Consider the following 47,448-nt stretch of genomic DNA (forward strand, 5'->3'; position numbering starts at 1 on the left):
CCCCCCGCCCCGGAGGTGCGGGGCTCCGTCGGCAAGTGCCGGGCGGGGGTCAGGACTTGGCGGGGGCGCCGAAGGCCGGGACGATCGAGCCCTGGTAGGTGTCCTCGATGAACTTCTTGACCTCGTCGGAGTTGAGGAGCTTGGCGAGCTTCTCGACGCGCGGGTCCTTCTCGTTGCCCTCCTTGACGGCCAGGAAGTTGGCGTACGGGTTGCCCTCGGCCTTCTCCAGGGCGATGGAGTCCTTGCCGGGCTCGAGCTTGGCCTCGATGGCGTAGTTGCCGTTGATGACGGCGGCGTCCACGTCGTTCAGGGCGCGGGGCACGGTGGCGGCCTCCAACTCCTTGAACTCCAGGCCCTTCTTGTCGGTGATGTCGCTCAGCTTGGCGCTGGTGCCGACGCCGTCCTTGAGGGTGATGAGGCCGTTCTCGGCGAGCAGCTGGAGGGCGCGGCCGCCGTTGGTGGTGTCATTGGGGACGGCTATGGTCTGCCCGGCCTTGATGTCCTTGAGGTCCTTGACCTTGTTGGAGTAGAGGCCGAGCGGCTCCAGGTGGACATTGACCACCGGCACGATGGTGGTCTTCTGCTTGGCGTTGAAGTCGTCCAGGTAGGGCTTGTGCTGGAAGAAGTTGGCGTCGACCTGGCCGTTCTGGGTGGCGGTGTTCGGCAGGACGTAGTCCGTGAACTCCTTGACCTCCAGCTTGAGGCCCTCCTTGTCCGCCAGGTTCTTCTCGACGAAGTTCAGGATGTCGGCGTGCGGCGTCGGGGACGCGGCGACGACGAGGGCCTTGGAGGTGTCGGCGTTCGCGCCGGTCTCGCTCTTGGACGCCGGGTCGGAGGACGTACCGCAGGCGCTGAGGCCGAAGGCGAGGGCGGCGGTGGCGGCGGCAGCCGCGGTGATCTTGATGTTCTTGCGCACGAAAAGTGCCTCTTTCTTGTGGTGGTGCGCCCGGACAAGGAGTTCGGGCTCGGTGGGGACGGAAAGTTCTGGGGTGCCTCAGGAAGCGGTGCGGCCGCGGCGGGCCAGCAGCCGGACGGTGAGGTCGCCGATCAGCTGGATCACGGTGACGATGACGATCAGCAGCGCGACGGTGATCAGCATGAACTGGTTGTCGAAGCGCTGGAATCCGTAGGTGACGGCCTTGGAGCCGAGCCCTTCGCCGCCGACCGCGCCGGCCATCGCGGAGTAGCCGATGAGCACGATGAGGGTGGTGGTGACGCCCGAGACGAGCGAGGGCAGGGCCTGCGGGAGGAGCACCTTGCGGACGATCGTGGGGATGGAGCCGCCCATCGACTGGACCGCTTCGACGAGCCCGTGGTCGACCTCCCGGATCGCCGTCTCGACGAGCCGGGCGAAGAACGGGATGGCGCCGACGGCGAGCGGCACGATCATCGCGGTGGGGCCGATGAAGGTGCCGACGACCCAGGTGGTGAAGGGGATCAGGGCGATCAGCAGGATGATGAACGGCAGCGAGCGGCCGATGTTCACGATCACGCCGATGACCTTGTTCACCACGGTGTTCTGGAGCAGTCCGCCCTTGTCGGTGAGGACCAGCAGAACACCGAGCGGCAGTCCGCCGACAACGGTGACCAGGGCGGACCACAGCACCATGTAGAGGGTGTCGTAGGTGCCCTGGGTCAGCAGGGGCTGCATTTCGGACCAGGTCACTTGACGACCTCCTTGGTGATCGCGGCGGGCGTCTGCTCCGGTACGAGGGGGGTCGCGGCGGTCGCGGCGCTCTCGCCGTCGACGACCTCGGCCTGGAGGCCCTGTTCGCGCAGGAAGCCGATGGGGACGACGTTCTCCTCGAACCGGCCGGGCAGTTCGATGCGCATCCGGCCGATCTGCTTGCCGCCGACGGTGTCCATCGCGGCGCCGAGGATCGAGATGTCGATGTTGTACGTCCGCGAGAGCTGGGAGATGACCGGCTGGGAGGCCGACTCCCCCTGGAAGGTGACGTCGACGACCGTGCGGTCCGGGCCGGATGCGGTGCCGCCGACCGGGAACAGCTCCTGGGCCAGTTCGGAGCCGGGGGTGGCGAGGAGTTCGCCGACGGTCCCGGACTCGACGATCCTGCCGCGCTGCATGAGCGCCGCGGAGTCGCAGATGGTCTTGACGACGTCCATCTCGTGGGTGATGAGCAGGACGGTGAGGCCGAGCTGCTGGTTGAGGTCGCGCAGCAGCTGGAGGATGGAGCGGGTGGTCTCGGGGTCGAGCGCGGAGGTCGCCTCGTCGGAGAGCAGCACCTGGGGGTCGCCCGCGAGGGCGCGGGCTATGCCCACGCGCTGCTTCTGGCCGCCGGAGAGCTGTCCGGGGTAGGACTTCGCCTTGTCGGCGAGGCCGACCAGGTCGAGCAGCTCCTTGGCCTTGCGGGTGCGCGCCTGGCCGGAGACGCCGAGGATTTCCAGCGGGAGTTCGATGTTGTCCAGGACGGTGCGGGAGTCCAGCAGATTGAAGTGCTGGAAGACCATGCCGATGCGGGTGCGCGCCCGGCGCAGCTCGGCGCTCGCCCGCCGACCGCGGCCGGCGAGGGCGGTGAGATCCTGGCCGGCCACCGTCACGGTGCCGGAGGTGGGGCGTTCCAGGAGGTTGACGCAGCGGATGAGGGAGGACTTGCCGGCGCCGCTCTGTCCGATGACGCCGTACACCTCGCCTTCGCGGACGTGCAGGTCGACGCCGTCGAGTGCGGTGACCTCACGGTCGCGCGACTGGTAGACCTTCGTGAGGCCCGTCGTGGTGATCACAGGGGGTTTCCGTCACTGTCGAGTGCGCGGCGCGGTGTCCGCCGGGCACGGGGCATTCGTCGAGGAGACTGTTTCGGGCTGTGGGCCGGGGTACGTCTCGGCACGGCTTCGGGCGGCGATCGGCCGGGGGTCAGCGCATGCGTGGGCAGGCTCGTTCCGTGGACTGCGAACGGCACAGGCTCGGTCTCGCTTCGGGGCGCGAGGCTCAGGCGGGGGCCCTCAGAAGGCGCGCATTCGACACATACAACGAGCACCGGGCGTGCTGATCGCCTCGGTCGCAAGGGTGCGGCTGCTCGTCGTGGTCATGGGCCCCAGTAAAACAGACGTGAGGTCGCCGTGATCCCGGTTGTCCGCATAGCGGACAGTCCTGGATGGCCGGAAGCTCACCTTCCGATTCGACCGCCCGGCTCTGCACATAAGCCCTGTGACCTGCGATGACGGGCATGATTCGGGGGTGTATCCGGTGGCACCCACCCCCTCGGGGAGCGGAACCTCGACCGCCGGTTGTGTTCAAGGCCACCCTCGCGCCGCCGGGGCGGCAGCCGCCCGCGCGGTGGCCGGGGCCGCACGCGGGCGGGCGTTCCGTCCGTAATACCCTCGACTCATGCTTGACGCCCTGACGGTCGCGGTCGCCGTGACCGCGCTCGCCCTCGCCGCCTGGTGCGGACACGCCGCCTACCGGGACCAGCCGACGAAGGACTGGCATTTCATCGGGATGGCGGTCGTCTCCGTGCTGGCGCTGGCCCAGTTGGTGGTGGGCGTCGTACAGCTGGCGCGCGGGGAGCGGCCGGAGCAGGGCATGGCGGTGTTCATCGCCTATCTGATCGGCTCGTTCGCGGCGGTGCCCGCGGCCGGATTCCTGTCGTTGACCGAGCGGACCCGCTGGGGCTCGGTCACGGTGGCGGCGGGCGCGGTCGTGCTGGCGGTTCTGGAAGTCCGGCTCTATGACATCTGGGGAAACTGACGTGAGCGACGCCGACCGCCCCGAGGTGGCCACGGCCCCGAAGCCGGCCTTCGAGCTGGGCACCGGACCGGGCAGGGTTCTGGTCTGGTTCTACGGGGTGTTCACGGTCGCGGCGGCCTCGCGCTCGATCGTTCAGATGATCATGGACTTCGACCGGGCGCCGCTGGCGTACGTGCTCTCGGCCGTCGCGGCCGTTGTGTACGGCTTCATCACGTACTCGCTGGTGCGTGGCGGGGAGAAGGCCCGGAGGGCGGCGCTGGTGTGCTGCGCGGCGGAGCTGCTGGGCGTGCTGGTCGTCGGCGCGTGGACGCTGGCCGAGCCTGCCGCGTTCCCGGACGCGACGGTGTGGTCGGACTTCGGGATGGGCTACCTCTTCATCCCGGTGATCCTGCCGGTCACCGGGATGATCTGGCTGCGCCGCGCGAAGACGGTGGCGGTCCGAGGCCTGCCGCTGTAACCGGCCCCGTTCCGCCCGACCTCGCGCGGCGTTCCGGTCAGGCGCTGGCCACGAAGTCCCGGTCGGCGGCGTCCTTCTCCAGCAGGACCATCTGTACGCCGTCGGCTCCGGTGACGGCCCCCACCTGGGCGTATCCGGCCTTCCGGTAGAGCCGCAGATTGCTCTCGCTGCGGTGGCCGCTGTGCAGCCGGAAGCGGGTCGCCGCCCGCTCGGCGGTCAGGGCGGACTCGGCGGCCAGCAGCAGCCGGGCGCCGAGGCCGTGGCCCTGTAGCCGGGGGTGGACGCAGAGCTTGCCGATCAGGCCCGTGCCGTCGGGGTCGGTGAATCCTCGGACCGCGCCGACGACTTCGTCCCCGAGCCGGGCCACGAACACCAGGTCGTCGGCGACTTCGGCGCGCAGTGAGTCAAGGGTCTGGACGAGCGGGTCGATCCGGTAGTTGTCGTACAGCTCGGCCTCGCGCTGGAAGCAGAGGTACTGAAGTCTGAAGATCTGCTCGACGTCCTGTGCCGTCGCCGCCGAGATGGTCACGCTCATGCCCATGTGTGCACGCCTCCCGCTCACCTGTCCGCCGGTTGCCTACCGCTCCCTATCCCCGCACGGATGGGGCGACAACCTCCGCAGCCAGCATTCTGCGCAGACATCCAAGGCAACGGGAACGGATCGGACCCAAACTCCCCTGTGACATACCCAACTCCCCTGCGATTTCCCGGTAGGTCGGGTCGCCGGGGTCGAGTAACGCCTCCAGCAGCCTGGGGCAGCGTCCGGGCAGCCGGGCCATCGCGGAGCGCAACGCCCGGCGTTCGGCGGCCCCGAGCGCGGCGCGTTCCGGGCAGTCGGCCGGCCCGGCGACGGGTTCCGTTCCGGCGTACGGGCGTTCGCGCCGGACCGTGCGGCGGCCCCGGCGGGCCTCGGCCCGTACGGTGTCGCGGACCCAGCGGGCGGCGTCGGCGGGCGGTCCGGCGGCGGCCGGGCGCTCCAGCAGCCGCACCCAGACGCTCTGTTCGAGGTCGGCGGGGTCGACCCCGGCGGCCGGGGCCTCGGCCCTCGCCTCCGCGCGCACCAGGGGTTGCAGGGCGCGGACGACGAGGGCGGTGGCGGGGCCGGGGTCGAGGTCATGATCGAGAAGCGTCATGCCCCGGCGGACGTGCCGGTGGGGGCGGCCGGTTGCTCCGGCCGCTCCGCACCACCCGACCGGGGCATGCGGGGGCGTACGGCTGACGGCGCGCCTCGCGTACGAGCCCCCGGGCGAAGCAGCCCGTAAGGGAGGCGCGCCGCCGCGTCAGCGTCCCGCGTGGTCCGCCGCGGCGAGCAGCGCCGTGTCCGGGTGGTCGGCGAAGATGCCGTCGATGCCGGTGGCGAAGTAGGCCGCGCAGGCGCCGAACACGTCCCCGTAGGCGTTGGGGTCGGTGCCGCGCCGGAAGTCGGCGGGCAGGAAGCTGTTCTCGTTGCGCAGCGTGTACGGGTGGAGCAGCAGGCCCTTGGCGTGCGCGTCCCGCACCAGGGTGGTCGGGGTGGTCAGTCGCCCCGAGGCATCCTTGGGGATGACCAGGTCGAGGGTGGGGCCGATGCCCTGGGCGAAGGAGGCCATCCACTTCAGCCCGGCGGGCTTCACCAGATCGGCGACCGTGCGCGGGTCCCCCGACTCGACGAAGTCCCAGGGGCGCTCCTTGGGGCCGGACAGCAGGACGATGCGCGGGGTGTCGACAAGCCGTGCGAGGCGCTGGACCGAGCCGGGCTCGAAGGACTGGAGGATGAGCGGGGAGTTCCTGCGGTCCCGGCCGTACCGGCGCAGCAGCCGGGCGAGGGGCTCCTCCAGGCCGAGGCCGAGCTTCCGGAAGTAGGTGGGGTGCTTGGTCTCGACGTACAGCCAGACGGGCGCACCGCGCTTGCGGCCCTCCTTCTCGGCCCAGCGCAGGACCTCCTCGAAGGTGGGGACCGTCCACCGGCCGTTGTAGAGGGTGTTGTCCGGACGGTTGCCCGGGATGCGCTCCTTGGCCCGCAGGGTCTTGAGCTCGGCGAGGGTGAAGTCCTCGGTGAACCAGCCGGTGTAGGAGACGCCGTCGATGCTCTTGGTCGTCCTGCGGCCCGCGAACTCGGGATGGTCGGCGACGTCGGTGGTGCCGGTGATGTCGTTCTCGTGACGGCAGACGAGATGGCCGTCCTTGGTCGGCACGAGGTCCTGCTCGACGATGTGCGCGCCCATGTCGAGGGCCAGCTGGTAGGAGCCGAGGGTGTGCTCGGGGCGGTAGCCACTGGCCCCGCGGTGGCCGATCACCGTGGGTACGGGCAGATCGCGCAGCGACCCGTGGCCGCCTGTGCCGTGGCCACGGCCCCGCTCGGCGGCCTGGGCGGCGGCGGGCAGGCCGAGGGCCGCGGTGCCGAGGACCGCGGCGCCCAGAAGGGTCCGCCGGCCGGGGGTCTTCCGCGCACGCTCCGTCATGAATGCTCCTCGCTTGGTGATGTCCGGGACCGGTCGAGCGAGGCCCGATCGTAGGCTGGGAGACGTAACCGAGGACGGACCTTCGGCCAACGTGGCGGAAACACATGTCAACACCGCGTATCCGCTCCGTGAACCCGATGTGCGATCAGCGCATACCCGCGAGTATCGTCCTCACCTGCACCGACCATCATCCGTCGGCACCGGCCACCGCCCGTGGGACCCGCTCCCTCGCGGCCGGCCCGGCCACGACACCGGAGGAACCGTTGTCCCGTCTCACGGTCATCAAGGCAGTGCTCGGACCGATTCTGCGCCTGATGTTCCGCCCCCAGGTGGAGGGCGCCGAGAACATTCCCGGGACCGGGCCGGTGATCCTCGCGGGCAACCACCTGACGTTCATCGACTCGATGGTCATGCCGATCTGCGTCGACCGGCCGGTGTTCTACATCGGCAAGGACGAGTACGTCACGGGCAAGGGGCTCAAGGGCCGGCTGATGGCCTGGTTCTTCACCGGCTGCGGCATGATCCCGGTGGACCGGGACGGTGGCCGGGGCGGCGTCGCGGCGCTGATGACGGGCCGCCGGGTGCTGGAGGAGGGGCAGGCCTTCGCGATCTACCCCGAGGGCACCCGCTCCCCCGACGGCCGGCTCTACCGGGGCCGTACGGGCATCGCGCGGCTGACGCTGATGACGGGCGCGCCGGTGATCCCGTTCGCGATGATCGGGACGGACAAGCTGCAGCCGGGCGGCGCGGGTCTCCCCCGGCCGGGCAAGGTCACGGTGCGCTTCGGCGAGCCGATGGAGTTCTCCCGGTACGAGGGCATGGACCGCGACCGCTATGTGCTGCGGGCGGTGACGGACTCGGTGATGGCCGAGGTGATGCGGCTGTCCGGCCAGGAGTACGTGGACATGTACGCGACGAAGGCGAAGGCGGCCTGATCCGGTAGGCCGCGTGGACGACGAAGGGCCCGCACCCCACTCCGGGGTGCGGGCCCTTCGTCATGCGCCCTACGGGTGCTCGATGCCGTCCTCCAGCTTCTGGCCCCGCAGCAGGAACCAGGCGGCGACGGCGGCCGCCAGCAGGACCGCCGCGCCGACGCCCGCGGCCGACCGGAGTCCGTCGACGAACGCCTCCTGGGCCGCCGAGACCAGCGGCCCCGCCTGGGCGGCGGGCAGCGCCGCGGCCGATTCGACCGCCCCGCCCAGCGACTCGTGGGCGGCCGCCTCGACGTCGGCGGGGACGCCGGCCGGGGTCGGAAAGCCCCGGTAGACACCGGTGACGATGGAGCCGAGCAGGGCGATCCCGAGGGCGGCCCCGAGCTCGTACGCGGTCTCGGAGACGGCGGACGCGGAGCCCGCCTGCTCCGTCGGGACACTGGAGAGGATCACGTCGGCGGTGACGGTGAAGGAGAAGCCCGCGCCGACGCCGACGACCAGCAGCATGGCGCCGAGCAGCGGATAGTCGGTGTGCTGGTCGAGCAGGGTCACACTGCCCAGGGCGAGACCGACCGCGGCCAGGCCGCCCGAGACGACGGAGCGGACCGAGAAGCGGCGGGCGGCGAATCCGGCCAGCAGACCGGCGGTCACCGCGCCGATCGCGGCGGGCAGTTCGGCGAGCCCGGCCTCCAGCGGTCCGCGGCCCTGCACCAGTTGCAGGAACTGGGAGAGGAAGAAGACCAGGCCCGACAGGCCGAGGATGGTCAGCAGGTCGGCGAGGACCGCGCCGGAGAAGCCCCGGTGGTGGAAGAGACGCATGTCCAGCAGGGGTGCGGGCAGCCGCAGTTGCCTGCGGACGAACCAGATCAGCGCGGCGACGCCGACGACGGCGGCCACCGCCGAGTCCCAGCCCACTCCGTGCGAGGCCGTCTCCTTGATGGCGTACACGACACCGATCATGCCGACCAGGGAGAGCCCGACGCTGAGCATGTCCCACGGGCCGGGGGCCGGGTTCTTGGACTCGGGGATCAGCTTGATGCCGACGACCACGAGGACGGCCATCACGGGCAGGTTGATGAGGAAGACCGAGCCCCACCAGAAGTGCTCCAGCAGGAATCCGCCGACGACCGGGCCGACCGCCGCGCCCGCCGAGGCCATGGCGCCCCAGATCCCGATGGCGAGGCTGCGCTCACGCGGGTCGTGGAAGAGGTTGCGGATCAGGGCGAGCGTGGACGGCATCAGAGTGGCGCCCGCGACACCGAGGAGCGCCCGGGCCACGATCATCATCTCGGGCGTGGTCGCGTACGCGTTGAGCACGGAGACCGCGCCGAACGCCACGGCGCCGATCAGCAGCAGCTTCTTGCGGCCGATGCGGTCGCCGAGGCTGCCCATCGAGACGAGCAGGCCGGCGATGACGAAGGAGTAGACGTCACCGATCCAGAGCAGCTGGGTCCCGGTGGGCTCCAGGTCCTCGCTGAGGAACGGGGTGGCGAGACCGAGGACGGTGGCGTCCACGGCCACCAGCAGCACGGCGAGGACGAGGACGGCGAGCGCGATCCACCGCCCAGGACGGCGTACCGCGTCCGTGGTGTCCGGGTTCTTCTCGGTGCTGATCATTGCTCCACGCTCCGGCGTGCTCCGCCGAGCAGCAGCTCGACGATCATGTACTGGAAATCCTGTGCGGCGACCCGGCCCGCCTGGATGGACCAGGCTCCGGTGCCGACGAGGCCGTAGAGGGCCTCGGTCAGCCAGGCGGGGGTGAGGTCGATACGGAGCTCGCCGCGTTCCTGGCCGCGGCGGAAGTAGGCGGAGACCCGGGCGTCGGCCCGGCTCCAGCCCTCGTTGACCTCGTCACCCTCGAAGAGCTGGTTCTCGTTGACGAGGAAGGACATCAGCCCGGCGCTGGGCTCGACGGCCGCGATGAGACGGCGCAGCCCCTCCTCCGAGGTGCCCTCGTCGAGCCGGGCGGCGTCCAGGGCCGCCTCGAACTCCTGGAGGCCGAGGTTCTCCAGCGCCTTCACCAGGGCGTCGCGCCCGGCGAAGTGGCGGTGGAGGGTGGCCCGGCCGATACCCGCCGCCTTGGCGACCTCGTCCATGGTGGCGGTCGATTTACGGGTCAGCAGGGCGGCGGCGCTGCGCAGCACCTGCTCACGGTCGAATGTCATGAGACGACCATAACCCATGTGAGACAATTTCGTCTCACCGAAGAGTGTGCGGACTCACAGCGGGGCAGCGGGGCAGCGAGGGGCCGGGGAACGGACCCGGCAGGCGGAAACAAAAAAGCGGCCGGAGGAAGAACCTCTCCTGGCCACTCTCAACTTATAGCGCATGGGGGGTCTTGCCGCAAGGCCCCCCGAATGCCGCAGAATCGTCCGCCGTAGCCGGGACGGGGGCGCCGCCCCCGTAAGCACCGCAGATCGGAACTGACGACGTGACACCTCTGACCACCAGCGCGTTCGACCTCCCCGACCGGCTCTCCCCCAAGGCCGACCCGGCGTTGATCGCCGACGACGAACAGCACTTCGCGGCCATCGCCCGCTGCCTGGAGCAGTCGATCGCCGAGCTGACCGACCGGCTCGCGGCCGAGCGCCGGGCGCCCGGCGGGGCGAGCCGGGCCGCGATGGACCGGGACGTGGAGATCCACCGGCTGACCGCCCGGCTGCGCACCCTGCGCCGGTTCGGGCTCGACCTGTGCCTCGGGCGCATGGTCCCCGCGGACGGCTCCGGGCCGCTGTACGTGGGGCGGCTCGGCCTGACCGACAGCACGGGCCGCCGGCTGCTGGTCGACTGGCGCTCCCCCGCCGCCGAGCCGTTCTTCGGGGCCACTCACGGCGACCCGATGGGCCTGGTGAGCCGCCGCCGCTACCGGTGGACCGGCGGCCGGGTCGGCGACTACTGGGACGAGGTGTTCGCCCCGGAGGGACTGGCCGGGCATGCCGCGCTGGACGACCGGTCCGCGTTCATCGCCAGTCTGGGCTCCACCCGGTCATCCCGGATGCGCGATGTGCTGGGCACCATCCAGGCCGACCAGGACGCCGTCATCCGGGCGGGTTCCCGGGGCGCGCTCGTCGTCGACGGCGGGCCCGGCACGGGGAAGACCGTCGTCGCGCTGCACCGGTCCGCGTATCTGCTGTACGCCGATCCGCGCCTGGGCCACCGTCGCGGGGGCGTGCTGTTCGTCGGGCCCAACGAGCCCTATCTCGGGTACGTCGCCGATGTCCTGCCGAGCCTCGGGGAGGAGGGGGTGCAGACGTGCACCCTGCGGGACCTGGTCGCCGAGGGTGCGGCGGCGGGGCCCGAGAGCGATCCGGAGGTGGCCCGGCTGAAGGCGTCGGCGGAGCTGGTGCAGGCGGTCGAGCCGGCCGTCCGGTTCTACGAGGAGCCGCCCTCCGAGGGCGTACGGGTGGAGACGCACTGGTCGGACATCTGGCTGAGCGCCGCCGACTGGGCCTCGGCGTTCGGGGCGCCGGATCCGGGCACGCCGCACAACGAGGCGCGCGACCAGGTCTGGGAGGAGCTGCTCACGATCCTGGTGGACAAGCACGACGGCGACGCCCCGGCGGAGCAACTGCGCGCCTCGCTGCGGCAGAACCGGGAGCTCTTCGCCCTCTTCGACCGCGCCTGGCCGCTGATCGAGCCGGCCGACCTGGTCGCCGACCTCTGGTCCGTACCCGCCTATCTGCGCAAGTGCGCCCCCTGGCTGACCGCCGAGGAGGTCCGGCGGCTGCGGCGGTCAAACGCGCAGGCCTGGACGGAGTCCGACCTGCCGATCCTGGACGCGGCACGGCTGCGGCTCGGCGATCCGGAGGCGTCCCGGCGCCGGCGCCGCCACGAGGCGGCGGCCGCCGCCGAGCGGGAGCAGATGGACCGGGTCGTCGAGAGCCTGCTCGCCGACGAGACGCTGGCCGACGCGGACACGGACGGCGAGGGGGCGCTCGTGATGCTGCGCGGGGAGGACCTGCGGGAGTCCCTGGCCACCGCCGACCGGCCGAGCGGGGTGGAACCGGACCTGCTGGCCGGGCCGTTCGCGCACATCGTCGTGGACGAGGCCCAGGAACTGACCGACGCCCAGTGGCAGATGCTGATCCGGCGCTGCCCGTCCCGGAGCTTCACGGTCGTCGGGGACCGGGCGCAGGCCCGGAACGGGTTCCCCGAGACGTGGCGGGAGCGTCTTGAGCGGGTCGGTCTCGACCGGATCACCCTGGCCTCGCTGACCGTCAACTACCGCACGCCGGAGGAGATCATGGCGGAGGCGGCACCGGTGGTCCGGGACGCGCTCCCGGACGCCAATGTGCCGGTCTCCGTTCGCAGCAGCGGCATCCCGGTCGCCCACGGCTGCGTCGACGACCTGGACACCGTCGTCGCCGACTGGCTCGCCGCGCACGAGGACGGGACCGCCTGTGTCATCGGCGCCCCGGACTTCCGGGCGACGGCCCGGGTGCGGTCGCTGACCCCGGAGCTGTCGAAGGGCCTGGAGTTCGACCTGGTCGTGCTCGTCGACCCGGAAACGTTCGGCGCCGGCGTCCGGGGGGCGGTGGACCGCTATGTGGCGATGACCCGGGCGACCCGGGAACTCGTGATCCTCACGAGTCCCTGAGGCCGTCCGGGCGGGCGCTGCGGGCAGGCTTCAGTGCCAGGGCAGCCCGGCCCGGTGCCGCCAGTACGCCTCCGGCTCCTCGACCAGGGCGTCGAGGCTCGCCCGCTGCTCGTCGTCCAGATCGACGACGGCGGCGTGCAGATTGCCGGAGAGCTGGGCAGCCGTGGCGGCGCCGGAGAGCACGACGCCCGCCCAGGGCTGGTGCAGGACGAGCGCCAGGGCCACCGCGTCGCCGCCCACCCCCGCGTCGGCGGCGATCTCCTGGAACACGGCGGGGGCCTCGTCCCCGGCGAGCCGCCCGTTGGCCATGCCCTCCTTGACGATCACGGTGAGCCCGGCGTCATGGGCCTCGGCGAGCGCGGGCGCGGCCGAGGTCTCCAGGGCGTTGTAGGTGGCCTGGACCGTACGGAAGAGGGGTTCGCCGTCGACCGTGACGGCGAGGGCGGCCCGGATCGCGTCGGCCTGGGCCGGCCCGCTGGTGGAAAGGCCGACGGTGACGCCGTCGGCGGCCAGGGCGGCGAGCCGGTCGAGCAGTTCCTTGTCGGTGAGCGCCGGGCTGTCCGGGGTGACGGAGTGGACCTGGTAGAGGCTGAGCCGGCCACCGAGGAGTTCGCGGGTCTCGGCGTACTGGCGCTCGAAGGTGGCGAGGCTGTGGTCCTTGACCTCGTGGTCCTCGGCCTCGACGCTCCAGTCGGCGGTGTAGGTGTAGCCCCACTTGCTGCCGACGACCAGGTCGGTGAACGAGGGCCGGGCGTCCAGCCACTCGGCGAGGAACTCCTCGGCGCGGCCGTAGGAGCGGGCGGTGTCGACGTACCGGACGCCCTGCGCGTAAGCCGCGTCCAGGAGTTCATGGGTGCGGGCGCGCAGGGCGTCGGGGTCGCGGTCGGCGGGCAGGTCGCGGTCCCGGTGGAGGTTGATGTAGCCGGGCCTCCCCACGGCGGCCAGGCCGAGTCCGATGTGGGCGGTCGGGGTCGTCGCGGCGGCCAGGGCGGCGAAGGGCATCGCGGGCTCCTCGGGGTCGGTTTCGGTTACTCCTACCCCGGTGAACGTAGCTCGCGACACCCTCCGTGGACCTCTCACGACACCGCCACCACCTGCTGCCCTTACTGGCGGGCGGTCGCCCAGGCGTGCTGGGCGGCCAGGTCTTCCTTCACCTCGGCGAGCTGTACGGCGACGGCGGAGGGGGCCGTTCCGCCCCGGCCGTCGCGGGAGGCGAGGGCGCCCCGCACGTTGAGGACCGTGCGGACCTCGGGGGTGAGGTGCTCGGAGATCTTCGCGAATTGCTCGTCGGTGAGCTGGTCCAGCTCGATGCCGTGCTGCTCGCACTCCTTGACGCAGGCGCCGGCCACCTCGTGCGCCACCCGGAACGGGACGCCCTGCTTGACCAGCCACTCCGCGATGTCGGTCGCGAGGGAGAAGCCGGCCGGGGCCAGCTCCTCCATGCGCTCGCGGTTGACGGTGAGGGTGGCCATCATGCCGGTGAACGCGGGCAGCAGGACTTCCAGCTGGTCGCAGGAGTCGAAGACGGGCTCCTTGTCCTCCTGGAGGTCCCGGTTGTACGCGAGCGGGAGCGCCTTGAGCGTGGCGAGGAGACCGGTCAGATTGCCGATGAGGCGGCCGGACTTGCCCCGGGCCAGCTCCGCGATGTCCGGGTTCTTCTTCTGCGGCATGATCGAGGAGCCGGTGGAGAAGGCGTCGTGGAGGGTGACGAAGGAGAACTCCTTCGTGTTCCAGATGATGACCTCCTCCGCGATCCGGGAGAGGTTGACGCCGATCATCGCGGTGATGAAGGCGAACTCCGCGACGAAGTCCCGCGAGGCGGTGCCGTCGATGGAGTTGGCGACCGAACCGTGCTCGAAGCCCAGGTCGGCGGCGACCGCCTGCGGGTCGAGCCCGAGCGAGGATCCGGCGAGCGCCCCGGAGCCGTACGGGGAGACGGCGGTGCGCTCGTCCCACTGGCGCAGCCGCTCGGCGTCCCGGGACAAGGACTGCACATGGGCGAGCACATGGTGGGCGAAGAGGACGGGCTGGGCGTGCTGGAGGTGGGTCCGGCCCGGCATCGCGACGTCCGCGTTGGCCTCGGCGAGGCCGACCAGCGCGCTCTGGAGATCGGCGATCAGGCCGCCGATGGTCCGGGCGTGGTCGCGCAGGTACATCCGGAAGAGCGTGGCGATCTGGTCGTTCCGGGACCGCCCGGCCCGCAGCTTGCCGCCGAGATCGGGGCCGAGGCGCTCCAGCAGTCCGCGCTCCAGGGCGGTGTGGACGTCCTCGTCGGCGATGGTGCCGGTGAAGGAGCCGTCGGCGACGTCGGCTTCGAGCTGGTCGAGCCCGGCGAGCATCCGGGTCAGCTCGTCCTCGGTGAGCAGGCCCGCCTTGTTCAGGACACGGGCGTGGGCGCGGGAGCCGGCGATGTCGTACGGGGCGAGCCGCCAGTCGAAGTGGACGGAGGCGGACAGCTTGGCCAGCGCCTCGGCCGGTCCGTCGGCGAACCGCGCGCCCCAGAGCCGGACGTCACCGTTGTTGCTGCTCACTGCGTGCTCCTCAAGAACGAAGGCCCAGGCAAAGACATAAGCGAAGGCAGGGTGCGGATATGCGGCCGCCTCCCCGCCGCGTGACGACGGGGAGGCGGCTGTACAACGAGAAGGGGTCAGGCGAGGTCGCGCTTCGCGGCGATCTTCGAGGAGAGGCCGAAGATCTCGATGAAGCCCTGCGCCTTGGACTGGTCGAAGGTGTCGCCCGAGTCGTAGGTGGCGAGGTTGAAGTCGTACAGCGACTCCTCGGACTTCCGGCCGGTGACGACGGCGCGGCCGCCGTGGAGGGTCATCCGGATGTCGCCGGTGACGTGCTGGTTGGCCTCGTTGATGAAGCCGTCGAGGGCCCGCTTCAGCGGGGAGAACCACAGGCCGTCGTAGACCATCTCGCCCCACCGCTGCTCGACCTGCCGCTTGTAGCGGGCCAGCTCGCGCTCGACGGTGACGTTCTCCAGCTCCTGGTGGGCGGTGATCAGCGCGATCGCGCCGGGCGCCTCGTACACCTCACGGGACTTGATGCCCACGAGCCGGTCCTCGACCATGTCGATCCGGCCGATGCCCTGGGCGCCGGCCCGCTCGTTGAGCTGCTGGATCGCCTGGAGGACGGTGACGGGCCGGCCGTCGATGGCGACGGGCACACCCTCCTTGAAGGAGATGACGACCTCGTCGGCCTCGCGCTGGAGGGCCGGGTTCTCGGTGTACTCGTAGATGTCCTCGATCGGCGCGTTCCAGATGTCCTCCAGGAAGCCCGTCTCGACGGCCCGTCCGAAGACGTTCTGGTCGATGGAGTACGGCGACTTCTTGGTGGTCGCGATCGGGAGGTTCTTCTCCTCGCAGAAGGCGATCGCCTTGTCCCGGGTCATCGCGTAGTCCCGGACCGGGGCGATGCACTTCAGGTCGGGACCGAGCGCGGAGATGCCGGCCTCGAACCGGACCTGGTCGTTGCCCTTGCCGGTGCAGCCGTGGGCGACGATCCCGGCGTTGTGCTTGTGGGCGGCGGCGACGAGGTGCTTGACGATGGTCGGCCGGGAGAGGGCCGAGACCAGCGGGTAGCGGTCCATGTAGAGGGCGTTGGCCTTGATCGCCGGGAGGCAGTACTCCTCGGCGAACTCGTCCTTGGCGTCCGCGACCTCGGCTTCGACGGCACCGCAGGCGAGCGCGCGCTTGCGGATGACGTCCAGGTCCTCGCCGCCCTGGCCGACGTCCACGGCAACGGCGATGACCTCGGCGCCCGTCTCCTCGGCGATCCAGCCGATGGCGACGGAGGTGTCCAGGCCGCCCGAGTAGGCGAGTACGACGCGCTCGGTCACGGGTTTCTCCTTACGGTGCAATCACTGATGGGTATAACTATGCGGCCCTCCGTATTGTTTGTCAAAGCGGCAGGTCAGAGGGGTGCCGTTGGCCGTATGGCGGGGAAATACCGGCGCTTCCGGTCCGGAATGCCTCTAGCATCGAGGGCCGGCACGGGATTCGGGGAGGGCCGCGGTGGACGGCAGGGGCGGGGAGACCACGCGAGCCGTGGTGCGGGTGTGGGAGGGTGCCGCACCGGCCGAGGTGTTCGACGTCGTGCCGGCCGAGGACTGGCTGGCGTTCGACGCCGACGTACGGGAGCTCCACGATCGCCCGTGGCTGCGGTCCCGACCTGCCGAGGAGCCGGAACGGCCGGTCCCGACGCTGCTGGACCGGTTGCGTGGACGTACGGGTTCGAGGGCCGCTCCCCCGGCCTCGCCGCCGCCACCGCCGCCCGCCATCGCGCTGTGCCACCCGGACGGGCGGGTCCGGGAGGCGGCCCTGGAAGCGGTTCGCACCGCCCCCGAGCTGCGGCCGCTTCTGGTGGTGCGGTGCGCGGACTGGGTCTCTCCGGTACGCGAACGGGCCCGGGCGCTGCTCGCCGAACTGCCCGGCGACGCGCTGTTCCCGCTGGCCGAGCTGATCCTGCGGCTGTCGCGACGGGAGCGGGGCGACGTCGCCCGCGCTCTGCTGGAGGACGCGCTGCGCGAGGCACCGGCGGCCGAGGTGCTGGCTTTGACCGGCCACCCGGACCGGGCGACGTACAGACTCGCGTACCGGATCGCGGTGGAGCGCGGGCTGCTGACCCCGATGGAGCTGGCCGCCACGGCGGCGACCTGCGGTGACGTCACGCTCCAGGACCTCTGCGCGGAGGCCGCCGTGAAGCCGGGCGCGGCTCCGGGGCCGGACGCCGCCGCCGTACTGGACCGGCTGCTGACGGCCCGCGCTCCCCGGGTGCGGGCGGCCGGGGTGACAGCCTTGCGGCGGGCCGGGCGGCACGGTGACGCGGAGCCGTTCCTCGTCGACCGCTCGGGCGTCGTACGGGCCTGCGCGCGCTATGTGCTGCGGCAGGGCGGCGTCGACCCGCTCCCCGTCTACCGGGCTCTGTGCGCGGATCCGGTCGCGCACCCGGCCGCCGCCGCCGGGCTCGGCGAGTGCGGCGACCGCGCGACGGACGCGGGGACGCTGTGGGCCCTCCTCGGACACCCGCGGCCCTCGGTGCGGGTGCACACGATCAGCGGGCTGCGCGCGCTGGACGTGGTGGAACGCGAGCGGCTGACGCCGTTGCTGGACGACCCGAGCCCGGCCGTGGTGCGGGCGGCGACCCGGGCCCTGCTGCCGGACGCCGCCGGGATTCCGGAGCACCTGCTGCGCGAGCGGAGTACGCCGGAGAGGCCGCGCGCGGTACGGGTGGCGGTGGACCGGCTGCTGCGCGCGGCGGGGCTCCAGAGACGCCCGGCCCCCAGGTACCGGTGACGCCCCGCCCGGGGCGCGCCGCCGGGGACGTACGTCGGCGGCGGTCCGCTGGGCCGTACGGAGCAGGTCCGGTGGGGCGCCGTCCGCGGCCGCCGTACGTTCCGGAGCATGCGCAGATCACTGGTGACCGCCGCCGTTCTCCTCGCCCTGGCCGGCTCCCTCGGGGCCGCCCCCGCCTCCGACGTACCGCCCCTGCCGGGCCGGCTGGCGGACACCGGGGGTGGTACGCAGCTGATCACGGCCGAGGCCCCCGACACCGGCTCGACCACCGGCACGGTGACCTGGTGGGAGCGGCGCGGGGGCCGGTGGGCGGAGGCGGGGTCCGCGCCCGCGCGGTTCGGGGCGAACGGGCTGGCCGAGGGGACGACCCGGGAGCAGGGCACCAGCACCACGCCGACGGGACTGTACGACCTGCCGTACGCCTTCGGCATCGAGGACGCCCCGGCGGGGACGACGTATCCGTACCGGAAGGTGAACGACGACTCCTGGTGGTGCCAGGACAACGGCTCGGTCGCGTACAACCGCTGGGTGGAACCGCGGCCCTCCCACTGCCGGGCGGCGGAGGCCGAGCACCTCATCTCCTACGGCACGCAGTACGCGCGGGCGCTGGTGATCGGCTTCAACTACGAGCAGCCGGTCCGCAACCGGGGCGCGGGGATCTTCCTGCATGTGAACGGGCGCGGGGCGACGGCGGGTTGTGTGTCCGTACCCGCCGACGCCATGGCCAAGATCCTGGCCTGGGCGAAGCCGGAGCGGCGGCCGCACATCGCGGTCGGGACCTCGTCGGGCCCGACCGCGATCACGCGCTACTGAACGGGGCGGCTCAGCGGTCGTTCTGAGCGAGCCTCAGCAGATGGTCGGCGAGCGCCTGACCGCCGTTCGCGTCGCGGCTGATGAGCATCAGCGTGTCGTCACCCGCGATGGTGCCGAGGATGTCGTGCAGTTCGGCCTGGTCGATGGCCGAGGCGAGGAACTGGGCGGCGCCCGGCGGCGTACGGAGCACCACCAGGTTGGCCGATGCCTCGGCCGAGATGAGCAGTTCGGCCGAGAGCCGGCGCATCCGCTCCTCCTTGGCCGAGCCGCCCAGCGGGGCCTGCGGGGTGCGGAATCCGCCCTCGCTCGGCACCGCGTAGATCAGCTCGCCGCCGGTGTTGCGGATCTTCACCGCGCCCAGCTCGTCGAGGTCGCGGGAGAGCGTCGCCTGGGTGACGCTCAGCCCGTCGTCGGCGAGGAGCTTGGCCAGCTGGCTCTGCGAGCGGACCGGCTGCCGGTTCAGGATGTCCACGATCCGGCGGTGGCGGGCGGTGCGGGTCTGCGGCACGGACGGCCCGCCGTGCTCGGATTCCTGCGCCTCGGTCATCGTCGTCGCCTCATTCTCCGGAGGGTCATGCTCCGGATCGTCCGTCCCCGTGTGCCGCGTCGAGAGCGCCCGGCAGGATCTCCAGGAACGCGTCCACCTCCGCGTCACCGATGATCAGCGGCGGCATGAGCCGTACGACATCGGGGGCGGGCGCGTTCACCAGGAGGCCGGCTCCCTGGGCCGCCTGCTGCACCTGCGGTGCGAGGGGTCCGGTGAGCACGATACCCAGCAGCAGGCCACTGCCGCGGACATGGGATACCAGCGGGTGTCCCAGCGCCTCCACACCGTCGCGGATCTTCTCGCCGAGCCGCTTGACCTCGTCGAGCGTGCCGTCGGCCGCGAGGGTGTCGATGACGGCGAGTCCGGCGGCGCAGGCGACCGGGTTGCCGCCGAACGTCGTGCCGTGGTGCCCCGGCTTCAGCAGGTCGGCGGCCGGGCCGAAGGCGACCGTCGCGCCGATCGGCAGACCGCCGCCGAGCGCCTTCGCGAGCGTGACGATGTCCGGCTCGACGCTCTGGTGCGCCTGGTGCTCGAACCACTGGCCACAGCGCCCGATGCCGGTCTGCACCTCGTCGAGGACGAGCAGCGTCCCGGTCGCCCGGGTGATCTCCCGGGCGGCCTCCAGGTAGCCCTTGGGCGGGACGACGACGCCGTTCTCGCCCTGGATGGGTTCGATGACGACCAGCGCGGTGTCGGTGGTGACGGCTGCGCGCAGCGCGTCCACGTCCCCGTACGGGACATGGGTGACATCACCGGGGAGCGGGCGGAACGGCTCCTGCTTCGCCGGCTGGCCGGTCAGCGCGAGCGCGCCCATCGTCCGGCCGTGGAAGCCGCCGTCGGTCGCGACCATGTGGCCGCGCCCGGTGAGCCGACCCATCTTGAAGGCGGCCTCGTTGGCCTCCGCGCCCGAGTTGGAGAAGAAGACCCGTCCCTGGCGGCCGAAGAGCTGGAGCAGCCGCTCCGCGAGGGCGACCGGCGGCTCGGAGATGAAGAGGTTCGACACGTGGCCGAGGGAGGCGATCTGGGTGGAGACGGCCTCGACGACGGCAGGATGGGCGTGGCCGAGGTCGTTGACGGCGATGCCGCCGACGAAGTCGAGGTAGCGGGTGCCGTTCTCGTCCCAGACGTGGGCCCCCTCGCCGCGGACGAGCGGCAGGCGGGGAGTGCCGTAGTTGTCCATCAGCGCGCCCCGCCACCGCGCGGTGAGTCCTGCGGTCTCGGTCATGATTCCCCCTGTTGAGGCCCTGTGTGTACGTCGAGGGGGGCGTCCGGCACGACCATCGTGCCGATGCCCTCGTCGGTGAAGATCTCCAGCAGGATCGAGTGCTGGACGCGCCCGTCGATGACGCGGGCGGTCTCGACGCCGTTGCGCACGGCGTGCAGGCAGCCCTGCATCTTGGGGACCATGCCGCTGGACAGCTCGGGCAGCAGCTTCTCCAGCTCGCTCGCGGTGAGCCGGCTGATGACGTCGTCGCTGTGGGGCCAGTCCTCGTACAGCCCCTCGACGTCGGTGAGGACCATCAGCGTCTCGGCGTTCAGCGCGGCGGCGAGCGCGGCGGCCGCGGTGTCGGCGTTGACGTTGTAGACGTGGTGGTCGTCGGCGGAGCGGGCGATGGAGGAGATGACCGGGATACGGCCGTCGTCCAGGAGCGCCTGGATGGCCCCGGTGTCGATGGCGGTGATCTCGCCGACCCGGCCGATGTCGACGGATTCGCCGTCGATGGTGGGCCGGTGCTGGGTGGCGGTGATGGTGTGGGCGTCCTCGCCGGTCATGCCGACGGCGAGCGGGCCGTGCTGGTTGAGGAGGCCGACCAGTTCGCGCTGGACCTGTCCGGCGAGCACCATCCGGACGACGTCCATCGCCTCGGGGGTGGTGACGCGCAGCCCGGCCTTGAACTCGCTGACCAGGCCCTGCTTGTCGAGCTGGGCGCTGATCTGGGGGCCGCCGCCGTGCACGACGACGGGCTTGAGGCCGGCGTGCCGCAGGAAGACGACGTCCTGGGCGAAGGCGGCCTTCAGCTCCTCGTCGATCATGGCATTGCCGCCGAACTTGATGACGACGGTCTTGCCGTTGTGCCGGGTCAGCCAGGGCAGCGCCTCGATGAGGGTCTGCGCCTTCGGGAGTGCGGTGTGCTTCCGCGCGGCGCTCATGAGCTGTACGCGCTGTTCTCGTGGACGTAGTCCGCGGTGAGGTCGTTGGCCCAGATGACGGCGGACTCGGAGCCCGCGGCGAGGTCGGCGGTGATCCTGACCTCCCGGTAGCGCATGTCGACGAGGTCGCGGTCCTCGCCCACCTGGCCGTTCTTGCAGACCCAGACGTCGTTGATGGCGACGTTGAGCTGGTCCGGCTCGAAGGCGGCCTTCGTGGTGCCGATGGCGGAGAGGACCCGGCCCCAGTTGGGGTCCTCTCCGTGGATGGCGCACTTGAGGAGGTTGTTACGGGCGATGGACCGGCCGACCTCGACGGCGTCGTCCTCGGTGGCCGCGTTGATCACCTCGATCCGGATGTCCTTGGACGCGCCCTCGGCGTCGCCGATGAGCTGCCGGGCGAGGTCGTCGCAGACGGCCCGTACGGCCTCGGCGAACGCGCCCTGTTCCGGGGTGATGCCGCTGGCGCCGGAGGCGAGGAGCAGCACGGTGTCGTTGGTGGACATGCAGCCGTCGGAGTCGACCCGGTCGAAGGTGGTGCGGGTGGCGTCGCGGAGTGCGGCGTCCAGCTGCGGGGCTTCCACGTCGGCGTCGGTGGTGAGGACGACGAGCATGGTGGCGAGGCCAGGGGCGAGCATGCCCGCGCCCTTGGCCATGCCGCCGACGGTCCAGCCGTAGCCGCCCGCGACGGCGGTCTTGTGGACGGTGTCGGTGGTCTTGATGGCGATGGCGGCCTTCTCACCGCCGTGCTCGCTGAGGGCGGCGGCGGCCTGCTCGATGCCCGGGAGGAGCTTGTCCATGGGGAGCAGGATGCCGATGAGCCCGGTGGAGGCGACGGCGACCTCGCCCGCGCTGTGGCCTTCGAGCACCTCGGCGGCCTTCTCGGCGGTGGCGTGGGTGTCCTGGAAGCCCTTGGGGCCCGTACAGGCGTTGGCGCCACCGGAGTTGAGGACGACGGCGGTGACCTCGCCGCCCTTGAGGACCTGCTCCGACCAGAGGACCGGGGCGGCCTTGACGCGGTTGGAGGTGAAGACGCCCGCGGCGGCGCGGCGCGGCCCGTTGTTGACCACGAGGGCCAGGTCCGGGTTGCCGCTCTCCTTGATTCCCGCGGCGATGCCCGCCGCCGAGAACCCTTGTGCTGCCGTGACGCTCACGGTGCCACTCCGATCGTCGAAAGACCTGTGTCCTCGGGGAGTCCGAGGGCGATGTTCATGCTCTGGAGGGCGCCGCCCGCGGTGCCCTTGGCGAGATTGTCGATGGCGCAGACGACCACGATCCGTCCGGCGGCCGGATCGTGCGCGACCTGGACCTGTACGGCGTTGGAGCCGTACACCGCGGCGGTGGCGGGCCACTGCCCCTCGGGCAGGAGGTCGACGAACGGCTCGTCCGCGAACGCCTTCTCGTACACCGCGCGCAGGCCCTGGGCGCTCACGCCGGGCTTCGCCTTCGCGCTGCACGTGGCGAGGATGCCGCGGGGCATGGGGGCGAGGGTGGGCGTGAAGGAGACGGTGACCGGCTGCCCGGCGGCGGCGCTGAGGTTCTGGATCATCTCGGGCGTGTGGCGGTGTCCGCCGCCGACGCCGTACGGGGTCATGTTGCCCATGACCTCGGAGCCGAGCAGATGCGGCTTGGCCGCCTTGCCCGCGCCCGAAGTCCCCGACGCGGCGACGATGACGGCCTCCGGCTCGGCGATACCGGCCTCGTACGCCGGGAAGAGCGCGAGGGACACGGCGGTCGGGTAGCACCCGGGCACCGCGATCCGCTTGGCCCCGGCGAGCGCGGCCCGCCCGCCCGGCAACTCGGGCAGGCCGTAGGGCCATGTCCCGGCGTGCGGGGACCCGTAGAACGCCTCCCAGTCCCCCGCGTCCTTGAGCCGGAAGTCGGCACCCATGTCGACGACGAGGACCTCGTCCCCGAGCTGCTCGGCGACGGCGGCGGACTGCCCGTGCGGGAGCGCCAGAAAGACGACGTCGTGCCCGGCGAGGACCTCAGCGGTGGTGGGCTCCAGCACCCGGTCGGCCAGGGGCCGCAGGTGCGGCTGGAGCGAACCGAGCGTCTGCCCGGCGTTGGAGTGCCCGGTGAGAGCGCCGATCTCGACCTCCGGGTGCGCCAGCAGAAGACGGAGCAGCTCCCCGCCGGCGTATCCGCTCGCCCCTGCCACTGCTGCTCGTACCACCATCGGTAACCCTCCTGATCGATGGCATGACTATACGCATCGACGCACTTTTATGCAAAGTAGTTGTGGGGTCCCCCTTCGCGATCCTCACGGCGGTCGCGGGTGACTTCCGGGCGGCTTCGCTGGTCGGGGCGGGCGCGGCCGGCGACGGAGCTCTTGCTCACCAGACCCGGATCGGTGAGGCTGAGCCCGGTGATCTTTCCCCTCACGGTCGACCGGATTCTCGCCGACCGGTTCCGCGCCGAGTTCGGCCGCTCCGTCCTCACCGTTGCGGCGCCCACCGGTACCCACTTCGTCCTCGGCGGCCACGATCCGCAGGGTTCGGCGGACGGCTACCCGATCGGTGTCTACGCCGTTCCGCCGCCGACAGCCGCCCCCCGGGCGCACCTGGCGGCCCTCCAGTGGCTCAGGACCGGTTGGCGACTGCGAGCCGCGGCCTTCCACCCCACCGTGCCGCTGCTCGTCCTCGGTACCGGCTCCTATGACGGCGGCTACTTCTTCGAGGGAGAAGTCGTGCTCCTCGACCTCGCCACGGGCGAACACCGCCACCTCTTCGAGGAGGGCTGCCGGCGGGAGGTCCGCTCGCTGGAATGGACGGACGCCCACACCCTCCGGATCCTCCTCGCCCCGTACGACGACTGGGAGGACCGGGCCGCCTGGTTGGAGGGACACCGCGTCGACCTCGTACGCCCCGACTGGCGGACCGTCCCGGCTCACTCGGTCCGGCACACGGAGCTGACCGGACCGCGCGTGCCTGCTTCCCTGCCCGAACCCGCCCCGGCCCTCGCGGCACCGGACGCGGAGGGGCCGCGTCCTGGGGAAATCCGCTCCCTGACCGTCCTGCCTGACGGGGACATCCTGCTCACGGCGGACCATGTCCTGCTGGAGCGATGGTCGGCGCGGGGGGAGCGCCGGTGGTCGGTCCCCGCCGATCCGGACCTCGGCGGCGGCCGGACCGCGGTCGCTCTGCCCGAAGGGGACTCGGCCTGGGTGGAAGCCCTCGGCCCGTCGCACGGCGGCAGCGGGACGTTCCTCCGGATCGCTCTGTCCGACGGGACCGAACGTGGACGCCGCACCACCCCTGGTGCGGCCTCACTCGTCTCGACGTCCGAAGGCCCCTTGCTCGTGCCGACACGTGCGGGGTACGGGGAACGGGCACGGAGCCTGTTCCGGCACAGCCCCCACGCGATCTTCCGGGACGTCTCCGGATCAGCCTGCGTATGTGACTGTCCTTGGGATGACGACGAGGACTGCGACTGCCGCTGCACCTGCCCTGCCTGCGCCGGCGAGCGCGAGGACGCGGAGGTGTGGCTGACGGTGGTCGCCACCCGTCGCACCGGCCGCCCGGTAGACCTCGCGTTCCCCGCCGTCGAACGCTGCCGACGTGTCTTCCCCTGGTCCTGGGAGCCCGGTGAGACCCACGTCGGCGGCCCCGGCGTGGGGGTCGGGGAGACGGACCTGGTCATGGCCACCGTCCGCCACGACGGCCGGGTGGGTCCACCGGTACAGGGCTTCGTGGCCCGCCGTTCGACGGCCGAAGGCTCCACCGGCGCCCCTTCGTGGGTCTTCCCCGTCGACCGCACGCCGACCGCGCTCGACATCGACCCGGCCACCGGCACCGTTTTCGTCGCCCTCGGCAGCGGCGAGCTGATCGCCCTGGAGGCGACGACCGGCAGGCTCCTCGCCCGGGGCCATGTCCCTGTGCGCGGCGCCCCCGTCATCCCCACCGCGGTCACGGTCGCCGGCCCCGGCCGCATCCTGCTGGGCACCTGCGACGGCCGCGTCCTGATCGCTACGGCACGTTGAACCGTACGAGCGCCTGAGCCACCGGCGTGCCGCTGCGTCGCGCGTACGTCAACCGCTCACGCACCTCACGCAGCCCTCGGGGGCGGTATCCGGGCCCGCCGCAGCAGCTCTTGTGGAAGCCCACGCCCGCGTTCAGCAGCACGGCGAGGGCCCGCCATGCCGCGATGTCCCGGCGTCGCGGCGCCGCGAAGGCCGAGCCCGCGTGGATCATCGGCTCCGCGCAGTTCGGGCAGGTCCGCTGCCTCGCCCTGTCGTGGGGCTGCTTGTACGACACCCGGCAGGAGAGGCAGACGTACGACGTCTTCCCGTGGCTCATCGGCCCAGATCAGGGACGGGCGCGGGGCGGCGGCCAGCGGTTTTCCTCAGGCCTCGCGGTCGTCGCGCCGGCCGGCGTCCCGGTTGTTCCACTCCCAGGTCCAGAGCGCGGAGAGCCGGTGGTCGTGCTCGTAGCCGGGGCGGTGGTGCGCTCCCACGCGGGCGATCGCCTCGCCGGTGCGCGGGTCGTTCCGGCGGAGGAGGCCGTAAGCGGCGTTGAGGCGGGTGCCGAGGTCGTCCGCGCCGAGCAGGGACATCAGGGCGTCGGCGACCGCCGTTGTGCCGTCCTTGCCGTCGGCCGCGGCCTCCGCGGTGACGGCCCGTACATCGGCCACCGGATCCCGGAGCAACGCGACGACGGCGTCCGTGCACTCGGGACTTCCGTCGTGAGCCGCCGCCAGGGCCGCGCCGGCCGCCGCACGCACCGTCCCGTGCCCGTCCCCGGCCAGCTCCAGCAGTGTGGCCCGGGCCGCCGCACCGAGGGCGGGGCGCGCGTCGCCCCGGTCGAGGAGGAGGCCGGGGACCTGGGCGCGGACGCCCGGGTCGGGGTGGCCTGCGTGCCGCAGCCCCACGGCCTCCGCCTCCCGGTGTTCGAACTCGCCCAGGACGCGGAGCACCTCCGCGAGGACGTCCGGTTCGTCCTCCCCCTCCACGGTCCAGGCCACGAGGAGATCCGCCGTCTCCTTCTCGTAGGAGTTCCGACTGCTCGACCCCGTCAACTGGTAGCAGGTGAGCACGTCGAGGACAAAGTGGCGGTGCTCCGGGTCCGGGCTGCGGCGGTACGCCGTGACGGCCGACCAGGTCTCCTTGCTGCGGCGTTCGCTGAGTGCCCATCGGGCGGACGAGCGGTCGACGTGCTCCCGGTCGCGCGGTGCCACGGCCCTGTTCACCAGCTCGTCCACGGGCGTCAGGACGCGGAAGGCCCACTCCAGGTCCGTCAGGATCGCCCCGTGTCCGGCGCGGACCGTGACCTCGCCGAGCGTCAACTGCGTGACGTGGTCGTACGCGTCGTCCTTCACGCGGCACGCGCGCACGGATCCGGTCCCGCCCGCCCTGGTCCGCACTACGGCCTCCGCTCCCTGCTCGTACCGGTCCCGGGCGAGGGCGAGCAGGTGCGCCCTGCGGGACTCCGCCAGGCGCAGCCTGGGCTCCCGCCCCAGCACGGCCGTCACCATCGCGGGAGACCCCCCGTCCACGGCCCGTACCAGCGGGGTCGTTCCGTCCGGCAGCCCGTGGTCCGGGTCCGCGCCGCCCTCGACCAGTGCCCCCGCGACGGCGTCGTCGTACGCGGCGACCGCCCGGCACAGCACCGGCAGACCGTCGTCCGTGCGGGTGTCCGGATCCTCTCCCGCCGCCAGCAGGGCGGTCACCGTCTCCGCGTCCCCCCGCAGGACCGCCGCCACCAGATCCCTCGCGCCCATGTTCCGTGCCCCCGCTCCGTAACGCACCGCAGGGCCGACACCCCCGCGTGAGAGTAGTCAGCCGGCAGGCGGTCGGCGAGGCCGGGACGGCGGCGGGGCTCGCCCGGAGGGCGCCGGGCGGAGCGATACTGGTCCTGGCAGTCGCCTCGCCGGGCGGGCTCGGGCGGTGAGGTCCCATTCTTCAGTCGACGCATCGGTCGACGCCTTTGAGGGGAGCCGTTCATGACCACGGCGAAAGACCTGTTCATCATCGCGATGGACCCCGCGCCGGAACATCCCGTGGGGCAGGGCGATCTGTCGCTGGCCCTCGCCGGTGCCGAACTGCTCGACCTCCTCGACGCGGGGACCATCACCGTGGACGGCGACCTCGTCGTACCGGCCGGGTCGTCGGTGCCGGACGACCGGCTGCTCGCCGCGGCCGCCGCGGGTATCACCCGGCAGCCGCCCCACGAGCAGATCGAGGACTGGCTGTGGCGCCGGGGCCGGGACCTCGCGGCCGCCTACCAGGACGCACTGGAGGAGGACGGCGAGCTCACGCGGAAGCGGAGCGGCCTGCTGCCGTTCGGCCCGAAGGAGGTGGAGCTGGTGGACACGCCCGCCCGCCACCGGGCCGTGGCCCGCCGGGACGAGGGGGACCCGGTCCTCGCCTCCCTCGCGTCGGCCGTGGGCCTCGACGGCGAGCGGTCCGACGACGACGAACCCCACCTCGGCGACGAGACGGTGACCACCGTGGTCGCCACCGTCCATGAAGCGGTGATGGAACTGGAAGCCGTACGGCAGCGGCGGACCATCGAGAACACCGCCTTCGCCAACGTCTGGCGCGGCCCGTGAGCCGGCATCCGGCCTTCCCGGTTTGACCTTGACACGGTGACAAGCTCTTCACTGCTGGCCGAGGAGGTGGTCTCGATGACGGTCACGGGACACGGTACGGATGAGGCACGGGCGCTCCGGGCGCTGCGGGACGAGCGTTCGTCGGTACGGCTGAGCGCCGCTCTGGCGGTCGGCTCGACGCCGGATCCGCGCTTCGTCGGCCCGCTGGTCGAGCGGTGCGCGGTCGAGCCGGAGTTCCTCGTCCGCGACATGCTGACGTGGGCGCTCACCCGCCACCCGGTCGCCGACACCCTGCCCCTGCTGCTCCGGGAAGTCCGCTCGGAGCGTCCGCAGGCGCGGAGCCAGGCGCTGCACACCCTGTCCAAGGTCGGGGACCCGCGGGCGTGGCCCGCGATCACCCGGGCGCTCCTGACGGACGGCGACGACGAGGTCGCCCGGACTGCCTGGCGGGCGGCCGTCGTGCTCGTACCGGAAGGGGAGGAGGCCGCGCTGGCCGCGGTGCTGGTGGCGCAGCTCGGGCGCGGTGGGCAGGAGACACAGCTGAGCCTCAGCCGGGCGCTGGTCGATCTGGGGAGCGCGATGGGGTCGGCCCTGGACACCGCGCAGCGTTCCCCCGACCCGGACGTGCGCGCGCACGCGCTCGCCACCGAGCGGCTGCGGAACGATCCGGACACCGGCTTCGCGTTCGCTCTGGAGGAGGCGAAGCGCGTGGTGGCCCTGGGCGGGGCGAGCAGCAACAGCGAGGGAGAGTCGTAGCGCGTGTTGATCGGTGAGGTCGCCCGGCGGTCCGGGGTCAGCGCCCGCATGCTCCGGCACTACGAGTCGCTCGGTCTGGTGCGGCCCTCGGGCCGCACCGGGTCCGGCTACCGGGAGTATTCCGGGGAGGACGTCCGGCGCATCTTCCATATCGAGAGCCTGCGGGCGGTGGGACTGTCGCTGCGGGAGATCGGGCGCGCGCTCGACGATCCCGGCTTCACGCCCTCGGCGCTCGTCGACGACCTCATCCTCCGGACGCGCGAACGCATCGCCGCCGAGAGCGAGTTGCTCACCCGGCTGCGGCGCGTCCGCGCGGCGGACCCGGACGCCTGGGAGGACGTCCTCCAGGTCCTGGCGCTCCTGCGGGCCCTCGGGTCCACGAGTGCCGGCACCCGCCAGCGTGCGGCCCTCGCCTCGGTCGACGAGGTTCCGGTGGAGGCGCTGGCCCAGGCGGCGCTCGGCGAGGGCGACCCGTACGTCGCCGGGGCCCTGCGATGGGCCCTGTCCCGATCGGGCGGCGGCGCGGCGCTGCTGGCGGAGGGGCTCTCCTCCCCGGTCGCGGCGGTACGGGACCGTGCCGTCCGGTCCCTCGCCGAGCTGCCCGGCCGCGAGGCCGCCGCGCTGCTCCGGGACGCCCTCACGAGCCCCGACGCCGTGGTCCGGGGCCGGGCGGCGCTGGCGCTCGGGGCCCAGGGTGAGGCCGCCGCGATCCCGGTGCTCGTGGACATGATCGTCGCGGGAAGCAACGACACGGACGCGGCCGACGCGCTGAGCGTACTGGCCGGCGACGACGCGGCCGCGGACCGGATCGCGTCCCTCGTCGTCGGCCGCATCGGCGACGGAACCGCCGGGCCGCCCGCGCGCGGGCGGCTCACTCAGGCGCTGGCCGGCATCCCGGGCGCTACCGCCTCACGCGCCCTCGCGGACCTGGTGAGCGATGCCGACCGTGCCGTCGCGCTGACCGCCGCCTACCTCCTCCAGCTGCGCGGGGAGGGGTGAGGCGCCCCGCGCCGGCCGGTCCAGCAGCAGCGGAATCACCAGGGCGGGCAGCAGCCAGAGGAACACGATGAGGCGGAAGCCGTAGAGCTGGCCCAGGTTCGGGTGGCCGGCCTGGTTGAGGAGGCCCGCCGCACCCGCCGCCAGGGCGATGGGCAGCACCACGGAGCGCCGCCTCAACAGCGCCCAGGCCGAGAGCGCGAGCAGGACGGGGAGGACGGGGGAGGCGGCCTGGCGGCGCAGCCACGCCGACCAGAAGACACCCTCCTGCACGAAGAACTCGGGCCAGGGGTTGGGCAGATCGGGGCGCTGGTAGTGGTGGGTCAGCAGATCCTGGGCGCTGTCCTCGCCCATCGGCCACCCCAGCAGATGCGCTCCGGCATAGATGCACACCGTCAGGCCGGCGCAGAGCCCGGCCGCCCGGAGTACGGGCGTGAACTGCCGCTGCTTCAGGCGGAGCCACAGGGACCGGAGGACGAAGACCCCCGCGAGCGCGGCCGCCAGCAGCAGTGCCTGCGAGTAGCGGACGAGGAACATCAGGGCGAAGCCACCCGCGACGAGCGCCGCGCCCGTACGGGGCCGGTCCCGCAGCAGCAGGACACACCCGAGGACGACCGCCGTGCCCAGCGCCAGGGAGAGGCCGTCACTCAGGGGATTCATGGCGACGGTGCCGGTGGGCAGGGCGAGGTACAGGGCCTGCCCGGCCAGACCGGCGCGCCGGGAAGCGCCCGCCGCGCGGAGGGTGAGCAGGACGCAGACGCTTCCCGCGAGTGCGACGACGAGCCCCGCCAGCCAGAGGCCCCAGGTGGTGCCGAAGGCGGCCACGAAGGGAACCAGGAACAGCGGATAGCCGGGCCTGGCCTCGAAGATGGCCATGAACCGCTGGTTGGCGAACGGCGCGGTCATCCCTGACGTGTTGCCGTGGCGGGTCCAGTACGCGACCGAGTCGTTCAGCCGGCGTACGCACTGCTCCTCCGACTCCCCCACGGCCTTCCTGTTGGTCCAGGGGACGGGGCTCAGGGACGCGTGCTGTCCGCTGGCGCAGGAGTAGTCGATGGCCCTCCGGCCCGCCTCCTCGCGGCCCTCGCCGCTGAGGCTCAGGGCGTAGGAGAGGTAGTTCTTCGTGTCGGGCGAGGCCCGGCCGGTGACCGCCGTCAGCTGGAGCCCGGTGAAGGCCACGGCGATGAGCAGCATCCCGATGAGGCCAAGGTGCTGGGTTCTGCGGATGTTCGGCATCGGTCGGGCGCTCCCCTGCGTACGGCGGTTGCCTCATCAACGAGAGAACCGGCGCAGGGTGGCGTTCCGGGGCGGTTTACGGGGGCGGTTTCCGGGACACGGCGCATGCCGGTCGCGGCGGGCGATTCCGGGAGTCGGCGCGCGTGCCGGGCCCCTGGGCGTGCGCCGGGCCCGGCGGGCTCGGTGCCCGCTTACCGGCCGCGCGGCTTTCCGCGCTTGCCGCTCCGGCCGCCCGCCAGGCCGCCCGGTGAGGGCTTCCTGCCCGCCGCGGGCTTGTGCCGGGCACCGCCACCGCCCTGCCCACCGCCCGTACCGGCCCGCTTGCCCTTGGCCTTCTCCTTGGCCTTCGCCGTGGGGCGCTGCGGGGTGGCCGCGCGGCCCCGGGTGCTGTTGACGGTGCGGCCCCGGACGATCCCGATGAACTCCTCCACCAGGTCGGGGGCTTCCTCCGCCTGGGGCCACGACAGGGCGACGCGTGACTCGGGGGTCTCCGGGACCGGGCGGTAGGTGAGGTCCTTGCGGTGGTGCAGCCGGGCCAGGGACTGCGGGACGAGGAGGACGCCCACGCCCGCCGCGACCAGTTCGATCGCGTCCGCCGTGGTGGCCGGGCGCTCGACGGCGGGGCGGCCGGGCAGGGTCTCCCAGTCGAGGACGTCGTCCAGCGGATGCAGCACGATCTCGTCGGCCAGCTCGGCGAGCGACACCTTTTCGGCGGCGGTCGCCACGTGGTCCTTGGGGATCACCACAACGGTCGTCTCGGTGTAGAGGGGGATCGCGGCCAGGACGTCCCGGTCGACCGGCAGCCGTACGAGACCGGCGTCGGCGCCGCCGCCGGCCAGCAGTCCGGGGGCGTCGGCGGCGGTGGCCTGCACGAGCTCCAGTGGGGTGCCGGGCAGCCGCTCGTGCCAGACCCTCACCCACTTGGTGGGCGTCACGCCGGGGACGTACGCGAGCCGGAAGGATGAGGGGATGTCCGAGCCTGTCACGGAACCAGGCTACCGGTCGGTGGTCGGAGGTATGTCCCATGGTCGATACCCTGGACCCATGACGTCGCACAAGACCGCCCAGACCATGAAGCCCGCCACGGCGGCGAAGAAGCTGGGTGTGTACCTCCAGGCCACGCCCGCCGAGTTCCAGGAGGGTGCCGTCTCCCGCACCGAGCTCAACGCCCTCCAGACCGACCCGCCGGCCTGGCTGGTGGAGTTGCGCCGCACCGGTCCGCACCCCCGCCCGGTCGTCGCCGCGAAGCTCGGCGTCTCCATCGCGGGGCTGGCCCGCGGCGGGGTCACCGAGCCGCTCACCACCGAGCAGATCGACGCGCTGAAGGACGAGATGCCCGAGTGGCTCCAGAAGGAGCGCTCCACGCAGGCCGAGGTGCGCAAGGAGGCCGCTCGCATCAAGGAGCGCAACGCCGAGCGGGCCGCGCGCTCAGACGATCAGCAGTAGGTCCCCGGTCGGCGGCCAGGGCCTGCGGCCCCGGCCCCGCGGAAACTCGCCCGGGCTCACCGCACGGTGAATCGTGGCGGCCGGTTCGCGCGCGTCCTCGGTGAAGGTGTCCACCGGATCTTCCGCGCGGCACGCAGCTCCATGGCGAAGCCGAAGCCCCCGGGCCTCGGCCAGCGGGCGTCCGCCCTCGGCCGAGGCGGACCCGATCCGGCAAGGCGTAGTCGTCTGCTGCCGTCGGTGCGGTGTTCGCGGACGAATCCGCCGAGTTCCCGTGCGGCTTCGGTGCGTCGCATCGCCGTTCCACCCGTCGTGGACACCTCAAATACTGCCCGACCGCGGGGCGGGCACCACGGAATCGGCCGGACGCATGCCACGGGCCCGCGGCCGGTCCGCCCCACCGACGCGTACGTCGGTGGCGCGGCCGTGCACACGGGCCCGTCGGGTACCGCTCGGGTCTGCCGGTCGGGTCAGAGAACGCCGGACTCGGCGATGGTGACCTTGGCGCTGGTGCGGCCGCTGCCGGAGCCGAGCGCCTCGATCTTGCGGACGAGCTTCATGCTGTCCTCGTCGGCGACCTCGCCGAAGACCACGTGCTTGCCGTCCAGCCACGGCGTGAGCACCGTGGTGATGAAGAACTGCGAACCGTTGGTGTTCGGGCCGGCGTTGGCCATCGAGAGCAGGCCGACGCGGTCGTGCTTGAGCTTGAAGTTCTCGTCGGCGAACTTCTCGCCGTAGATGCTCTTGCCGCCGGTGCCGTCGCCGCGGGTGAAGTCGCCGCCCTGCAGCATGAAGTCCGTGATGACGCGGTGGAAGGACGAGCCGGCGTAGCCGAAGCCCTTCTCGCCGGTGGCGAGCGCGCGGAAGTTCTCCGTCGTCTTGGGGACGACGTCGTCGAACAGGTTGAACGTGATCCGCCCTGCGGGGGCGTCGTCGATGGTGATGTCGAAGTAGACCTTGGTTGTCATGGTGACATCCTCACATTCCTGGCAACCGCAGGTGAAACCCGGGTTGGTTCGGCACGTCGGACGTCCGGCTTCCGCTCACCCTCCGGCGGCTCCCCGGTGGGCCGCGTAAACGGCGTTCACCAGGGCGGTCTTGCGCGGGTCGTCGGCGAGCCGGGAGCCCATCCGGTTCATGACGTAGCCGAGGGCGATTGAGGCATCCGGGTCGGCCAGGCCGCAGGAACCGCCCGCGCCGTCATGGCCCAGCGCCCGCGGGCCGGGTCCGTAGGAGCGGTTCTCGCCGCTCAGCCAGAAGCCGAGGGCGATCTCCGTCTCGTGCGGGAAGCCGTCGCCGAGGACGAGGTCGCGGCAGGCCCCCTGCCCTTCCCCGGCGCGGGCGGCCGCCTTCTCGGAGAGAATCCGGCGGCCGTCGAGAGTGCCACGTCCGGCCAGGATCCCGTAGAGCGCGGCGACCGCCCGGGCGGTGCCGTGGCCGTTGGCGGCGGGGATCTCCGCCGCACGCCAGGCGGGGGTGTTGGCGGCGGCCCGGCCGGTGGGCGGGTTGAGCAGGGAGGCGACGGCGACCGGTGTCATCCGGTCCAGGAGGGCCGCCTGGGCGGCCCGGTCGGGGCGCTCCTGGACGAGTTCGGCGAGCCGGTGGGTCTCGCTCTCCGGGAGGCCGAAGGTGAAGTCGATGCCCAGCGGTCCGGTGATCTCCTGCCGGAGGAACGCCCCGGGCCGCAGCCCGGTGATCCGGCGGACCACTTCGCCGACGAGGAATCCGTAACTGATCGCGTGGTAGCCGGAGCGGGTTCCGGGCTCCCACCAGGGGGCGGTGGCGGCAAGGCGGGCGCAGGCCGTCTCCCAGTCGTACAGCTCCTCCAGGGAGAGCGGGGCGTCGGGCCCGGCCACTCCGGAGCGGTGCGACAGGAGGTGGCGCACGAGGACGGATTCCTTGCCGTTCGCGGCGAATTCGGGCCAGTAGTCGGCGACCGGGGCGTCGAGGTCGAGCAGTCCCCGGTCGGCCAGGACATGGGCGCAGAGCGCGGTCGGGCCCTTGCCGGTGGACCAGACGTTGACCAGGGTGTCCCGTTCCCAAGGGCGGGTGCGGGCCGCGTCAGCCCAACCGCCCCAGAGGTCCACCACAGTCGCGCCGTCGACCAGGACGGTCACCGCCGCGCCCAGTTCGCCGCGCTCGGTGAAGTTCCCCTCGAAGGCGTCCCGGACCCCGGCGAACCGGTCGTCGCAGTGGCCGTGGATCTGCGGCACGGGGCCTCCCTCGTCTCGGGCGCGCGTCCGGCGGCGGAACCGGATGCCCCACGCAACGTACCGACTGGTCGGACCGGAGGGAAGGGCCGGTGTCCCGGGAACGGCGGAGGGCCTGTGCGCCGGTGCCCGAATCAGCGGATGCCCGACTCCAGGCTCAGGCTCCAGCGGCCCGGCAGGCCGGTCAGCGTGATCGTCGACAGGGGGCGGACGTCGACGCTCCAGTACGTGGCGGGCGGGGCTTTCAGGGCGTAGACGAGCGCCGCCCGGATCACGGCGGGTTCGGCGACCGCGACGACGAGGCCGTCGTCGGCGGGGCGGGTGTCCAGCCAGCCGCCCACCCGCCCGATGAAGCCGAGCATCGACTCGCCGCCGTGCGGGGCGCTGCGCGGGTCGGCGAGCCAGCGGTCCACGGCGGCCGGCTCCCGGGCGGTGACCTCGCCCAGGGTCATCCCCCGCCAGCGGCCCATCTCCCAGTCGCGCAGGGCGGGTTGCGCCATCGGCGCGAAGCCGAGGGCGTCCCCGGTGGCGCGGCTGCGCGGGGTGGGCGAGCAGTAGCGCAGCTCGGCGGCGCCGAGCGGGACGAGCGTGTGGGCGACGAGCTGCACCTCGTGCCAGCCGGCCTGGTCGAGCGGCCGGTCGTCGTCGAAGCGCTCGGCCAGCCGGGAGGAGGTGCGCGCCGCTGCGACCAGGGAGACCCGAAGCGTCATGGCGGGATCGTGGGGCCGAACGCCTGTTTGGTCAAGAGGGCCTGTGCGCCGGGCGCCGCGTTCAGCTCTCCAGGAGGCCGTCGAAAGCGGTACGGAGGCGGCGGACGCCCTCCGCGATCTCGGCCGCTCCCGAGACCCCGGCGAAGCTCAGGCGGACGTGTCCGGCCGGGGGTTCGGCGCAGAAGTACGGGCGGCCTGGGGCGACGGCGACCGAGGCGCGCAGCGCGGCCGAGACGACGGCCGGCTCGTCGGCCCCCGTTCCCGCACCGCCGCCCGGGAGCCGGAGCCAGAGGCTGCCGCCGCCCGCCGGGAGGTGCGGCAGCGTGAGTTCCGGCAGTTCGCCGGCGAGGGCGGCCGCCATGGTCGTACGGCGGCGCCCCAGCTCGGCGGAGACGGCGGCCAGGTGGCGGCCCCAGGACGGGGAGCCGACGAGTTCCAGGGCGGCTTCCTGGAGCGGCCGGGGCACGAAGAAGCTGTCGACGACCTGGATGGCCCGCAGGCGCTCCAGCACCGGGCCACGGGCGGCCAGCGCGCCGACCCGGAGGCTGGGCGAGGTGACCTTGGTCAGCGAGCAGACGTGGACGACGGTCCCGTCGGGGTCGTCGGCGGCCAGCGGTGCGGGGAGCGGCCCCGAGTCGTCGTGGACGAGCCGGCGGGCGAAGTCGTCCTCGACCACGAACGCCCCGGCCGCCCGGGCGATGGCCAGGACCTCGGGCCGGCGGGCGGGGGCGAGGGTGGCCCCGGTGGGGTTCTGGAAGAGCGGCTGGGTGACGAAGACCCGGGCGCCGGTGGCCCGGAACGCGTCGGCGAGCAGCTCGGGGCGGACCCCGTCGGCGTCCATCGGCACGGGGACGGGGCGCAGTCCGGTGGCGCGGGCGGCGGCGAGCATCCCCGGGTAGGTCGGCGACTCCACGAGGACCGGGGCGCCGGGCGGGGCGAGTGCGCGCAGGGCGGTGGCCAGGGCGCCCTGGCCACCTGCGGTGATCAGGATGTCGGCGGCGCTGACGGCGGGGCCGATCTCGCGGGCGAACCAGGACCGCAGCTCGGGCAGCCCGTCCGTCGGAGGGCGGCTCCAGGCGCCCGGCCGGCGGCCCGCGCGGGCCAGGGCGGCGGACAGCGCCCGTTCGGGCTGGAGCGAGGCGTGGAGGTAGCCGCCGTTGAACTCGATGACGCCGGGCGGCGGAGCGGCGAGGGTGACCAGCACCCCGGAGGCGTCGACCGTACGGGGCACCACCTCGGGCCCGCCGTCGCCGCTCAGCGACACCTCCTGCCAGGACGTGTCGCCCGGGGCGGGCAGTGCGGCGCGGGGCTCCGCCCTGAACGCGCCGGAGCCGGGGCGGGTGGTGACGAGCCCCTCGGCGGCGAGCTGGGCGATGGCGCGGGAGACGGTGACGGGGCTGACCCGGAACCGTTCGACGAGTGCGCGACTTGACGGCAGCTTTCCACCGGGAGAGTAGCGGTTGAGCTCGACCCTCAGGGAAGTCACCAGTTCGGCGACGCTGCTACGCTCTTGCATGAGAGCACAGGATAGCGCTACCCCGTCATCAGCGATAGCGGTCGCCGAGCCGGCGGCCACCCCGCACTCCACTTCTCGGGCCGCTTCTTCGGCCGGCCCTCCGGCCGCTCCTCCGGTCGGCCGGAGCGGCACCGTGCTCGCCGGGCTCGGCGTCGTGGCGTTCTCGCTCACCTTCCCGGCCACGGCCTGGGGGCTGGAGAGCTTCGGCCCCTGGTCCCTGGTGGCGCTGCGCAGTGTGCTCGCCGCCCTGGTCGCGGGCGGGGTGCTGCTGGCCGCCCGCGTCCCGCTGCCCGCACGCCGCCACTGGGCCGGGCTCGCGGTGGTCGGCGGCGGAGTGGTCGTGGGCTTCCCGCTGCTGACGACGCTGGCCCTGCAGACCTCCACCACGTCGCACGCGGCCGTGGTCGTGGGTCTGCTGCCGCTGACCACGGCGGTGCTGGGGTCCCTGCGCACCGGCGAGCGGCCCTCGCGCACGTTCTGGATCGCATCCCTCGCCGGTGCGGCCGTGGTGATCGCCTTCACCGTGCAGCAGAGCGGCGGCGCCCTGACGACCGGCGATCTGTATCTGTTCGGCGCGCTGCTGGTCTGCGCGGCCGGATACACCGAGGGCGGCCGGCTGGCCCGGGTGATGCCGGGGTGGCAGGTGATCGGCTGGGCGCTGGTCCTGTGCCTGCCGCTCGCGGTGGCGGGCAGCCTGGTGGCCCTGCCGCTCGAACCCGTGCACCTGAACGCCCACGGCGTCCTCGGCCTGGTCTGGGTCGCTGCCGGATCGACCTTCCTCGGGCTGTACGTCTGGTACCGGGGGATGGCGGCGATCGGGGTGGCCCGCGCCAGCCAGCTCCAGCTCGCCCAGCCGCTGCTGACGCTCGTGTGGTCGTTCCTCCTGCTCGGCGAGGAGCTGTCGGCGGCGGCTCCGGTCGCGGCGGTGGCCGTACTCGTCTGCATCGCCGCCACCCAGCGGGCCGGCCGTCGCGCAGGACGGGAAGCCGGGACCGTACGGTCAGGACGGGAATCCCGGCCCGTACGGTCATAGACTTGTCGACACGGACACCGTCTTCCCCTGTGAGGAGGTCGCTCCCGATGGAGGCGCACACGGGCGACCGGCTGCTGATGCACGGCAGGACCGTGGGACAGCACGACCGGGTCGCCGAGATCATCGAGGTGCTCGGTGACGGGGGCGCTCCCCCGTACCGGCTCCGCTTCGACGACGGCCATGAACATCTGATGTCACCGGGTCCCGACAGCGTCGTCCAGCACATGGAGGCGCCGAAGGACGAGCAGGCGCGGTAGCAGCGCCGGGGGCCGGGACCGTGCGAAAGGGTCCCGGCCCCGGCGTCGGCGGCTCGGCCCGGATACCGCCCCGGGCGGCTCAGCCCGCGAACCGCCCCGGGACGCTCACCCCGAGAACCGGCCCCGATGGTGGAAACGGGTGCGGCCCCGGTCCGGATAGAGCCGGACGCGGTCCCGGTAGTGGTCGGCCACCACGCGTCGCATCGCGCCGATCCGGTCCGCCAGCACGCTCTTCCCGGAGAAGAACACGTGGCCGCCCGCCTCCTCGTGGTCCCGGGCGAGGGTGAGGTGGCGGGAGAGCTCCGCCGGGTCCTGCCAGGCGTCCGCCTGGGCCGGGTCGCCGGCCTTGTACAGCGCCTCGCCCACGTACAGCTCGACGCCCGTCCCCCGCACGGTCGCACTCCACCAGGCGAGGACCTTGGCGTAGTCGGCGGCGGTCTGGCCGATGTGCCAGTAGATCTGCGGGCAGATGTAGTCGATCCACCCTTCCTTGACCCACTTGCGGGTGTCGGCGTGCAGGTCGTCGTACGTCTGCACGCCCGCCCGCGTGTCCGACCCCAGCGGGTCGGTCTCCTTGTTCCGCCAGATGGCGAAGGGGCTGATACCGAAGCGGACGTGCGGCTTGATCGCCCGGATCCGCTCCGCCGTCTCGCGCACGAGCCGGTCGATGTTGTCGCGCCGCCAGGCCGCCCGGTCGGCGAAGCCGCCGCCGTACCGCTCGAACTCCGCGTCGTCGTCGAAGGTCTGCCCGGCCACCGGATACGGGTAGAAGTAGTCGTCCCAGTGCACCGCGTCGATGTCGTAGCGGCGTACGGCGTCCAGCATCGCGTCCTGGACGAAGCGGCGGACCTCCGGCAGCCCCGGGTTGTAGTAGAGCTTCCCGCCGTACGGCACGGTCCAGCCCGGGTTGAGCCGGGCCGGGTGGGAGGCGATGAGACGAGTGGGGTCGGTGTGGTTGGCCACCCGGTAGGGGTTGAACCAGGCGTGCAGCTCCAGGCTCCGGTCGTGCGCCGCGCGTACCGCCGTGCCGAGCGGGTCCCAGCCCGGGTCCTTGCCCTGGGTGCCGGTGAGGCAGGCGGCCCACGGCTCGTGGGGGGACGGCCACAGCGCGTCGGCGGTCGGCCGGACCTGGAACACCACCGTGTTGAGCCGCAGCTCCACGGCCCGGTCCAGGTAGGCGAACAGCTCGGCCTCCTGCCGTACCGCCGTGAGGCCCGGCTTCGAGGGCCAGTCGATGTTGGCGACGGTGGCGATCCACATGCCGCGCACCTCCCCCGCCGCCTCCGGCAGCCCGCCGCCCTTCCGCCTCCCCGTCGGGGAGGCGACCGCGTCACCGGCGGTCGTCATCGCCGCCAGCAGTCCGGCGGCGCTCAGCACGAACGCCCTTCTCGCCACACCTGTGCGCCGCATCCCGGCCCACCTCTCTCCGCCGTGTCCCGCACCTGACTCCGATGGCTCTACGTAACCGCATCATGCCCATCCGTAGCCGCCGTGACCCGCGGGACGTTCGCGACGGCATTCGGAGTAACGTCGTGGGGTCGGGGCGGGCACCGGAATCACACGGGACCCTGCGATACGGAGAAGAGCGAAAGGCACGAGGTGACGGACCTTATGGCCGACATTGCACGCGTCGGAGTGGTGGGCTGTGGCCAGATGGGCGCAGGTATCGCGGAGGTGTGCGCGCGCAGCGGCCTCGAAGTGAAGGTCGCCGAGACCACCGGCGAAGCGCTGGAGATCGGCCGCACCCGCCTGCACAACTCCCTCTCGAAGGCCGCCGAACGCGGCAAGATCACGGCGGAGGAGCGGGACGAGACCCTCGGCCGGCTGACCTTCACGACCGACCTCGGGGAGTTCGCCGACCGCGATCTCGTCATCGAGGCCGTCGTGGAGAACGAGCAGGTCAAGACGGAGATCTTCCAGGTGCTCGACCAGGTGGTGACCCGGCAGGACGCGATCCTGGCCTCCAACACCTCCTCGATCCCGCTGGTGAAGCTGGCCGTCGCCACCTCACGCCCGGACCGGGTCATCGGCATCCACTTCTTCAACCCGGCACCGGTGCAGAAGCTCGTCGAGCTGATCCCGGCGCTGACCACGTCGGACGAGACGATCCAGCGCGCCGAGGCCGTGGTGCAGGACGTGCTCGGCAAGCACCCGATCCGCGCCCAGGACCGCTCCGGGTTCGTCGTGAACGCGCTGCTGATCCCGTACCTGCTCTCCGCGATCCGGATGTTCGAGTCGGGCATCGCCAGCCGTGAGGACATCGACAACGGCATGGAGATGGGCTGCGCCCACCCGATGGGTCCGCTCAAGCTGGCGGACCTGATCGGCCTGGACACCGTGGCCTCGGTCGCGGACTCGATGTACGCCGAGTACAAGGAGCCGCTGTACGCCGCTCCCCCGCTGCTCCAGCGGATGGTCGACGCGGGCCGCCTCGGCCGCAAGACCGGCTCGGGCTTCTACGCCTACTGACCGTCCCCCGGGCGGGCCCGTCGCTCACGTCGGCGGGCCCGCCCGGGGCGCGTTCTCCGAGGTCAGGGCCGTGTGCGGCTCCGAAAGAGCCTCGTCTTTCACTGCCGACCCGACCCCGTGCCGGAGCGCTATGGAGCGACGGCGCGGATGCGTGGGCCCGAAGCCCGGGGCCTTTCAGCGCTGTCGCAGCCTTCCGTGCTTGTACTGCGAAAACCCCCTCGGATGTCCCTCCGACAGAGCTGAAAGTCCCTGAAAAGTCCCTGCGACTCGGACCTGGGACCTACGCATCGCGAGTCCACGAGCGGTCCGACACACCGTGCCCGGGAGTGCCGCCAGATGTTGTTTCGCCTGTTCAGAAGGCACTAGTTGGGTGCGCTCATGTTGTCCCGTGTCGGCATGCCCAGAGGGGTCCGCGCCTCCCCATCGCCCTCACTGACTGGCATCGGATGGAGACGCGGGCGCCCTGGCGTACGGGCTGAGTCAAGCAGCGCCGGGCTCCTCCAGCGCCACCACGACCATCACCGGAAGATCGGTGTCCTGCTGGATGACACCGGCAGTCAGGGTCCGGGCGCCAAGGGTCCACTTCTTCACCGCGATGAACTCGTCCCGGTCCGCCTCCGTCTGCTCAGCCTCGACGAGGTGGCTGGCAAGAGAGGATCCCTCGATCTCGGGGAGGAAGTCGGCCAGCACCTGCTTCCCCTGCTCGTAGACGGCATCCAGGTCGTCGAAGTAGCCCGATTCGTCGACGTCGCGGATCCAGACGGCGAACGAGACGCGGACCGCACCGGTGCGGAACGTCTGGATCCAGCCCCGGACACCGCCCTTGTGCCACGACGTCTCCACGCCGTCGCGTGGCTTACCTCTGGGCGTCCACTCCTGGGCCCCGAAGCACGCCGCCGCGCTCCCGGCGGCCACCGGGGTGATGTCCTTCAGCTCTTCCAGCATTGCGATTACTTCAGCCATGAACTCATTCCACTCATACCGTTGCCAGGCACGTGATACACCTTCAGCTGCCCGCTGGCGTAGGCCTCGGGGAAGGCCTTGGACAGCACTTCGTTCACATGCGCGGCACCCCATTCGTTGGACACCATATAGCGGACTCCCTTGCCTCCTAGATCCTCGTTAAGGGCGAGCAGTTTGTCGGCCTGCGTGGTGAGCCGGCTCTCGTTGTAGAAATCGAAATCGGGGTTGTACGGGGAGCTATCCCATTCACCGACGTTGTCACCGCCGGTCCACTTCGCCTCCGTGATCCAGCCGTCCTGCGGACCGCCGTCGACGTGGACCTCCCGGCCGTCCGGCAGGATCCATTGCTGCTCGTAGCTCTGGTCGGTGACAAGGCGCTGGTACCGGAACGACGGGCGTGTGAGCTGGTTGTCCGTCAGCCAGCCCAGGCCTTTGAACCGCGAGTACGGCGATAGCCCGAGGGGGTCGCAGACGGTGAACGGATTGTGCACATAAGCGACCGGATTCGGCGCTGGGCCGAGGCCGAGCGGGTCCGGGGAGGTGTAGCGACCGGTCTCGGGGTCGTAGTGGCGGAAGAGGTTGTAGTGGAGACCGGTCTCCGGGTCGTAGTACTGGCCGGGGAAACGTAGCGGGGTGTAGGCCGTACTGGAGCGGGCCCAAGCAGTGGTGCCCCAGAGGGTGCTTCTGGCACGCCAGGCGATCTCGCCAGACTCGTCGACCAGTTCGGTGGGCGTTCCCACGAGGTCGGTGGCTATGGCGAAGAATCGGCGGTCGATCTCCTCCTGCCGCGTGTCCGGGGTGAGGAGGCGTTCCGTCTGGGACAGCGGGACCAGGCCACAGTGGTCCCAGGTGAGGGCGACCGTGTGTGGCTGGCCCTGTGTGTGGACGGTCTGTTCGCACAGGGTCGTGCCGTCCCAGGAGAAGCGGACCTCTTCTGCGACGCTCTCGCCGTCGTCGGCGAGGCGCTGTTTTGCCGTGCGGCGGCCCAAGGGGTCGTAGAGGTAGCGCCAGCGGGTGCCGTCGGGTGTGACCACGGCGGCGAGACGATCCTCCGCGTCCCATTCATAGCGCCAGGTGTCGGGCTTGCGTGACAGACGGGTTCTTTGGCGCAAGGTCACGCGGCCGAGGGCGTCGTGTTCGAAGCGGACTTTGCCGGCCCTGGTGACGGAGGTTCCGGTGTAGGAGCGGGGGCCGGTGGCGTCGTGGCCGGGGTGTGAATCGGGCCAGGAGGCCGCCGTCTGGTTGCCGGCGGCGTCGTAGGCGTAACTCTCGGTCCACCCCTCGGCGTGGACCCCGGTGACCCGTCCGGACGCGTCCAGATCGAAGCTTCGGGAGCCTGAAAGATCGTCGGTCACGGAGGTGAGGTAGCCGTCGGCGCGGTGGGCGTATTGCCGGCGGTTGAGGGCGCGGCCCCCAACAGTCAGGTGCTGCGCGCAGATCCTTCCGGCCTCGTCCCAGGCGGAGGCGAGAGTGAGGGATCCACCGAAGACGCGCTCGAGTTCCCGGCCGGCCGCGTCGTGGGTGAAGGCTATCTCGCGTCCGCCGCTGGATATCCGGGCGGCACGGCCGGCGGCGTCGTAGCCGTACTCGGTAACCGCGCCGGTGGGGGTGATGCGGCGTGCCCGACGGCCCAGGGTGTCGTAGGAGTAGTTCATGGCGCGGCCGTCGACGAGTTCTGTCTTGGTCCGGCCACGTCGGTCGTACGCGTAGACGATCTCGCTGTCCGGTCCGGCCGCGTGCAGCAGGCGTCCGGCCCGGTCGTACGCGTAGGTGGTCACCTTGCCCGCCACGTCCTTGCGGACCGCTTGGCCGAGCTGGTCGTAGATGTAGGACACGGTCCGGCCGAGGGCGTCGGACCGGGCGATGAGCTGCCCGGCGGCGTCGTATCGGTAGGTGAGGGTGCGGCCGTCGAAGTCCGTCTCGGAAGCGAGCCGTCCGGCGGCGTCGTATGTATAGGACCAGGTGCCGTGTGGGCCGGTGACCCGGATCAACCGCAGATGCGCGTCGTGCTCGAACGTGTAGCGGCTGCCGTCAGGTCCGGTGCGGGTGGTGAGCAGGTCGAAGTGCGTGTACTCGAAGCGGGATATACCGCCGGCCAGGCCGGTGTGGCTGAGGGGGTTGCCCTCGCCGTCGTACGTCCACGACTCAGCGGCACCGTCCGGGGCGACACGGCGGGCGAGATTGCCGTCCTCGTCCAGGACGACCCGCGTCACACCGCCCATCGGGTCGACGGTGCGTATGATCCGGCCCAGAGCATCGCGCTCCAGGTGGGTGGTGCCGCCCGCCGGGTCGGTCACTGCCACCGGCAGCCCAGCGGCGTCGCAGCGCACGGTGGTGGTGGCGCCGAGGGCATCAGTGACGGTGGTCAGCCTGCCCCGGCCGTCGTAGGCGTACCGGGTGGTGGCGCCGGCCGGGTCAGTGACTGCGGTGCGGCTGCCGTGCTCGTCGAATTCCTGGAGCCAGCGGGCGCCGTCCGGCCCGCGGAATTCCGTGGATGCACCCGACGGGTCCCGCACGGTGCGTAGTTCGCTCCCGTCTGGACGGGTGACGGCGAGCAGGCGGCCGTCCTCGTCGTGGGTGAAGGCGGTGGTGCGGCCCAGCGGATCGGTGCGGGTCAGGGTGTTGCCGCGGTTGTCGTAGGTGAAGCGGGTGGTATGGCCGAGCGGATCGGTGGTAGCCACCACTCGGCAGTGGCGATCGATCCGGTGCCGGGTCGTGTGTCCGCCGGCCGTGGTGAGGGTGGTGGTGCGAAGTCCGGTGTCCGGATCGGGTTCGGTGTAGGTGAGGGTGATCTGGATGTGGCCGGCCTGACCGCCCTCCTCGATGACGCGGTCTCGATCGTCGTATGTGTAGTCGTAGCGGCTGTTGTTGGAGTCGATCCAGGCGGTGACGCGGCGGCGGTCGTCGTGGACGAAGGTGGTGGTGGCGCCGGACGGTTTGACTACGGTGGTGAGGTTTCCGTCCTCGTATCCGTAGCGCATCAGAGGCAGGTCCGCCCCGTTCTCTCCCGCTCCCGCCAGGGCCAGGGCCGTGACCCGACCGTCGCTCACCGCGACAGAGACACGGCGGCCGGCGGAGCAGGTCAAGGCAAGCGGGGTGCCGGTTTCGGTACGCTCCACGGCCCACCAGTTGCCGTGGCGGTCCTCGACCCGGTCCAGCCAGGCATCACCGTCGCCGCCCGGTTCGCTGTCGGCCGGGGCGGTGAAGTGACAGACCAAGCCCGTGCCGGGATCGGTGACGGTGTAATCGCCGGTCACGTCACGGGCCAGCAGTGTGCGGGCGGTCCCGGACTCCGGTTCGGTCGGGGCGCCTGGGGCGGGGTGCGGATAGGCAATCAGGAGGCCGTCGGCGGTGACGTGGACGACGCCGGCAGCGTCGATCTCCAGGCGCTCGTCGACGGTGGAGGTCCAAGAGGGGCCGAGGAACCGGCCTGCCGACAGACCGGACTCGGTGCGGCGGGTGAAGACCAGCGGCAGGGTTCCCGGCAGCACCAGGTCGGTCTGGGGCAGGAACATCCGTCCCGATGCGAGGTCGACCGGATCGGTGTTGGCGACGACGCGGTGCCCGTCGGGACGGTTGTGGGTGCCGTTGGGGGCGTTGTCGAGCAGCCGACGGGCCCGGGCGGCCTTCGCCATATCCGCAGCAAGGCGGACACCCTTGGCGACGGCGCCGCCACCGCCGGTGGCCGCGGTCAGTGCCGCGTCGGGCAGCAGCCGGCCGAACCCTTCCGCGGGGTCCTTCATGAAGTCGCTGATCATCTGCTTGCCGGTGCCGACCGGGTCGTTGGCGGTGACGACCAGACCGGCGGCCAGACTGTTGAGGCTGGTGGCGTACTCAGCGGGGTGAGTGATGTTGTACGGGTCCAGCGGGTTGATCCCCCGGACGAAGTTCAGCAGCCCTGCGGTGCCCTTGATGACGCCGCCGCGGACGTGGTCGTTGATGATCTGCAGTTCCTGCAGACCGCCGGCCACCTGTTGGGCGTACGTGGGCTTCTCAGGGGCCTTGTCGCGGGCTGCGCGGACGGCGCTGCGGGCGGTCTCCGCAGCAGCGTTCCGCTGTTCGCGGGCCTGGGCGAGGAGTTCCTGCGCGTCCTGCATGATCGATTTGCCGGGGTCGTCGAACGTCGGCGCTAGGCAGGGTGGCAGAGTGCCGGGGTTGCGCTCCTCGGGGGCCTGCGCGTTGTAGCGGTTCACGGCCTTGTTGTAGTCGTCGATCCGCTTGCGGTGTCCGTCGGCCGCGCCCTGGGAGGCTTTGACGCCTTCCTTCCACATGTCGATAGCCGTCTGCGCCTGGTTCTGTGCCCAGGTGACGGTGTAGGCGAACGCCTCCAGCGCGGCAGCAGCCTTCTCGAAGGCATCGGCACCGGTGAACCACTTCGGCGGCTGGGTACTCACCGCCGTGCGCAGGGCATTGGCCGTCTCGCCCTTCAGCCGCGAGGAGTCGAGGCCCTTCAAACCGCCCCCGGCGTCGTCGAACGCCTTCTGAAAGGAGCGAAGTTGTTCCGCCGTGGCATGGAGCTTGCTGGAGCTTCCGTACACCAGCTTGGTCTTGTCCTCGGTCTGCCCGAGGTCCATTTCGTCGACATCGGCGCCCATCCGGTTCGCAACCGAGCGCGACTGCTCCCGCACCCAGTCCGAACCGGATTCCCAGCCCACGTCGTCCAGCCGGTCCGCCGTCCAGTTCCCGGCGCCCTCGACCCGGTTGCCGGCCCACTCCACACCGTCCTCAACCACGTCCTCAACCGAGTCGGGCGTGATGTCCCTGATGAAATCCTCGACGCCCATCCTCAGTCGTCCCCGCCTGCGCTCGCGTCGCCCTGTTGCGGTGCCTGCTGGGCGCGTTCCTCGGGCGACGGCCCGAACGCGTCGTCCAGTGCCCGGTCCCACTGCCCCTCGCTGAGGCCGAGCTCGGTCTTGAGCCTCTCCGCCTCCCGACCGCCCTGTCCCTCGGTGAGAACGGTGCGGCCGGTGTCCTTCCAGGTCTGCTCCACGTCCTGGCCGGCCTTCTCGAACGACTCGGCACTCCAGTCCGGGTCCAGGTAGTCGGGAGTCAAGATGTCGCCCCAGCCCTGCTGGGAAATGTCCTCCTCGCTGGCGTGTGGGCTACCGCCCATCGCTGCGCTGACGCCGACCTTGAAGGAACCCTCGACGTACTGGTCGTGCTCCCACTGCGTGCCCGCCGCCAGCCCGAGACGGTCCGCGAGCGCGCTCGCGTCGCTCACCAGGGCGCGTACTCCCCACTCCCACCGTTCGCAGAAATCCTCGAAATCCACCGACAGCCCTCGATGCCCTGCCTCCATGCCCGTCATGGCCAGACCCGAGAACCCTTTGCCCATCACCGACCCGGTGGCGCCGCCGAGTTCGCCGAGTTGATCGATGGTCGCGCCCACACCCCGCGCGAACTTCGCCACCGACGTCTGGTCGAAGGCGAGGTCCGATCCGTCAGCGCTCACGGCCGGCCCCCTCCTGCGCCGCGCCGGAGTCGACCGCGACGCCGTCCGGGACGACGCCGAGGACCGGCGGGAAGAACATCGCCCCGTCCTCGTCGGCGATGTCCACCGCGAGCCCGGCGGGTTCGTCCAAAGTCGGCACGATCTCGTCCACGATCCGCGCCCCGAGCAGCGCGACGTAGTCCATCAGACGATCACCCGGGCCGTGGTGAACAGCGAAGCGGGCCAGCGCCGTCTCGTCCGTGAACGCACAGATCCACCGAACACCGCCCGATCGGGCACTCCACAGGCCGGATTCCCCCGACGGAACCAGAAGAACCGTGCGCCGCATCTCACCCACCAACGCCCGTGGATCACCAACCCCCGCCCGTTGCTCGGATATTCGTTGGGCGAGCATCGTCCTCTGCTGTCCCACGGGTCCCCCTCGTCCTGGTCGGCTGATGGCACCGTAAGGCAGAACAAGTATGCGGGTGGGCCGGTTCTCGCAGGTCCAAGTGCCCCCGTCCCTCCGCCTCATGGGCATGGGCACCTCCTGTACGTCCCGCCGAGACCGTCGAGTGGGAGCGTCACCGGCCTCCGGCGACAGAATGTCCCGTCTCCTTGAGTATGAAAGGAGCCGGGCCGTGATCCACCGGCGAAGCCAGGGCGGAGGAGGCGATCCTCCACGCGGGCGTCCGCAGCTGGTACGAAGGCCATGTCCAAGGTGAGGACGAACGCCCGGGCGCGACTTCCGGGGCAGGCCGCCCAAGAACACCGACCGCGGCTGAACCGTCCCTTGGTCGCCTACTCCAGACGGACGCCGTCGAACCGAGCGCGGTCAGGCGGTCCTCGACGCTTGGGTAGGCAATTTTTCCCCGACCACCGACCAGGGCGCCCAGCGCCGACCAGTTGTACGCGAGTACAAGGAGCCGCTGTACGCCGCC

At 71.9% G+C, this 47,448-nt stretch carries 43 protein-coding genes; 14 read left to right on the top strand and 29 right to left on the bottom strand.

Features of this window, described 5'->3' with window-relative positions:
* Positions 1–49: 49 nt before the first annotated feature.
* The 3 genes from D3105_RS10760 to D3105_RS10770 form a co-directional block, all read right to left on the bottom strand.
* On the bottom strand, positions 50–916 hold the full coding sequence (locus D3105_RS10760; protein ID WP_118902661.1) for a MetQ/NlpA family ABC transporter substrate-binding protein: 867 nt from the start codon (positions 914–916) through the stop codon (positions 50–52).
* A gap of 78 nt (positions 917–994) precedes the next feature.
* Entirely contained in the window at positions 995–1,666 is a 672-nt protein-coding gene (locus D3105_RS10765) for a methionine ABC transporter permease (protein ID WP_030799984.1), read from the bottom strand.
* Positions 1,663–2,742 (bottom strand): methionine ABC transporter ATP-binding protein, encoded by a 1,080-nt coding sequence (locus tag D3105_RS10770; RefSeq protein ID WP_118902664.1) that lies wholly within the window; start codon positions 2,740–2,742, stop codon positions 1,663–1,665. Before D3105_RS10770 ends, D3105_RS10765 begins: the two co-directional genes overlap by 4 nt.
* Before the next feature lie 604 nt (positions 2,743–3,346).
* Between D3105_RS10770 and D3105_RS10775 the strand changes: the two genes are divergently transcribed.
* Together D3105_RS10775 and D3105_RS10780 are read left to right on the top strand one after the other, a co-directional pair.
* Complete coding sequence (locus D3105_RS10775; RefSeq protein ID WP_003970287.1) at positions 3,347–3,706, top strand: hypothetical protein; 360 nt, start codon at positions 3,347–3,349, stop codon at positions 3,704–3,706.
* A 1-nt stretch (position 3,707) separates the two neighbouring features.
* Positions 3,708–4,163, top strand: a complete 456-nt coding sequence (locus D3105_RS10780; protein WP_118902666.1) for a hypothetical protein — start codon at positions 3,708–3,710, stop codon at positions 4,161–4,163.
* Positions 4,164–4,200: 37 nt separating this feature from the next.
* Here the strand turns inward: D3105_RS10780 and D3105_RS10785 are convergent, their stop codons facing one another.
* From D3105_RS10785 to D3105_RS10795, 3 genes are all read right to left on the bottom strand, one after another.
* Positions 4,201–4,704, bottom strand: a complete 504-nt coding sequence (locus tag D3105_RS10785; RefSeq protein WP_118902669.1) for a GNAT family N-acetyltransferase — start codon at positions 4,702–4,704, stop codon at positions 4,201–4,203.
* Positions 4,705–4,750: 46 nt separating this feature from the next.
* Entirely contained in the window at positions 4,751–5,296 is a 546-nt protein-coding gene (locus D3105_RS10790) for a sigma-70 family RNA polymerase sigma factor (protein WP_118902672.1), read from the bottom strand.
* Positions 5,297–5,443: 147 nt separating this feature from the next.
* Positions 5,444–6,604 (bottom strand): glycerophosphodiester phosphodiesterase, encoded by a 1,161-nt coding sequence (locus D3105_RS10795; protein WP_118902676.1) that lies wholly within the window; start codon positions 6,602–6,604, stop codon positions 5,444–5,446.
* Between the two features lie 263 nt (positions 6,605–6,867).
* Here D3105_RS10795 and D3105_RS10800 point away from each other — a divergent pair, with 263 nt between their 5' ends.
* Positions 6,868–7,539, top strand: a complete 672-nt coding sequence (locus D3105_RS10800; RefSeq protein ID WP_006123280.1) for a lysophospholipid acyltransferase family protein — start codon at positions 6,868–6,870, stop codon at positions 7,537–7,539.
* 69 nt (positions 7,540–7,608) lie between these two features.
* On the opposite strand, the gene D3105_RS10805 is transcribed toward D3105_RS10800, so the two are convergent.
* Positions 7,609–9,153 (bottom strand): MFS transporter, encoded by a 1,545-nt coding sequence (locus D3105_RS10805; protein WP_118902680.1) that lies wholly within the window; start codon positions 9,151–9,153, stop codon positions 7,609–7,611.
* Positions 9,150–9,701 carry a TetR/AcrR family transcriptional regulator gene (locus tag D3105_RS10810; protein WP_118902682.1) on the bottom strand — a complete coding sequence of 184 codons (552 nt, stop codon included), beginning with the start codon at positions 9,699–9,701 and terminating at the stop codon, positions 9,150–9,152. The genes D3105_RS10805 and D3105_RS10810 overlap by 4 nt, the downstream gene beginning before the upstream one ends.
* A gap of 266 nt (positions 9,702–9,967) precedes the next feature.
* Between D3105_RS10810 and helR the strand changes: the two genes are divergently transcribed.
* On the top strand, positions 9,968–12,133 hold the full coding sequence (helR, locus tag D3105_RS10820) for an RNA polymerase recycling motor ATPase HelR (protein WP_118902688.1): 2,166 nt from the start codon (positions 9,968–9,970) through the stop codon (positions 12,131–12,133).
* A 30-nt stretch (positions 12,134–12,163) separates the two neighbouring features.
* Here the strand turns inward: helR and D3105_RS10825 are convergent, their stop codons facing one another.
* The 3 genes from D3105_RS10825 to D3105_RS10835 all read right to left on the bottom strand — a co-directional run bounded on the left by D3105_RS10825 (position 12,164) and on the right by D3105_RS10835 (position 15,974).
* Positions 12,164–13,135: an aldo/keto reductase gene (locus D3105_RS10825; RefSeq protein ID WP_118902691.1), complete on the bottom strand. Its 972-nt coding sequence runs from the start codon at positions 13,133–13,135 to the stop codon at positions 12,164–12,166.
* 101 nt (positions 13,136–13,236) lie between these two features.
* Entirely contained in the window at positions 13,237–14,664 is a 1,428-nt protein-coding gene (argH, locus tag D3105_RS10830; RefSeq protein ID WP_093438383.1) for an argininosuccinate lyase, read from the bottom strand.
* A 116-nt stretch (positions 14,665–14,780) separates the two neighbouring features.
* Positions 14,781–15,974, bottom strand: a complete 1,194-nt coding sequence (locus tag D3105_RS10835) for an argininosuccinate synthase (RefSeq protein WP_010057223.1) — start codon at positions 15,972–15,974, stop codon at positions 14,781–14,783.
* Positions 15,975–16,149: 175 nt separating this feature from the next.
* Here D3105_RS10835 and D3105_RS10840 point away from each other — a divergent pair, with 175 nt between their 5' ends.
* Together D3105_RS10840 and D3105_RS10845 are read left to right on the top strand one after the other, a co-directional pair.
* On the top strand, positions 16,150–17,430 hold the full coding sequence (locus D3105_RS10840) for a hypothetical protein (RefSeq protein ID WP_118902694.1): 1,281 nt from the start codon (positions 16,150–16,152) through the stop codon (positions 17,428–17,430).
* Positions 17,431–17,538: 108 nt separating this feature from the next.
* On the top strand, positions 17,539–18,243 hold the full coding sequence (locus tag D3105_RS10845; protein ID WP_118902697.1) for a L,D-transpeptidase family protein: 705 nt from the start codon (positions 17,539–17,541) through the stop codon (positions 18,241–18,243).
* A 10-nt stretch (positions 18,244–18,253) separates the two neighbouring features.
* Here D3105_RS10845 and D3105_RS10850 read toward each other — a convergent pair whose 3' ends face one another.
* The 5 genes from D3105_RS10850 to argC are packed head-to-tail and all read right to left on the bottom strand — an operon-like array spanning position 18,254 to position 23,117.
* On the bottom strand, positions 18,254–18,790 hold the full coding sequence (locus D3105_RS10850; protein WP_030589768.1) for an arginine repressor: 537 nt from the start codon (positions 18,788–18,790) through the stop codon (positions 18,254–18,256).
* Between the two features lie 25 nt (positions 18,791–18,815).
* Positions 18,816–20,015: an acetylornithine transaminase gene (locus D3105_RS10855; RefSeq protein WP_118902700.1), complete on the bottom strand. Its 1,200-nt coding sequence runs from the start codon at positions 20,013–20,015 to the stop codon at positions 18,816–18,818.
* Positions 20,012–20,941, bottom strand: coding sequence for an acetylglutamate kinase (gene argB, locus D3105_RS10860; protein ID WP_118902703.1), 930 nt, complete (start codon positions 20,939–20,941; stop codon positions 20,012–20,014). Before argB ends, D3105_RS10855 begins: the two co-directional genes overlap by 4 nt.
* Positions 20,938–22,092: a bifunctional glutamate N-acetyltransferase/amino-acid acetyltransferase ArgJ gene (gene argJ, locus D3105_RS10865; protein ID WP_118902706.1), complete on the bottom strand. Its 1,155-nt coding sequence runs from the start codon at positions 22,090–22,092 to the stop codon at positions 20,938–20,940. Before argJ ends, argB begins: the two co-directional genes overlap by 4 nt.
* Positions 22,089–23,117: an N-acetyl-gamma-glutamyl-phosphate reductase gene (gene argC, locus D3105_RS10870; protein ID WP_118902709.1), complete on the bottom strand. Its 1,029-nt coding sequence runs from the start codon at positions 23,115–23,117 to the stop codon at positions 22,089–22,091. Before argC ends, argJ begins: the two co-directional genes overlap by 4 nt.
* Positions 23,118–23,306: 189 nt before the next feature.
* Here argC and D3105_RS10875 point away from each other — a divergent pair, with 189 nt between their 5' ends.
* Complete coding sequence (locus tag D3105_RS10875; RefSeq protein WP_118902712.1) at positions 23,307–24,920, top strand: PQQ-binding-like beta-propeller repeat protein; 1,614 nt, start codon at positions 23,307–23,309, stop codon at positions 24,918–24,920.
* Here D3105_RS10875 and D3105_RS10880 read toward each other — a convergent pair.
* Positions 24,907–25,236 (bottom strand): deoxyxylulose-5-phosphate synthase, encoded by a 330-nt coding sequence (locus D3105_RS10880; protein ID WP_118902715.1) that lies wholly within the window; start codon positions 25,234–25,236, stop codon positions 24,907–24,909. The two genes, D3105_RS10875 and D3105_RS10880, sit on opposite strands and share 14 nt — an antisense overlap.
* 46 nt (positions 25,237–25,282) lie before the next feature.
* Positions 25,283–26,656: a HEAT repeat domain-containing protein gene (locus D3105_RS10885; protein WP_118902718.1), complete on the bottom strand. Its 1,374-nt coding sequence runs from the start codon at positions 26,654–26,656 to the stop codon at positions 25,283–25,285.
* 222 nt (positions 26,657–26,878) lie between these two features.
* Between D3105_RS10885 and D3105_RS10890 the strand changes: the two genes are divergently transcribed.
* The 3 genes from D3105_RS10890 to D3105_RS10900 all read left to right on the top strand — a co-directional run bounded on the left by D3105_RS10890 (position 26,879) and on the right by D3105_RS10900 (position 29,242).
* Positions 26,879–27,487 (top strand): GOLPH3/VPS74 family protein, encoded by a 609-nt coding sequence (locus tag D3105_RS10890; RefSeq protein WP_118902721.1) that lies wholly within the window; start codon positions 26,879–26,881, stop codon positions 27,485–27,487.
* A gap of 75 nt (positions 27,488–27,562) precedes the next feature.
* Complete coding sequence (locus tag D3105_RS10895; protein ID WP_118902723.1) at positions 27,563–28,243, top strand: HEAT repeat domain-containing protein; 681 nt, start codon at positions 27,563–27,565, stop codon at positions 28,241–28,243.
* A 3-nt stretch (positions 28,244–28,246) separates the two neighbouring features.
* On the top strand, positions 28,247–29,242 hold the full coding sequence (locus D3105_RS10900; protein WP_118902726.1) for a MerR family transcriptional regulator: 996 nt from the start codon (positions 28,247–28,249) through the stop codon (positions 29,240–29,242).
* On the opposite strand, the gene D3105_RS10905 is transcribed toward D3105_RS10900, so the two are convergent.
* Positions 29,153–30,475: a hypothetical protein gene (locus D3105_RS10905; RefSeq protein WP_118902729.1), complete on the bottom strand. Its 1,323-nt coding sequence runs from the start codon at positions 30,473–30,475 to the stop codon at positions 29,153–29,155. The genes D3105_RS10900 and D3105_RS10905 overlap by 90 nt on opposite strands.
* A 191-nt stretch (positions 30,476–30,666) precedes the next feature.
* A complete protein-coding gene (locus D3105_RS10910; protein ID WP_118902732.1) occupies positions 30,667–31,461 on the bottom strand; it encodes a LysR family substrate-binding domain-containing protein in 795 nt (264 codons plus the stop codon).
* A 58-nt stretch (positions 31,462–31,519) separates the two neighbouring features.
* On the opposite strand from D3105_RS10910, the gene D3105_RS10915 reads away from it, so the two are divergent.
* Positions 31,520–31,921, top strand: coding sequence for a DUF5997 family protein (locus D3105_RS10915; RefSeq protein WP_118902735.1), 402 nt, complete (start codon positions 31,520–31,522; stop codon positions 31,919–31,921).
* A 467-nt stretch (positions 31,922–32,388) separates the two neighbouring features.
* Here the strand turns inward: D3105_RS10915 and D3105_RS10925 are convergent, their stop codons facing one another.
* The 4 genes from D3105_RS10925 to D3105_RS10940 all read right to left on the bottom strand — a co-directional run bounded on the left by D3105_RS10925 (position 32,389) and on the right by D3105_RS10940 (position 36,354).
* On the bottom strand, positions 32,389–32,886 hold the full coding sequence (locus tag D3105_RS10925) for a peptidylprolyl isomerase (RefSeq protein ID WP_030712369.1): 498 nt from the start codon (positions 32,884–32,886) through the stop codon (positions 32,389–32,391).
* Between the two features lie 75 nt (positions 32,887–32,961).
* Positions 32,962–34,131, bottom strand: coding sequence for a serine hydrolase domain-containing protein (locus D3105_RS10930; protein WP_118902738.1), 1,170 nt, complete (start codon positions 34,129–34,131; stop codon positions 32,962–32,964).
* A gap of 131 nt (positions 34,132–34,262) precedes the next feature.
* A complete protein-coding gene (locus tag D3105_RS10935) occupies positions 34,263–34,838 on the bottom strand; it encodes a histidine phosphatase family protein (RefSeq protein ID WP_118902741.1) in 576 nt (191 codons plus the stop codon).
* A 61-nt stretch (positions 34,839–34,899) separates the two neighbouring features.
* Positions 34,900–36,354 (bottom strand): PLP-dependent aminotransferase family protein, encoded by a 1,455-nt coding sequence (locus tag D3105_RS10940; protein ID WP_118902744.1) that lies wholly within the window; start codon positions 36,352–36,354, stop codon positions 34,900–34,902.
* A 133-nt stretch (positions 36,355–36,487) separates the two neighbouring features.
* Here D3105_RS10940 and D3105_RS10945 point away from each other — a divergent pair, with 133 nt between their 5' ends.
* Both D3105_RS10945 and D3105_RS10950 read left to right on the top strand, forming a co-directional pair.
* The gene (locus D3105_RS10945) at positions 36,488–37,387 is read left to right on the top strand and encodes a DMT family transporter (RefSeq protein WP_425315733.1); all 900 of its coding nucleotides are present in this window, start codon (positions 36,488–36,490) and stop codon (positions 37,385–37,387) included.
* 47 nt (positions 37,388–37,434) lie between these two features.
* Complete coding sequence (locus tag D3105_RS10950) at positions 37,435–37,644, top strand: DUF1918 domain-containing protein (protein ID WP_030712361.1); 210 nt, start codon at positions 37,435–37,437, stop codon at positions 37,642–37,644.
* Between the two features lie 105 nt (positions 37,645–37,749).
* Here D3105_RS10950 and D3105_RS10955 read toward each other — a convergent pair whose 3' ends face one another.
* Complete coding sequence (locus D3105_RS10955; protein ID WP_240646867.1) at positions 37,750–39,054, bottom strand: glycoside hydrolase family 10 protein; 1,305 nt, start codon at positions 39,052–39,054, stop codon at positions 37,750–37,752.
* 201 nt (positions 39,055–39,255) lie between these two features.
* On the opposite strand from D3105_RS10955, the gene D3105_RS10960 reads away from it, so the two are divergent.
* A complete protein-coding gene (locus tag D3105_RS10960) occupies positions 39,256–40,113 on the top strand; it encodes a 3-hydroxybutyryl-CoA dehydrogenase (RefSeq protein WP_118902753.1) in 858 nt (285 codons plus the stop codon).
* 480 nt (positions 40,114–40,593) lie between these two features.
* On the opposite strand, the gene D3105_RS10965 is transcribed toward D3105_RS10960, so the two are convergent.
* Genes D3105_RS10965 through D3105_RS10980 form a run of 4 tightly spaced genes read right to left on the bottom strand, consistent with a single transcriptional unit; the run spans position 40,594 to position 46,856 of the window.
* The gene (locus D3105_RS10965) at positions 40,594–41,076 is read right to left on the bottom strand and encodes a hypothetical protein (RefSeq protein WP_118902755.1); all 483 of its coding nucleotides are present in this window, start codon (positions 41,074–41,076) and stop codon (positions 40,594–40,596) included.
* Positions 41,064–45,860, bottom strand: coding sequence for a putative T7SS-secreted protein (locus D3105_RS10970; protein ID WP_118902758.1), 4,797 nt, complete (start codon positions 45,858–45,860; stop codon positions 41,064–41,066). Before D3105_RS10970 ends, D3105_RS10965 begins: the two co-directional genes overlap by 13 nt.
* Positions 45,861–45,862: 2 nt before the next feature.
* Positions 45,863–46,528, bottom strand: coding sequence for a hypothetical protein (locus D3105_RS10975; protein WP_118902761.1), 666 nt, complete (start codon positions 46,526–46,528; stop codon positions 45,863–45,865).
* A complete protein-coding gene (locus D3105_RS10980) occupies positions 46,518–46,856 on the bottom strand; it encodes an SseB family protein (RefSeq protein ID WP_118902764.1) in 339 nt (112 codons plus the stop codon). The genes D3105_RS10975 and D3105_RS10980 overlap by 11 nt, the downstream gene beginning before the upstream one ends.
* Positions 46,857–47,448: the final 592 nt, after the last annotated feature.

Origin of the sequence: Streptomyces globisporus (genome assembly GCF_003501885.1) — a bacterium.
Classification (GTDB): domain Bacteria; phylum Actinomycetota; class Actinomycetes; order Streptomycetales; family Streptomycetaceae; genus Streptomyces; species Streptomyces globisporus_D.

Excerpts from the sequence above, each read along its gene's own strand:
- D3105_RS10775 (WP_003970287.1), top strand. The coding sequence starts at position 3,347 with ATGCTTGACGCCCTGACGGTCGCGGTCGCCGTGACCGCGCTCGCCCTC.
- D3105_RS10785 (WP_118902669.1), bottom strand. The coding sequence starts at position 4,704 with ATGGGCATGAGCGTGACCATCTCGGCGGCGACGGCACAGGACGTCGAG.
- D3105_RS10790 (WP_118902672.1), bottom strand. The coding sequence starts at position 5,296 with ATGACGCTTCTCGATCATGACCTCGACCCCGGCCCCGCCACCGCCCTC.
- D3105_RS10795 (WP_118902676.1), bottom strand. The coding sequence starts at position 6,604 with ATGACGGAGCGTGCGCGGAAGACCCCCGGCCGGCGGACCCTTCTGGGC.
- D3105_RS10805 (WP_118902680.1), bottom strand. The coding sequence starts at position 9,153 with ATGATCAGCACCGAGAAGAACCCGGACACCACGGACGCGGTACGCCGT.
- D3105_RS10810 (WP_118902682.1), bottom strand. The coding sequence starts at position 9,701 with ATGACATTCGACCGTGAGCAGGTGCTGCGCAGCGCCGCCGCCCTGCTG.
- D3105_RS10825 (WP_118902691.1), bottom strand. The coding sequence starts at position 13,135 with ATGCCCTTCGCCGCCCTGGCCGCCGCGACGACCCCGACCGCCCACATC.
- D3105_RS10845 (WP_118902697.1), top strand. The coding sequence starts at position 17,539 with ATGCGCAGATCACTGGTGACCGCCGCCGTTCTCCTCGCCCTGGCCGGC.
- D3105_RS10850 (WP_030589768.1), bottom strand. The coding sequence starts at position 18,790 with ATGACCGAGGCGCAGGAATCCGAGCACGGCGGGCCGTCCGTGCCGCAG.
- D3105_RS10855 (WP_118902700.1), bottom strand. The coding sequence starts at position 20,015 with ATGACCGAGACCGCAGGACTCACCGCGCGGTGGCGGGGCGCGCTGATG.
- argB (WP_118902703.1), bottom strand. The coding sequence starts at position 20,941 with ATGAGCGCCGCGCGGAAGCACACCGCACTCCCGAAGGCGCAGACCCTC.
- argC (WP_118902709.1), bottom strand. The coding sequence starts at position 23,117 with ATGGTGGTACGAGCAGCAGTGGCAGGGGCGAGCGGATACGCCGGCGGG.
- D3105_RS10880 (WP_118902715.1), bottom strand. The coding sequence starts at position 25,236 with ATGAGCCACGGGAAGACGTCGTACGTCTGCCTCTCCTGCCGGGTGTCG.
- D3105_RS10885 (WP_118902718.1), bottom strand. The coding sequence starts at position 26,656 with ATGGGCGCGAGGGATCTGGTGGCGGCGGTCCTGCGGGGGGACGCGGAG.
- D3105_RS10890 (WP_118902721.1), top strand. The coding sequence starts at position 26,879 with ATGACCACGGCGAAAGACCTGTTCATCATCGCGATGGACCCCGCGCCG.
- D3105_RS10895 (WP_118902723.1), top strand. The coding sequence starts at position 27,563 with ATGACGGTCACGGGACACGGTACGGATGAGGCACGGGCGCTCCGGGCG.
- D3105_RS10905 (WP_118902729.1), bottom strand. The coding sequence starts at position 30,475 with ATGCCGAACATCCGCAGAACCCAGCACCTTGGCCTCATCGGGATGCTG.
- D3105_RS10915 (WP_118902735.1), top strand. The coding sequence starts at position 31,520 with ATGACGTCGCACAAGACCGCCCAGACCATGAAGCCCGCCACGGCGGCG.
- D3105_RS10925 (WP_030712369.1), bottom strand. The coding sequence starts at position 32,886 with ATGACAACCAAGGTCTACTTCGACATCACCATCGACGACGCCCCCGCA.
- D3105_RS10935 (WP_118902741.1), bottom strand. The coding sequence starts at position 34,838 with ATGACGCTTCGGGTCTCCCTGGTCGCAGCGGCGCGCACCTCCTCCCGG.
- D3105_RS10940 (WP_118902744.1), bottom strand. The coding sequence starts at position 36,354 with ATGCAAGAGCGTAGCAGCGTCGCCGAACTGGTGACTTCCCTGAGGGTC.
- D3105_RS10950 (WP_030712361.1), top strand. The coding sequence starts at position 37,435 with ATGGAGGCGCACACGGGCGACCGGCTGCTGATGCACGGCAGGACCGTG.
- D3105_RS10955 (WP_240646867.1), bottom strand. The coding sequence starts at position 39,054 with ATGCGGCGCACAGGTGTGGCGAGAAGGGCGTTCGTGCTGAGCGCCGCC.
- D3105_RS10960 (WP_118902753.1), top strand. The coding sequence starts at position 39,256 with ATGGCCGACATTGCACGCGTCGGAGTGGTGGGCTGTGGCCAGATGGGC.
- D3105_RS10965 (WP_118902755.1), bottom strand. The coding sequence starts at position 41,076 with ATGGCTGAAGTAATCGCAATGCTGGAAGAGCTGAAGGACATCACCCCG.
- D3105_RS10970 (WP_118902758.1), bottom strand. The coding sequence starts at position 45,860 with ATGGGCGTCGAGGATTTCATCAGGGACATCACGCCCGACTCGGTTGAG.
- D3105_RS10980 (WP_118902764.1), bottom strand. The coding sequence starts at position 46,856 with ATGCGGCGCACGGTTCTTCTGGTTCCGTCGGGGGAATCCGGCCTGTGG.